Origin of the sequence: Rossellomorea sp. LjRoot5 (assembly GCF_964253455.1) — a bacterium.
In the GTDB taxonomy this organism is placed as follows: domain Bacteria; phylum Bacillota; class Bacilli; order Bacillales; family Bacillaceae_B; genus Rossellomorea.
Genome location: NZ_CAXUQN020000001.1, coordinates 403,701 through 452,500 on the forward strand (window position 1 = coordinate 403,701; position 48,800 = coordinate 452,500).

35 protein-coding genes and 14 tRNA genes (1 of these 49 only partly in view) are annotated in these 48,800 nt (G+C 45.1%); 43 read left to right on the forward strand and 6 right to left on the reverse strand.

Translation table 11 applies throughout. From position 1 onward, the window contains the following. A protein-coding gene (locus tag ACSQ2E_RS02005; protein WP_435989129.1) for an FIMAH domain-containing protein crosses the window boundary here: on the reverse strand, nt 1-1,886 show its 5' portion. It extends 340 nt beyond the left edge of the window; only the first 1,886 of its 2,226 coding nucleotides appear in the window; it begins with the start codon at nt 1,884-1,886; its stop codon lies beyond the left edge, outside the window. Nucleotides 1,887-2,137: 251 nt separating this feature from the next. Continuing rightward, nucleotides 2,138-2,803 (reverse strand): YesL family protein, encoded by a 666-nt coding sequence (locus tag ACSQ2E_RS02010; RefSeq protein ID WP_435989130.1) that lies wholly within the window; start codon nt 2,801-2,803, stop codon nt 2,138-2,140. Between the two features lie 279 nt (nt 2,804-3,082). Between ACSQ2E_RS02010 and ACSQ2E_RS02015 the strand changes: the two genes are divergently transcribed. From ACSQ2E_RS02015 to ACSQ2E_RS02030, 4 genes are all read left to right on the forward strand, one after another. Then, nucleotides 3,083-4,339, forward strand: coding sequence for a sugar ABC transporter substrate-binding protein (locus tag ACSQ2E_RS02015; protein WP_435989131.1), 1,257 nt, complete (start codon nt 3,083-3,085; stop codon nt 4,337-4,339). 132 nt (nt 4,340-4,471) lie between these two features. Next, a complete protein-coding gene (locus tag ACSQ2E_RS02020; protein ID WP_435994364.1) occupies nt 4,472-5,368 on the forward strand; it encodes a carbohydrate ABC transporter permease in 897 nt (298 codons plus the stop codon). Nucleotides 5,369-5,393: 25 nt separating this feature from the next. After that, nucleotides 5,394-6,197, forward strand: a complete 804-nt coding sequence (locus ACSQ2E_RS02025; RefSeq protein WP_435989132.1) for a carbohydrate ABC transporter permease — start codon at nt 5,394-5,396, stop codon at nt 6,195-6,197. 16 nt (nt 6,198-6,213) lie between these two features. Further along, nucleotides 6,214-7,125, forward strand: a complete 912-nt coding sequence (locus ACSQ2E_RS02030; protein WP_435989133.1) for a Gfo/Idh/MocA family protein — start codon at nt 6,214-6,216, stop codon at nt 7,123-7,125. Between the two features lie 25 nt (nt 7,126-7,150). On the opposite strand, the gene ACSQ2E_RS02035 is transcribed toward ACSQ2E_RS02030, so the two are convergent. Further along, nucleotides 7,151-8,509, reverse strand: a complete 1,359-nt coding sequence (locus ACSQ2E_RS02035; protein WP_435989134.1) for a hypothetical protein — start codon at nt 8,507-8,509, stop codon at nt 7,151-7,153. Between the two features lie 215 nt (nt 8,510-8,724). On the opposite strand from ACSQ2E_RS02035, the gene ACSQ2E_RS02040 reads away from it, so the two are divergent. The 22 genes from ACSQ2E_RS02040 (at nt 8,725) to ACSQ2E_RS02145 (ending at nt 33,880) form a co-directional block, all read left to right on the forward strand. After that, on the forward strand, nt 8,725-9,741 hold the full coding sequence (locus tag ACSQ2E_RS02040; RefSeq protein WP_435989135.1) for an NAD-dependent epimerase/dehydratase family protein: 1,017 nt from the start codon (nt 8,725-8,727) through the stop codon (nt 9,739-9,741). Further along, entirely contained in the window at nt 9,742-10,797 is a 1,056-nt protein-coding gene (locus ACSQ2E_RS02045) for a dihydrodipicolinate synthase family protein (protein WP_435989136.1), read from the forward strand. Between the two features lie 29 nt (nt 10,798-10,826). Then, nucleotides 10,827-11,831 carry a zinc-dependent alcohol dehydrogenase gene (locus ACSQ2E_RS02050; RefSeq protein WP_435989137.1) on the forward strand — a complete coding sequence of 335 codons (1,005 nt, stop codon included), beginning with the start codon at nt 10,827-10,829 and terminating at the stop codon, nt 11,829-11,831. A gap of 12 nt (nt 11,832-11,843) precedes the next feature. Then, on the forward strand, nt 11,844-12,902 hold the full coding sequence (locus ACSQ2E_RS02055) for a Gfo/Idh/MocA family protein (RefSeq protein WP_435989138.1): 1,059 nt from the start codon (nt 11,844-11,846) through the stop codon (nt 12,900-12,902). Nucleotides 12,903-12,924: 22 nt separating this feature from the next. Then, nucleotides 12,925-13,977: a Gfo/Idh/MocA family protein gene (locus ACSQ2E_RS02060; protein WP_435989139.1), complete on the forward strand. Its 1,053-nt coding sequence runs from the start codon at nt 12,925-12,927 to the stop codon at nt 13,975-13,977. Next, nucleotides 13,978-15,516 carry an FAD-dependent oxidoreductase gene (locus ACSQ2E_RS02065; protein ID WP_435989140.1) on the forward strand — a complete coding sequence of 513 codons (1,539 nt, stop codon included), beginning with the start codon at nt 13,978-13,980 and terminating at the stop codon, nt 15,514-15,516. It abuts the gene before it with no gap. A gap of 16 nt (nt 15,517-15,532) precedes the next feature. After that, nucleotides 15,533-16,519 (forward strand): acetylxylan esterase, encoded by a 987-nt coding sequence (locus tag ACSQ2E_RS02070; protein ID WP_435989141.1) that lies wholly within the window; start codon nt 15,533-15,535, stop codon nt 16,517-16,519. After that, nucleotides 16,519-17,361 (forward strand): sugar phosphate isomerase/epimerase family protein, encoded by an 843-nt coding sequence (locus tag ACSQ2E_RS02075; protein ID WP_435989142.1) that lies wholly within the window; start codon nt 16,519-16,521, stop codon nt 17,359-17,361. The genes ACSQ2E_RS02070 and ACSQ2E_RS02075 overlap by 1 nt, the downstream gene beginning before the upstream one ends. 9 nt (nt 17,362-17,370) lie before the next feature. Beyond that, entirely contained in the window at nt 17,371-18,081 is a 711-nt protein-coding gene (locus ACSQ2E_RS02080) for a hypothetical protein (RefSeq protein WP_435989143.1), read from the forward strand. After that, nucleotides 18,078-19,052 (forward strand): Gfo/Idh/MocA family protein, encoded by a 975-nt coding sequence (locus ACSQ2E_RS02085; RefSeq protein ID WP_435989144.1) that lies wholly within the window; start codon nt 18,078-18,080, stop codon nt 19,050-19,052. Before ACSQ2E_RS02080 ends, ACSQ2E_RS02085 begins: the two co-directional genes overlap by 4 nt. 58 nt (nt 19,053-19,110) lie before the next feature. Beyond that, nucleotides 19,111-20,253, forward strand: coding sequence for an N-acetylglucosamine-6-phosphate deacetylase (nagA, locus tag ACSQ2E_RS02090; RefSeq protein WP_435989145.1), 1,143 nt, complete (start codon nt 19,111-19,113; stop codon nt 20,251-20,253). Between the two features lie 186 nt (nt 20,254-20,439). Continuing rightward, nucleotides 20,440-23,496, forward strand: coding sequence for an FIMAH domain-containing protein (locus ACSQ2E_RS02095; RefSeq protein ID WP_435989146.1), 3,057 nt, complete (start codon nt 20,440-20,442; stop codon nt 23,494-23,496). 267 nt (nt 23,497-23,763) lie between these two features. Continuing rightward, entirely contained in the window at nt 23,764-24,471 is a 708-nt protein-coding gene (locus ACSQ2E_RS02100) for a hypothetical protein (protein ID WP_435989147.1), read from the forward strand. Nucleotides 24,472-24,538: 67 nt separating this feature from the next. After that, a complete protein-coding gene (locus tag ACSQ2E_RS02105; RefSeq protein WP_435989148.1) occupies nt 24,539-24,943 on the forward strand; it encodes an SGNH hydrolase domain-containing protein in 405 nt (134 codons plus the stop codon). Between the two features lie 405 nt (nt 24,944-25,348). Continuing rightward, a complete protein-coding gene (locus ACSQ2E_RS02110) occupies nt 25,349-25,954 on the forward strand; it encodes a DUF1672 family protein (RefSeq protein WP_435989149.1) in 606 nt (201 codons plus the stop codon). Beyond that, a complete protein-coding gene (locus ACSQ2E_RS02115; RefSeq protein WP_435989150.1) occupies nt 25,933-26,199 on the forward strand; it encodes a hypothetical protein in 267 nt (88 codons plus the stop codon). The genes ACSQ2E_RS02110 and ACSQ2E_RS02115 overlap by 22 nt, the downstream gene beginning before the upstream one ends. Before the next feature lie 26 nt (nt 26,200-26,225). Continuing rightward, the gene (locus tag ACSQ2E_RS02120; RefSeq protein WP_435989151.1) at nt 26,226-26,831 is read left to right on the forward strand and encodes a DUF1672 family protein; all 606 of its coding nucleotides are present in this window, start codon (nt 26,226-26,228) and stop codon (nt 26,829-26,831) included. A gap of 59 nt (nt 26,832-26,890) precedes the next feature. Further along, entirely contained in the window at nt 26,891-27,793 is a 903-nt protein-coding gene (locus ACSQ2E_RS02125) for a DUF1672 family protein (protein WP_435989152.1), read from the forward strand. Nucleotides 27,794-27,883: 90 nt separating this feature from the next. Next, complete coding sequence (locus tag ACSQ2E_RS02130; protein WP_435989153.1) at nt 27,884-28,714, forward strand: DUF1672 family protein; 831 nt, start codon at nt 27,884-27,886, stop codon at nt 28,712-28,714. A gap of 287 nt (nt 28,715-29,001) precedes the next feature. Continuing rightward, the gene (locus ACSQ2E_RS02135; protein ID WP_435989154.1) at nt 29,002-29,940 is read left to right on the forward strand and encodes a DUF1672 family protein; all 939 of its coding nucleotides are present in this window, start codon (nt 29,002-29,004) and stop codon (nt 29,938-29,940) included. Between the two features lie 13 nt (nt 29,941-29,953). Next, nucleotides 29,954-32,065 carry an SA1320 family protein gene (locus tag ACSQ2E_RS02140; protein ID WP_435989155.1) on the forward strand — a complete coding sequence of 704 codons (2,112 nt, stop codon included), beginning with the start codon at nt 29,954-29,956 and terminating at the stop codon, nt 32,063-32,065. Nucleotides 32,066-32,356: 291 nt separating this feature from the next. After that, nucleotides 32,357-33,880: a YifB family Mg chelatase-like AAA ATPase gene (locus ACSQ2E_RS02145; protein WP_435989156.1), complete on the forward strand. Its 1,524-nt coding sequence runs from the start codon at nt 32,357-32,359 to the stop codon at nt 33,878-33,880. Nucleotides 33,881-34,003: 123 nt separating this feature from the next. Here the strand turns inward: ACSQ2E_RS02145 and ACSQ2E_RS02150 are convergent, their stop codons facing one another. After that, nucleotides 34,004-36,124 carry a GDYXXLXY domain-containing protein gene (locus ACSQ2E_RS02150; protein ID WP_435989157.1) on the reverse strand — a complete coding sequence of 707 codons (2,121 nt, stop codon included), beginning with the start codon at nt 36,122-36,124 and terminating at the stop codon, nt 34,004-34,006. 298 nt (nt 36,125-36,422) lie between these two features. On the opposite strand from ACSQ2E_RS02150, the gene ACSQ2E_RS02155 reads away from it, so the two are divergent. Both ACSQ2E_RS02155 and ACSQ2E_RS02160 read left to right on the forward strand, forming a co-directional pair. Then, nucleotides 36,423-41,996 carry a pullulanase gene (locus tag ACSQ2E_RS02155; RefSeq protein WP_435989158.1) on the forward strand — a complete coding sequence of 1,858 codons (5,574 nt, stop codon included), beginning with the start codon at nt 36,423-36,425 and terminating at the stop codon, nt 41,994-41,996. 223 nt (nt 41,997-42,219) lie between these two features. Then, entirely contained in the window at nt 42,220-42,534 is a 315-nt protein-coding gene (locus ACSQ2E_RS02160; protein ID WP_435989159.1) for a DUF5658 family protein, read from the forward strand. A gap of 43 nt (nt 42,535-42,577) precedes the next feature. On the opposite strand, the gene ACSQ2E_RS02165 is transcribed toward ACSQ2E_RS02160, so the two are convergent. Then, the gene (locus ACSQ2E_RS02165) at nt 42,578-42,940 is read right to left on the reverse strand and encodes a DUF948 domain-containing protein (protein WP_435989160.1); all 363 of its coding nucleotides are present in this window, start codon (nt 42,938-42,940) and stop codon (nt 42,578-42,580) included. 109 nt (nt 42,941-43,049) lie between these two features. Between ACSQ2E_RS02165 and ACSQ2E_RS02170 the strand changes: the two genes are divergently transcribed. Next, nucleotides 43,050-45,119 carry a class I SAM-dependent methyltransferase gene (locus tag ACSQ2E_RS02170; RefSeq protein ID WP_435989161.1) on the forward strand — a complete coding sequence of 690 codons (2,070 nt, stop codon included), beginning with the start codon at nt 43,050-43,052 and terminating at the stop codon, nt 45,117-45,119. A 264-nt stretch (nt 45,120-45,383) separates the two neighbouring features. On the opposite strand, the gene ACSQ2E_RS02175 is transcribed toward ACSQ2E_RS02170, so the two are convergent. Beyond that, a complete protein-coding gene (locus tag ACSQ2E_RS02175) occupies nt 45,384-46,202 on the reverse strand; it encodes a hypothetical protein (protein ID WP_435989162.1) in 819 nt (272 codons plus the stop codon). Between the two features lie 987 nt (nt 46,203-47,189). Between ACSQ2E_RS02175 and ACSQ2E_RS02180 the strand changes: the two genes are divergently transcribed. The 14 genes from ACSQ2E_RS02180 (at nt 47,190) to ACSQ2E_RS02245 (ending at nt 48,735) form a co-directional block, all read left to right on the forward strand. Next, nucleotides 47,190-47,264: transfer RNA gene (locus tag ACSQ2E_RS02180), tRNA-Glu, on the forward strand. Between the two features lie 34 nt (nt 47,265-47,298). Then, nucleotides 47,299-47,374 (forward strand) — tRNA-Val (locus ACSQ2E_RS02185). A gap of 87 nt (nt 47,375-47,461) precedes the next feature. Then, a tRNA-Thr gene (locus ACSQ2E_RS02190) sits at nt 47,462-47,537 on the forward strand. A gap of 22 nt (nt 47,538-47,559) precedes the next feature. Then, nucleotides 47,560-47,635 (forward strand) — tRNA-Lys (locus tag ACSQ2E_RS02195). A 54-nt stretch (nt 47,636-47,689) separates the two neighbouring features. Further along, nucleotides 47,690-47,774, forward strand: a tRNA-Leu gene (locus ACSQ2E_RS02200). Between the two features lie 8 nt (nt 47,775-47,782). Continuing rightward, a tRNA-Gly gene (locus tag ACSQ2E_RS02205) sits at nt 47,783-47,857 on the forward strand. A 5-nt stretch (nt 47,858-47,862) separates the two neighbouring features. Next, nucleotides 47,863-47,951, forward strand: a tRNA-Leu gene (locus tag ACSQ2E_RS02210). 93 nt (nt 47,952-48,044) lie between these two features. Next, a tRNA-Arg gene (locus ACSQ2E_RS02215) sits at nt 48,045-48,121 on the forward strand. A 5-nt stretch (nt 48,122-48,126) separates the two neighbouring features. Continuing rightward, nucleotides 48,127-48,203 (forward strand) — tRNA-Pro (locus ACSQ2E_RS02220). Nucleotides 48,204-48,211: 8 nt separating this feature from the next. Next, nucleotides 48,212-48,287: transfer RNA gene (locus ACSQ2E_RS02225), tRNA-Ala, on the forward strand. Nucleotides 48,288-48,354: 67 nt separating this feature from the next. Further along, a tRNA-Met gene (locus ACSQ2E_RS02230) sits at nt 48,355-48,428 on the forward strand. A gap of 29 nt (nt 48,429-48,457) precedes the next feature. Continuing rightward, nucleotides 48,458-48,531, forward strand: a tRNA-Ile gene (locus ACSQ2E_RS02235). Nucleotides 48,532-48,537: 6 nt separating this feature from the next. Then, a tRNA-Ser gene (locus ACSQ2E_RS02240) sits at nt 48,538-48,630 on the forward strand. Between the two features lie 31 nt (nt 48,631-48,661). Beyond that, nucleotides 48,662-48,735: transfer RNA gene (locus tag ACSQ2E_RS02245), tRNA-Met, on the forward strand. Nucleotides 48,736-48,800 lie beyond the last annotated feature (65 nt).

Sequence of the window (48,800 nt, forward strand, 5' to 3'; positions counted from 1 at the left end):
TAATCGAAGGACGCTGGATCGATCGCTGTCAGCTTACCTGCTAACGTGGTATACATCACCCCGTTTTCATCCCAGCGGATATGGATCGGACGCCATCTTCCGTAGTCTTTTACCCCTTCATAAATGGTTTTGCTCTTCACGATTTCAAGAGATTCAGGGTCCATGGCAAAAATCGTTCCGTCTGCTGCAGACCATAATAAGCCATCCGGTCCGACACTCATCCCGCTGATCATGTTCGGGTGGTAATCAAGTCCTGGGATATCCGGAACAAATTCCGTTATCTTCTCATTCTTTTCTAAATCCCAGACGAATAGTTTGGCTGCTTCTTCTGTCGGATCGATGCCGAGACCCCCGGCAACCGTAGTGGATCCGTATAGTTTTCCATTTTGCTCCGCAAGTCCGACAATCGACTGATTATGAATGACGTTTTCAAACACTTTCGTGTCTTCAATATCGGCAGGATCCAGGATGGTGAGAGATCCGCCTAATTTTCCGTAGTCAGGTATCGTGCCGATGTAGAGTTTATCATTCACTGCTTCCATCTTGAACGGTCTGTCCTGATGGGGGATATCATAGATTTGTTTCGGTGCGACTGTGTCCTTGGTTGTATCCAGGTCAAATATAGTTGCACCGGTGTAGACACCGAAATACATATGATCTCCCATGGCGACCATGCCTTCAGCCTGTCCGAGCGTGAACATTTCAGATGATTCTTCCGTCGTGTTGTATACGGCTCCTTTTCCACCTGGATATCCACTCATATACATATTGCCGTCCGGTCCTTTTTCAAGGGTTTGGATCGGAATGGGATTACCCGCCACGGGGTACTGGATCGTTTTCACTTTTTTTGTTTCCAGGTTCATGAATGTGACTTGTCCGGCGAATTGGACGGTCACCAATGAATAGCCGGGGAAATCAGGGTCCCCTTCAAGCTCAACCCATGAGGTATTCCGGATGAAGGTTCCGAACCGGACACCGGTATCCGTTGCCTGAAGTGTTTCGTAATCAATCTCCATGATCCGGCCGCCTTGTTGGAAGTAGGCTTTGTTACTGCCCGGGAGACCTTGGATGAGGCGCAGACCTTTATTATTTTCGTAGTAGGTGTCTTCCCATGAGTTTGTCGTCGTGTCATAGAATAACAGGGAGTTATCTCCGCCACCTACCCCGGCTACAATATAGTCACCGAACGCGTCCAGCTGCCAGACGCTTGTCCCTTCTATGACGTGATCCGGAAGGGAAATCTTCTCATACTCCCCTGTTTCCACATTCAATTTGACGAGATAGTTATCAACGCCGACACCGAGATACAGATACCCGTCGTGATAGGCCGTCGACCGGGTGTAACTTTCATTCGGAGCCACGTTCCCGAAATCCGTCATTTCACCAGTGGCAGGATCATACATGCCTGCTTTCGCGTTCGGATAAGATCCGAAATAGACGCGTCCTTCTTCATCATACGATAATCCGTACACGACACTTTCTCCTATGCCACCAAGATTCTTCACTTCTTGTGTTTCGGGGGAGTACTCATATAAATACCCGTTCCCACCAATGTAGACATTTCCATTCGGTACCGTGATATGAGTCCAAACGGCCCCCGTGCCTTCAAGAGAATACGTCCTCAGCACTTCCTCGGTTTCCAGATCCACTACCTGGAAAATGGCAGGATGCCCGGAAGCCGTCGTATACATGACATCATGACCATCTTCCTTCCCATAGGCAGAGTCATATACAGCAACGCTTTGAATGGGATCCCCGAGATTTACCGGCTCCCCAAACGAAGGAGTGGTATCGGCTGTTGCCGCTCCTGCCGGCGTAAACATCGCTCCCATCATCATGACAAAAATCAATGAAACAAAACCTGACACTTTCATGTTCTTTTTCATTCACCCATCTCCTCTGTTGATTCAATTCATACCCGTGACGATTCCCCGCCTCCTTCATTCATTACTTCATAGTACATATAAGTAAGCGCTTTCTATTTTTGCCACTAAGAAAGCTTCGACTGTTGTTATTCCTATTTTTATCGATTTAGAACCATGGAAACAAGTCTTTAAATCGTCGTAATGTTAGATGGGGCAGAAGACCTACAGGTTCATTCTTCAAAAAAAAACCGCCATATAGGCGGAAGTCGTCGTCATAATGATTCTCGATGCTGTTCAAACACGTTTTTTTTCTTTTTCTCGATTTTTTCAAATGCCTTTAAACTGATCCACATCACCATCATGGAAAGCACGCTCCCGGTAAAGAAAGGAGTAATGCCGGGCAGAAGATTTACAGCCCCATATAACAGACCGGAGGCAAGAAGGATCTGAACAGTTTCTAAAGGAGAAGTTAAGGCAATCAGTAAGGTTTGCTTGAAGGTCCTGAGGAACGACAAATCAAAATGCACATAAACCGGGAAGAAAAACAGCAGGGTGATGACATAAGCGATCAGGATCAGCACGAGTACCGGCACGAGGAAGGTAAGCTTCCCGCTATTCAGTCCGATAAAGGTGAAATCATAATACAACACATATCCGATCACGATAAAAATAAGGCCAAATCCATTACTCTTTAAAAATTCCTTCTTATATGTATGCCAAAATGTATGGAAAATGGGAAGTGGCTCCTCGTGCTTCAACCATTTCCGTCCAATGGTGAACATAGAGACCGTTGCAGGAAAGAAACCAAACACGACAAGCCCCAAAAAAGTGAAAAAAATCCAAAGAATATTCATATAAGCAAGCTTCAACATCACAAACACAATCGAATTAAATCTTTCCCAGCCGCCCATCATTCTCACCCCTTTCAAAGATTTCATCCGTCATATAAACCAAACGATACTATTTTCCCCATTTCCTATTAAAGACAATTAAGAGACTTGTCTCTTAATCAAAAACGTTTTAGACTTGTGTAAAGGTTATGAATATTTTAACAATTATTCAGCAGTAATCAAATGATTTTTTATTCTGCAGCAAGCAATAGAGAATTTGAAAGCGCTTTACAAAGTGGTGATGCAGAATCTCAAGGAGGTGGGAAACGGATCGCGTTTGGGGTTGAGCAATTTATAAAAATAATAAAAATGAAGAGGGGATCATTCATGAAGAAGAAATTATCGTTTCTCTTAATACTGGTCATGGGGCTCATCTTATTAGCCGCTTGTAGTTCGAAAGATGAAAAAGCAGGCGGGAAAGCAGGGGATGGGGAAGTCTCAGGTGAAATCACGGTTTGGGTCCATCCTTTCACAGGGGATGCGGATAAAGAGAAAAAGATGTGGGATGAGATCGTTGCCTCCTACGAAGATAAGTTTGATGTAAAAGTGAAAATTGAAACCATCCCTTGGGCAAACCGAGATCAAAAAGTGTTGACGGCATTAGCCGCCAATAACGGTCCGGATGTCTTCTACGCGATCCCGGACCAAATGCCTCAATATGCAAACGAAGGAATGCTACTCGAGCTTGATCCATATTTAAAGGATAACGATATGAATGATTTCGTTGACACGGCACTTCTTTCGACAAAATGGAAGGACAAAACATACGGCCTTCCGATCCTTCAGGAAGCTTACACTCTTTTCTACAATAAAGAAGTCATCAAAGCAATCGGTGGAGATCCCGAAAAGCTGCCAGCGACATGGGATGAGTTCTCTGACTGGGCTAAAAAGGCCAAGGATAAAGGCTTTTACGCACTGAGCTATCAGGGTGGAGGTTCCATGAACGGGACTCTCTATCCATTCCTATGGCAGGCAGGCGGAGAGGTCATCACTCAGGATGATGAAGTGAAAATTAATAATGAAGCCGGTGTCGAGGCATTCACTTTCATCAATGATATGTACAAAAAAGGTTGGATTCCGGAAGATTCCGTGACGGCCATGGAACATGATGCCCTCTGGAACGGTGGAAAGATGTTAGCCGTTCAGGGATCGGGAATCTCTTTAACCAATCTTCAAAAGAGCGGCATGGATTTCGTCATTGCCCCGCCTCTTAAGAATAAAGAACAGGCAACTTACGGTACGACGGGAATGTTCGTGGTTCCGTCTAACAGTGACAATCCGGATGCTGCGGCAGAATTCATCAAAGTTGTGACCAATGCAGAAAACCAACGTAAGTTCAACACCGTGACACAGTATATCCCGACACGTGAATCGGCAAAGGATATCTTTGATGATCAGAAATATTTAAGTCAGCTTGCTGAGTACACACAATATGCTCAACCAGGGGTCATCCATCCGATCGGACGTGCGATCATGCCGGGAATTCAGGCTGAAGTGCAAACGATGATGGCGGGGGAGAAATCGCCGAAAGAAGCAGCCGATGCTGCAGCGGAAGCGATCAAAGCGGAACTTGCTAAACAATAGGTGTACGGGACAGGGAGTATTGATCTCTTTAGAGATTGGTGCTCTCTGTTTCCTAACTTACATAAGAAGAAGGTGATGAAGCTGATAAGTACAGAAACGGTTAAACGTGAGCTGAGCGTAAAAAACAAAAAAATGCCTTTGAAGTCACGGATGAAGCGTGAATGGGACCGGAACGCCATCGTCTATATTTTTCTCATACCGACGTTGATTCATTTCTTGATTTTTCAAATATTCCCGTTTGCCTTCAGTTTTGTTCTGACATTTTTGGATTGGAAGATCATCGGGGATCCTGAATTTGTAGGAATGAAGAATTGGATGCGGTTTTTAGAAGATAAACTTGCGTGGAAAGCGATTTGGAATACGGTTCTATTCTCTGTGTACTATATCGTTCCAACGATGGCCCTTGGATTGATTCTTGCCTTGATCATCAATTCGGGTGTATGGATGAAGGGGATTTTTAAAGGGATTTTCTTTTTGCCTGTGGTGACCTCATTTGTCATCATAGCAGGGATTTGGGGATGGCTGTTCAGGGGAACGGAATCAGGGATGGTGAACTATCTCTTGAGCTTTATCGGCATAGATACGCAGTTGTTCTTGTCGGATTCCAGTCAGGCACTGATTGTCCTGGCAGGATTAAGTATCTTCAAAGTGGCCGGGAGTACGATGATTTATTACTTCGCCGGTTTGCAATCGATCGATAAACAGCTGTATGAATCGGCGAAAATCGACGGGGCGACACCGTTCCGGATGTTCTGGTCGGTCACGTTTCCTTTACTTAAGCCGATTCATTTTTACGTCGCCATCATCACGACGATCGGTTCGTTCCAGATCTTTGACTCCACCTTCCTGCTTACAGGCGGCGGTCCGAACTATGCGACCACTACGATTGTATTCTATTTGTATCAGCAAGGTTTCGGAGGGCTGAATTTAAGCTATGCAGCGGTTCTTTCCTACGTATTGTTCTTTATCATCCTTGTCATTTCGCTCATCCAGCGAAAGTATATGGGGCAGGATACGAAGTATTATTGATCGTAGGAGGAAAGGAGTGTGGAAAATGGGAAAACTCATTAAATATATCGCTTTAGCCATCTTGGCTTTCTGTTTCCTTTTGCCGTTTGTCATCATGGCATTAGGTTCTTTCAAAGATATGCAGTATGCCCTGTTGGATCCGTTGTTCTGGATACCCGATGAACCGACTTTGAGTAATTATACGTATTTGATCGGAAACGGGCTTTTCCTAAGGTGGATCTTCAACTCGGTCGTGATTACGATTGTACCGGTGTTCAGCCAAATGTTCTTTTGCGCGATCCTCGGGTACATTTTTGCCAAGAAGAAGTTCCCGGGCCGGGAAATCATCTTCTGGGTGTTCATGGCCGTCATCATGATCCCCCAGCAGTTGCTCATCATTCCGAAATATATCATGTTTGCGGACTTCGGGTGGATCAATACGTATTGGGCCCTGATCGTTCCTGAACTGTGGGGGATCATGGGTGTGTTCCTGGTGAGGCAGTTCCTGCAAAGTATTCCGAATGACCTGGAGGAAGCGGCGCGGATTGACGGGGCCAACGATATTAAAGTGTTCTTCAAAGTGATCCTGCCTTTATCGATTCCGGTTGTAGCGACCGTCGGTACGTTTTCCTTCATCTCTAACTGGAATGACTTGTTTCAGCCATTGATTTATATGACACGGGAAGAAATGTTTCCGGTGACGGTCGGTTTGGCTTCGATCCTTGGGAAGGAAGGGAACTTTGGAATCGAAATGGCCGGTTCGACCCTGTCCTTTATTCCGACATTCCTCATCTTCTTGTTCTTCCAACGTTATTTCACCGAAGGCATTCAGATGTCCGGGATTAAATAGGGATGGAGTGCTGAGAATGGGAGATTTGGGAATTGGAATGGTTGGGCTCGACACGTCTCATGCGGTCGCTTTCACTCGTTTATTAAATGACCCTCTCGATCCCCACCCAGTCCGGGGCGGGAAAGTGGTGAAGGCGTTTCCCGGGGGCTCTCCTCACCTTGAACTTAGTGCTTCAAGGATTGAGAAGTTCACGGAAGCTGTCAGGGGATATGGCGTGGAAATCGTCGATTCATTGGAGAAGGCAGTCGAAGGGACGGATGCCATATTGCTGGAATCCGTTGATGGGGGCATTCATCTTGAGCAATTACGGAAACTGGTCGTGTATCAGAAACCGATTTTCATTGATAAACCATTCAGTTTAAAGACGAATGACGCTGTGGAGATGGTTCGATTAGCGGAGCGTCACCACACACCGATCATGAGCACATCGGCTCTCCGGTTTGCAGAACCTTTAATAAAAGTGGCGGGAAGGAGGGACCTTGGAGAGATCATCGGTGCCGATTGTTTTGGCCCCATGGAGCTTCAAGAATCACAGCCGGGATTTTTCTGGTATGGCATTCACTCCATCGAGATGCTTTTTACCCTGCTCGGAGAAGGATCAGAAAGTGTCGTGGTCTTCTCGAATGATACACATGTCAGCATCAACGCCCGCTGGAAAGACGGAAGGTTTGGGACGGTGAGGGGGAATCGTGCAGGGAATCATCAATTCGGAGCTCTTGTTCATTTTGAAAAGGGGACGGAGTATGTGGGGATACAGGCTGACAGCAAGCCTTATTATGTGAGTTTAATAGAACAGATCATGGATTTCTTTCAAGATGGGGTATCAAGGGTACCCTCAAACGAAACGCTGGAAATCATCCGTTTCATTGAAGCGGCGAATGAAAGCAGGGAGACAGCGAGACCGGTTTCCGTACAGTCTGGTAAATAAAAATAGAATTCAGGAAGCCTGAATTCTATTGTACCTTTTCATCCATCGTAAAGCTCAACCGGTAAATGCGCCGCGGTCGGCCTTTATGCGTCAATTTCTCCTCACCGACGATATCGACGAGCTCGGCATCCATCCATTTCAGAAGGATCCGGTGGGCGCTCCTGACGGTGATGTTCAGGGTGGATGCCAGTTCCTGAGCGGTATAATCCACGATTCCATACCGTTCAACCCGGGCCATCAGCTTGGTCATATAGGAAGCGGACATCCCGGCCTTTTCAGCCCGGTCCAATAAATCGGCATCGGTTATAGCCAGATCGTACCGCTCGTACTGTGTGTTGGTCGTAATATCAACGGGGCCGAGGACGCTCCTGTTTTCTCTCACGATATAACAGACATCTCCACCTGAATCTTTCGCCTGTCTTAATGCGAGCCGTGCGTGGCTGCCTGCTTCGGCAGCCGTCATCCCGAAACCGACCCCGATGCTTAAGGTGATCCCCATTGCGTTATTCGTCTCTTGTAGGAGGGGAATGAACTTATAGCCCCGGGTTTCCCTTTCGAAGATACCGCGGGTGGTGATGAAAGAGTATTCTTCCCCGCCAAGATTGATTAGATGGCCATCCAGTTGTTTTATGTAATCAAGGAGCATTTGTTGGATGTTCAGTTTCAATAATTGGACATCGTGCTCAGAATGATACTTTTCCGTCACTTTTTTGAAATCGTCGACATTGATTAACCCGAATACGATCTGAGATTCCTTGTTCCTTCGGGTTTCCGTTGCAAGAAGGGCACGTTCGAGGGATACGATCATATCCTGCTGGGTTGGTGTGACCCATTCGCACGGGATCTTCATGCTTGTTAGAAGTGTATAGACTTCCTGGATTCCTGTAAGGGCGATGGCGCCTTTCATTTCATGGTTTTCAACATGGAAAGAGACGATGTCACTGATCAAAGGTGTTTTGGAATGATTTCGGAACACCATTAATTCATAATCTTCTTCCACGAGTTCCACCAGGGTCTTTTCCACGTATTTCTTTTCGATCGTATCAATGGAAAGACATTTCAGCCCGTGGTTGTTTTTGATCAGGAACAGGGATCTGTATAAGCCGGTTCCCATAAGAGGTATGGGATGGGCGGGGATGGAAAAGTCCAGAAACTGCTTCGCGAGATTGTATACGTGATATTCCGTAAACATGAGAACATCCACATCATACATTAATTCTTTGACCACTTCGGCAATGACACTCCCGGGTTTGATTATTCCAAAAAACGGCTTGAAGTTCGGAAATGACTTTAAGGTCAATTTGATTTGATCGACAAGGGCTTCAGGGCCAATGATCCCGATGTTGATTTCAGAGTTGTCATGAATCGGTTTCGTACTTCTCAATAAACTCATCCCCTAAAAGATACTTTTAAATAGACATGTCTTTTTATCATTATCATACTGATAATTATCTGAATTGTCAAAATCAATGATGTTCATTGTTTTGAAGCTCAACCTTTAAAGACTCATTAAAGACTTGTCTTTTAATAATGAGATTCATAAGATGTTGATAAGTAATTTTCTGAAAGTTCAATCTAACAATTTAGGAGAGTGGTTTGATGAAAACGATCAACGAATTAGAGGACTTTTTGACAGAACCATCCCAGGCACTGGTGAATGATCTGACAAAAGTCGATGGCGATATCATGATCCTCGGTGTGGGCGGCAAGATGGGACCGACATTGGCGAAGCTTGCGAAACGGGCCATTGATGAGGCAGGTTTGAATAAAAAGGTGTACGGGGTTTCAAGGTTTTCCACTCCCGATTTACGAAATGAACTAAATGCAAGCGGGATTCATACGATCTCTGTTGATTTATTGAAGGATGAAGATTTACAGACGCTTCCGGATGTGAAAAACATCATTTATATGGCAGGGAATAAATTCGGAACTACAGGAAATGAGCATTTCACATGGGCGATGAACGCTTATCTCCCTGGGAGGCTCGCGGAGAAGTTTCCGGATTCGAGGATTGTCGCTTTCTCTACAGGAAATGTCTATCCTTTGACCGAAGTCGTGAGCAGCCATTGTTCTGAAACGAATCCCGTCAATCCGATCGGGGAATATGCTCAGTCGTGTCTTGGAAGGGAGCGTGTCCTGACGTACTTCTCTCATAAGAATCATACGCCTATGCTGATATTCAGATTGAACTATGCCATTGATCTTCGTTATGGTGTCCTCCTGGAAGTGGCGAGGCAGGTATACAATGATCAACCCGTCGATCTCACGATGGGGAATGTGAACGTGATCTGGCAGGGGGATGCCAATGAATATGCGATTCGATCCTTGCTTCTCACCGACTCCCCGCCGAAAATCCTGAATGTGACGGGGCCGGAAACCATTTCCGTCCGCTGGCTCGCGAAAGAATTTGCGAAGCGGTTCAATAAGCCTGTGTCTTTCGTGAATGTGGAGCAATCCACGGCGTTGTTAAATGATGCATCCCAGGCTCATAAACTGTTTGGATATCCGAAGGTCACCATGCAGCAAATGATCGATTGGACGGCTGATTGGGTGGAGCGGGACGGAGTGACCTACAATAAACCGACGCATTTTCAACAGCGTGAAGGAGCGTTTTAAATGTTACCATCACCGGTCAAAAAAGCCTTACATGAAGGGGCATTCATCCCTGCCCATCCACTGGCCTTGTCCAGGGATAAAAAGTTGGATGAAGAGAGTCAGCGTGCGCTCACCAGGTATTATATCGATTCAGGTGTAGGAGGACTTGCAGTCGGCGTACATACGACACAGTTTGAAATCCGGGATCCCCGATTCGGTTTATATGAGAAAGTCCTGAAACTTGCCATGGAAGAGGTCAGGAATGCGGGTGTGCCTGATTCTTTTATCAAAGTGGCGGGGATATGCGGTCCCTTGGAACAAGCGGTTAAAGAAGCGCAGTTCAGTAAGGACGTTGGCTATGATTTAGGTCTCTTGAGCATGGGAGGGCTCGGATCCCTTTCAGAGGAAGAGTTATTGGAGAGAACGAGGAAGGTGGCGGAGATCATTCCCGTGTTCGGGTTCTATCTGCAGCCTGCCGTGGGGGGAAGAGTGCTCTCCTTCGATTTCTGGGGAGCCTTTGCAGAGCTTCCCAATGTGTATGCGGTCAAGCTCGCCCCCTTCGACCGGTACCTGACATCCGAAGTCGTCCGGGCCGTCTGCCATTCAAAGAGAAGGGATGAAATCGCCCTTTATACGGGGAATGACGATAATATCGTCAATGACCTCCTGACGACCTATAAGTTCAAGGTCGGTGATACGGAGAGGCAGAAGAAAATTGTAGGGGGCCTGTTGGGTCACTGGTCTGTCTGGACGAAACGGGCAGTGGAATTATTTAAAGAAATCAAGCAATGGCAGCTTCACGATACCATTCCCCAAAGGATGTTGACTCTGGCTCAGGAGGTCACCGATGCCAATGGTGCCTTCTTTGATGCCAGAAATCAGTTTAGGGGAAGCATCGCAGGCATCAATCAGGTTCTGGCAAGGCAGGGTCTGATGAAAGGCCGCTGGTGCTTACTGGATAAGGAGGAGCTGAGCCCGCATCAAATGGAAGAAATCGACCGGGTGTATGCAGCGTATCCTCATTTGCATGACGATGACTTTGTAAAAGAGAATCTTACCAAATGGCTGGGGCAGTAGATAAATGAGACAGAGGGAGTAGGCATACGATGAGAAAAATTATCGCACATAACAAACGGGTGGAAGTGGTGAAGGACGAAACGCCGGCAGTGAAGCCTCATTTCCTGCTGGTTAAAACGCTGTACTCCACTATTTCACCAGGGACGGAATTAACAATTATTGAAAACAGTACAGACCAACCCATCACATTGGGCTACAGCGCCATGGGAGTGGTGGAGGAAGTGGGAAGCGGCGTCACAGGTGTGCAAATAGGGGACCCGGTTGCGGTTTACGGCGCCCCTTATGTACAGCATGCTGAGTATTTGCTAGTTCCGAAGACATTATTCGCAAAGGTCCCTCAGAACGTGGATGCGAAAGAAGCGGCACTTGCCGGGATTGGCGCGATTGCCATTCATGCCCTTCGGATAGCCGATCTGCAGTTTGGTGAAACGGCTGTGATCGTCGGTCTGGGCCTCCTCGGTCAGATGATTGCCCAGATCGCCAATGCCGCCTCCTATCGTGTCATTGCGTACGATCTCCATGAAGAGCGGTCGACTATGGTGAAGGAACAAGCGAATATACGATCATTTTCTTCTATGGAAGAGATGGAGCAGGCCATCGTGGAAAGTACAAACGGGAATGGAGCGGATGCGGTCCTGTTATGCGCAGGCGGGAAACGATCACCCTTGACCGGACAGAGTCTCAAGTGGATACGAAACAAAGGAAAGGTCGTCATTGTCGGTGATATCGAACCGGACTTTCCACGCAACTTGATGTTCAGTAAAGAGGCGCAATTGTTGATTTCCCGGGCGGGGGGTCCAGGCCGATATGACAAAGTATACGAGGCCGAAGCGGTCGATTATCCTTATGGATTTGTTCGCTGGACGGAAGGCAGGAACATAGAGGAATATATTCGCCTGGTCAGTGAGAAACGGATCGATGTCAGCTCCTTCATTAAAGAAGAAGTGAACTTCAGTGACGTAACAGAAGCTTTTGAAGCCTTGATGAATAAGAAATCCACAACCTTAACAAACGTGATTGATTTCTCAAAGTAAGGGGTTGATCGAATGAAAGATCACATAAAGATCGGCTTGGTAGGACTGGGATCGATTGCTGAATCCACTCACATTGTCCATGTACATGCATCTTTACACGCTGTCTTGGCTGCTGTGGTGGATGTGGACGAGAAACGGGCGAAGACCATTGCAGAAAAATATGGCGTGAAGGACTATTTTCAAACGGTAGAAGAGATGCTTGAAAAGGTTGAACTGGATGCGATCATGATCTGCACGCCGAATCAAACCCATATCCCCATTGCCATGAAGTGTGCAGAAAAAGGGATCCATGTGTTCATCGAGAAGCCGATCGGGACGGACCTGGAAGAAGTGAAGACGTACTTACAGCTTGCCAATGAGCGTCAAGCGATGACGATGGTCGGAATGACCCACCGCTTTCGCCGGGATGTTCAAATTTTGAAAGCCTATGCGGAGAAGGGTGATTTCGGTCATCTTTATTTTGTGAAAGCGAAGCTGTTCAGGCGAAGGGGGACCCCTAAGGGATGGTTCACGGATCAATCCTTATCAGGGGGAGGAGCCATGATGGATATCGGTGTCCATGTCCTGGATCTGGCCTGGTGGCTGATGGGAAGTCCACAGGTGGAGAGCATATCCGGAAAGACCGTCTCTGGTTTAGGGAATTATGATACGAAATATACATCGAGCTGGGAATCGAGCAATAGGCAATTGAATAAGAAAAATGTATTTGATGTGGAGGACTTTGGGTCAGCGTGGATCCGTTTTAAGAACGGTGTCGTCCTGTCACTGGACATTGCCTGGGCGGTGAACGGTGAAGAAGACGACGGGATCAAGATTGAACTGCTTGGGGACAAGGGTGGAGCCACTTTGTCACCATTCACTATTTTTACCGAAATGGATGGATTACTGAGCAAGCAGCACCCGATATACGAAGACCATTCACCCTTCAAGGATGAAATCGACCATTTCATCGAGTGTGTAAGAACGGGTTCGAAGCCGTTGATCGATGGGGAAGACGGCTATGAAGTGTTGAAGCTATTAAAGGGAATCTATGATTCTTCAGAACAGGATCAGGAAATGCATTTCAAATAAGTTTCGAAAGGGAGAGAGTGCGATGCTAAAAGTAGGCGTAGTGGGAACGGGATCGATTTCCCAGTTTCATATCAAGCCATACCTTGCAAATGAAGAGGTGGAGCTTGTGGCGTTATGTGACCTCAATGGGGAACGATTGACCGAAAAAGGCCGTTTATATGGAGTCAGCCAATTGTACACTGACTACCGGGAAATGCTGAAAAACACTGAAATCGATGCAATCAGCATCTGTACATGGAACAATTCCCATGCGGAAATTGCCATCGCGGCGCTGGAAAGCGGCAAGCATGTCCTCGTCGAAAAGCCTTTATGCATGACCGTAGACGAAGCGTTGTCGGTAGAAGCCGCCGCTGGGAAATCAGGAAAGATCCTGCAAGTTGGATTCGTACGGAGGCATGGGAATAATGCAGGCTTACTCAAACGTTTCATTGATGATGGTGACCTTGGTGAGATCTATTATGCGAAAGCGTCCTGCTTACGGAGACTTGGTAATCCCGGGGGATGGTTCAGTGATCAGACCAAATCAGGAGGCGGTCCCCTGATCGACTTAGGTGTTCATATGATCGATATATGCTGGTACTTCATGGGTAAGCCGCGGCCCGTGTCTGTAAGCGGCAACTCTTACTCAAAGCTTGGGAACCGGAGTCATATTCAAAACCTATCATTTTATCAGGCTGCCGATTATGATCCGACCCTCAATGATGTGGAGGACTTGACCAATGCCCTCATCCGTTTCGAAAACGGGGCTTCACTTATGGTTGATGTGAGTTTCACCCTTCAGGCAAAGAAAGATGAGCTGTACGTGAAGCTGTTTGGCGACAAAGGAGGCGCAGAAATTGAACCGGAATTATCCATCGTAGGGGAGAAACATAACACGATCCTTAATATGACGCCCCAGATCGATAGCCTGACATTCGATTTCGAAAAAGCTTTTTATAACGAAATCAATCATTTTGTCTCCTGCTGTATCGAAGGGAAGGAATCCATCGCACCAGTCACAGACGGGGTCCAGGTGATGAAGATGCTTAATGCGGTGTATGAATCGGCCAAAACCGGTAAGGAAGTGGTCTTGTAAATGAAAGCGGACTTGTTGATAGCAGGCGGCGGTCTCGGTGGCTGCGCAGCTGCCATGGCGGCTTGTTCAAAGGGAATCAAGGTCATCCTGACAGAAGAAACGGATTGGATCGGGGGTCAGGTTACGTCTCAAGGAGTCCCGCCGGATGAACATCGTTGGATCGAGGAGTTCGGATGTACGAAGAGGTACCGGGACTACCGTGAGAAAGTGAGAGAAGTCTATCTGAACACGATGCAGGTGAAGAAGTACGGGGAGATGTTGAATCCAGGGAATGGTCTCGTCAGTAACATCTGTCATGATCCCCGTGTCACCCTCCATGTTTTACATGACATGCTTTTACCTTATGTACTGACTGGACAGTTGGTGATCTTGCGCAATACAAGGGTCAATGGTGTTCAAAAAGAAGGCAGTCGTGTGCAGAAGATCACTTTGGTGAATGAAAAGACAGGAGTCCATGAAGAGATTGAAGCCTCGTTTTATATCGATGCGACGGAAGCGGGAGACTTACTGCCTCTTGCGAACGTGGACTATGTGACAGGTGCAGAAGCCCAATCGGAGACGGGTGAACCCCATGCCTTGGAGACAGCGGACCCTTCTGATATCCAGGCTTTCACTTATGTACTCGGGATGGAATACCGGGAAGGGGAAGACCATACGATTCCCGAACCTGATATGTACTCCTTTTGGCGGGACTTTCACCCTGATATCTGGCCGGATAAATTATTGAGCTTCTATGCTCCGCATCCGATCACAAAGGAAAAACGGACGTATACACTTTTCAGGGAAGAGGATGGGTTCCCATTATGGGAGTACCGGAGGATCTTTGATCGGAGTCAATTTGATTCCCGTTACGAGGCAGGCGATGTCACGCTCATGAACTGGCCGCAGAATGATTACTTCTTAGGGAATATCTATGATGTATCTGACGAAGAGAAAGAAAAGAATCTGTATCAGGGAAAGCAGCTCAGCCTTTCTCTCCTCTACTGGCTCCAAAGGGAAGCCCCGCGGCCTGATGGAGGAAGGGGCTATCCGGGATTGATGCTGAGAAAGGACCTTTTCGAGACAGACGATGGACTGGCGAAATCCGCTTATATAAGGGAATCACGACGGATTAAAGCCGAGTATACGATTGTGGAGCAGGATGTATCCCCGGATTTCAATGAAGGGAAAACAGGAAAGCGATATGAGGATAGAGTAGGAGTCGGGTCGTACAGCATCGATCTCCATCCGAGCATGGCAGGGAAGACGTATCTCGATATTAAAGCACTGCCATTTTATATCCCGCTGGGTGCCCTCCTTCCTAAGGATGCAGATAACCTCCTCGCAGGTTGTAAAAATATCGGAACGACTCATATTACGAATGGCTGCTATCGGCTGCACCCCGTCGAATGGAATATCGGTGAGGCGTGTGGAGCGCTTGTTGCTTATTGTATGGAACATCATACTCAGCCAAAAACAGTCCGGGAAGATAAACGATTATTGAAGCACTTCCAGCAGGTCTTAGAGGAGGATGGATTTGAACTGGAGTGGCCATTTTAGCTGGAGGTGATGGGGAATGGGGAGGAAGGTTGGAGATTTTCCACTGGAGGGATTACGTGAATACAAGCCTGAGTTGAAGAGCAGGCCAAAGGATTTTGATGAGTTCTGGTTCCGGCAAAAAGAAAGAATGAACGGTGTAAATCCTATCATCCATTCTTCACCACGGGCCTACCCGGCTCCTTCTGTGGAGGTGGTCGATCTCATCCTTGAAAGCTGGGATGGGACCCCGTTGAATGGCCTATTGGTGAAGCCTGCGGGAGTGGGGGAATGTCCGGTGATCGTCTGCTTTCATGGTTATACCGGTAGCCGCGGCCTGCCTTCTGATTATCTGAAATGGACAGCACTAGGGGTGGCTGTCTATTCCTTTGACGTACGAGGCCAGGGAACTTCTCCTGATTATGCGAAATACGGGAATGGAAGCAGGATTCCAGGATGGATGCTACATGGGATTCTTGATCATGAAACCTATTATTATACGAATGTGTACCGGGACATCCTTGTCCAACTCAAGTGGGTGAAATCTGCTGAAGCCATTATAATCCCGACAACATTGGGTGTGATGGGGTCTTCTCAGGGAGGAGGTCTTGCCCTGGTTGCGGCAGGTCTCGATGGAGATCTGGACTATGTGGTATCAGATTGGCCCTTCCTCACCCATTTTGACCGTGCGTTTGATATTGCCTTACAAGGACCTTATATGGAAATCGTGGATTATTTTAAATGGAATGACCCTCAATACGAATCAGAGGATAAAGTAAAGAACACTCTCGGCATGATCGACAGTCTTCATTTTTGTGAGAGCATCACGTGCCCTGTCCTGATGGGGGTGGGGATGGAAGATGCCGTTACGCCACCCTCCACTGTGTTCGCGGCCTTTAATCATTTGATTTCAATCGAGAAAGAGATAGAAGTATACCCTCAGTTCACCCACGAAATGAACTCATTTCATGATGAAAAAAAACTTGCGTTCATTTCGAAGCAATTATTAAAAGGAGGAGGAAGTTGATGAACATAAGTGTAAGCATGTACAGTCTGGCCTCTACGATTAAAAAGAAAAACTGGTCCATTCTTGATTTTATCGAATACGCGAAACGCATTTCCCTTGATGGAGTCGAGCTTCTCGATTTTTACTGGAGTAGCGGGGAGGATAAACGGGAGGAAATCGATCAGGTCCTTAAAGCCGTTAAGAAGAATGGATTAGTGGTGTCGGCCTATGATGTGACGAATAATTTTGTGAAAGATACAGAAGAAGAGCGGGCTGAGGAAGTGGCTAAGATCCTGGAAGGGATTGAAATGGCAAAAGCACTGGAGACGAAGATTGTGCGTGTATTCTGCGGAGATCTCCACGGCAACCTGACATATGAAGACGGTCAGAAGTGGATTGTGGAAGGGCTGAAGAAATGCGCCAAAAGGGCGGAAGAAGAGAAGGTTTTCCTTGCGATTGAAAACCACGGACTCTTGGCCGGGAAAAGCGAACAGGTAAAGGACATCATTGAAAAAGTGAATAGTCCCTATGTAGGTTCAACCTTCGATACAGGGAATTTCCTGCTCGTTCATGAAGAACCCCAGAAAGCTTTCGACCGGTTGAAGGGGGACATCGTTCACGTTCATTTCAAGGATTTCAGGGAAAAGAATTCCGGTGAAGAGCTGAAGGGGTTCCGCTCTACGAAAGGTGTGGAGCTGATCGGCACTGTACCAGGGGATGGGAAGGTCGATTTATCTTATATCGTACAGGGATTGAAATCAGAAAATTATAGAGGCTGGCTATCGATTGAATATGAGGGCTTCGATGATGCAGAATCAGCGAATGAAGAAGCCGTCAATCGTTTGAAAACGTTACTGAAATAGGAGGTTCTTATGGGGAATGTAGTGATTGGACGACTGGAAAAAATAGATGAATGGACGACAGAGACCTCTTTTACGAAATCATCGGAGATAAGTCCGGATGGAAATGAGACAATGTTCCTCCCAATAAAAGAATTTGATAAGGGCAGAATTGGTGGGAAAAATGTCCGTCTGTTTGTCCCTTCCGAATTGTCGGAGGGTTGTAAAGGCTTGAGCGATGTGTCTGTATATTTCGATCTTGAACTCTATCCTTTTTTTCAAAGAATAAAAGAAGAGATGAAGTCGGATGAAAAACCGCGTGGGGTTCTCCGGATGAGGAGGAAGATACTTGAAGAGGAATGCGATTCGGTCATGATTGGTGACTTATTCGTGCTTTCTGCTCTTGTGGGGGAACCATCCGAGGTCATGGTGAAAAGGTCCAGGGGTGAGGTCCGTCCCTCCCATGTGATCTTGACGGTGGATTTCGGTGGGGGGACGATGGGGCATTTGGAATATACGTTTGCCAGTGAGGGAGAGAGGATCGAGTTTGAGTGGAGCGGGATCAAGCGGATTGTCGAGTTTGATAGCGATGAAATGACTCCCCTTAGACCGGATGGGCTTACGACCCTGCCTCTTTCCTATAGTATGGATGCCATTCTTTCGGGTGCCCATCCTGCTGATGAAGACTTGCTTCAGTCTTTGAATAAGTACCGGAGTCTTCTGAACGGAGGTGGCTTGAGATGAAAATCGGGATGATGAGTTTTGCCCATATGCATGCCTACAGCTATGCGGATAGCGTCATGAAACTGCCTAATGTAGAGCTGTTCGGAATTTATGATGACAACGTGGAACGCGGTAAGAAAGCTGCCGAAATGTATAAGACCGATTATTTCGACAATCAAGATTCATTTTTGGCTGCTGAAATGGACGCGGTCATCATTTGCAGTGAAAACAACCGTCATAAAGAAATGGTCGTGAAGGCGGCCCGGGCTAAGAAGCATATTCTGTGTGAAAAACCGATTGCGACCACTGTCGAGGATGCGGAGGAAATGATATCGGTTTGTGAAGAGGAGGCTGTGTTGTTGCAGACGGCTTTTCCTGTTCGATTCAGCGCGCCGATCCTTCAGCTGAAGAACATGATCGATGATGGGGAGCTGGGGGACATCGTCGCTTTCCGTACCACCAACCGGGGGCAGAATCCCGGGGGCTGGTTTATCGATGAAGATCAATCGGGTGGCGGTGCGGTCCTTGATCATACTGTCCATATGGTGGACATCATGCGCTGGTACCTGGGAGAAGAAGTGAAAGAAGTACATGCGATTGTCGACTCCTATTTTCATTCCATTGATATTGACGACGCCGGGATCCTTACGATGGAGTTTGAGAACGGGGTCATCGCTTCCCATGATGCAAGCTGGTCGAGGTTCTCTGAATACCCGATGTGGGGGGATGTCACCATCGAAGTGATCGGCACCCAAAAGACGGTGAAGGCCGATGCGTTCAAAGAGCATTTCAGGCTGTTTGCAAGCGAACGTCGCTCATTGAGTCACGTCTTTTACGGAAACGATATGGATTATGGACTGATAAAAGACTTTGTCGACTGTGTGGAGAAGAAAAGGGAACCTTCCATCACAGGACGCGACGGTTTAAAAGCGTTGGAAGTGGCGCTGGCGGCCTATGAATCCAGTCGGTTAAAAAAGAGTGTAAACCTGTAGAGGGGTTGCCAGGGGGACGGGTCCCTTGGCAGCCTTTCTTTCATTTGGAGGGGAATATATGAAATATGTAAGAGGGGACATCGTCACAGGTGGAAAGCGGTTTGAGGATAAAGCAATCGGGATATCAAATGGAAAGATTGTGTCAGTCGGCGAAGGGGAGTCAGTTCCTGATGCACCCGTACATCGCGTAAAAGGCCTCATATGTCCAGGGTTTGTGGACATCCACATCCATGGCTTATGCGGATATGACTTTATGGATGGGGCCAGCGCGTTTGATGAAATAGCGGACAGATTGCCACGTTACGGCATCACCTCTTTTCTTGCCACATCCAGGACCTCTGAACCTTCTGAACTGATGGCTTTTCTTCATCATGCCCAAGAATTTAGAAGGAAGACTACAACCGGTGCCGGACTGCTTGGTGTTCATATCGAAGGCCCCTGGATTAGTCCGTTATATCCTGGGGCACAAAACAAATCTCTTATCAGAAAGCTCTCACAAGAAGATATAAGCAACATTATAGGTCCATTTTCAGACTTGATCTCGATTGTCACTTTAGCACCTGAAGAAGTCGGGGATGTCTCTCTATTCAAGGAGTTGGTTGAAAAAGGGATACGAATTTCGGCTGGCCACACACAAGCTTCCATGGAAGAAATCGGTGTCGCGATCAAGCATGGGTTGACTCAGGTCACCCATACCTTCAATGCCATGAGCCCTATTCACCACCGGACACCGGGGACGGCTGCAGCAGCGCTATTCTACGAAGAATTAGCGTGTGAAATCATAACCGATGGACTCCACGTGCATCCGAACATGATCGAGTTGTTATATAAGATAAAAGGCAAGGAGAACATGTTGCTTATATCAGACTGTACAGGCTATAACGATTTGGGTGATGGGGAGTATTCGTTTCGCGGGAAGGAATTGGTGAAAACGGGGGATGAAGTGACCTTGAAAAACGGGGCTTTAGCGGGAAGTGCGATAACGCTCGATAAGGGAATCAAATATGTTGTGGAGAACTGCGGGATACCGTTGGAAGACGCTGTATACATGGCTTCGGAAGGCCCGTTACATGCGATAGGGAAAGATATAAGCAAGGGGAGAATCAAAGTCGGATATGATGCGGATCTGGTTGTTTTAGAGGAGGATTTGTCTGTTGCGGCCACGTATTTAAATGGAGAAGTTGTGTATAAGGAAGAGTAAGCGATCATCCTGCCGCTTGCTCTTTTTTGTGGGCATTATTAACTATTTGCTGTCTTTTAATAGAGTAGAAGTGAAGGGTTACAGGATAACCATGGGGAGGAAGGGAAGTCAGTATGGATGATCATTCCATACGAGGAGGGAGAGAGAGATACGGGGCTTTAATTCAAATATGAAGGGAGAAACGTAATGAGTAAATCATACTTGCGTGTTTTTTCAGTATTGCTTACGTTGATTTTGTTTATTTCTTTATTACCCTCATCTGTTTATCAGAACACTGTATCCGCAGAAGCCGGATGGACAGAGCTTCCGGTTCAAAATGGAGATTTTGAAGCTGTGACGGAAACGGAAACAGGGATACCAGATTGGAGTTATTGGAGCGGCGGTTTGAAATCCGGACTGAAGATCACTGGTGATAAAGCGTATGAAGGTGATCAAAGTCTACGGATCGATAATTCGGGTGTGACAGGACTTTTTAGTCAAGGAGTCGATGTGACAGAAGGCAATCAATATAAACTGACCGCACAATTGTTTGTTGAAGAACTGACGAAAGGAAAGCCGGGGATCTGGCTTCGCTGGTATAATGCGGAAGGAACAAACATCGGGAACAGCCCCAAATACTTTGACGGACTTAAACTGAATGAATGGCAGAAGGTAACGGTTGAAGCAAACGCTCCAGCTGGTGCCGTCAGTGTGAAGGTCTTTCTTTATCAAGCAAGCACTGCCGTAACGAAAGGGTACTACGATGATATAAAAATATATGAAAAGTCCAATGAGCAGTTGGAACTGCCATTCGATTATGGAGAACCCATTAATCTGGGTCCGGCAGCTTTAGCGGCTAAAACGCAAGGTGCAGCCATCGGTGACGGTGAGGTGTACTATGCAACGAACGGATCACCTGCCACCTTCTATGCCAATGATGCCGTCACCGGTGAAAAAATCTTTTCACAATCACTGCCAGGCAGTGATGTCGTATGGGGGATGACAATCGGTTCGGACGGGAATGTGTACTTCGCTGGTACATACAATGGAATATTGTACAGGTACGTAGTGGATGAACAGCGCTTGGAGGAAGTGGGGAAAAGTCCATCTGACAATTGGATCTGGCAGCTTGATGCGACAAGTGACGGGAAGATTTACGGTGCAACCTATCCAAATGCCAAAGTATTTGAATATGATATCGCTTCGGATACATTGACGGACCTTGGAAGGTTCCATGAAGAACAGAATTATGCAAGGGGACTCGGAGTGACCGATGAAAATCTCTATGTTGGAATCGGTACAACGGCCTACTTGATGAAGATGAATCGGGAAACGGGTGAAAGAGAAGAAATACACCTGCCGATCTCCGGCACGAGCACGTCGGTATCGAATGTATGGGAATATGGAGACCGATTATTTGTAGCGTATGGGACGTCCATGCTAGTGCTGGATGTGGAAACGGAAGAAGTCGTCCATGAAATGAACTGGGAAGATGAACACGCATACGACGGCTTAATTTCACCGCCTTCCCCGGATGACCCCAGTTTGATTTATTTCAAGGATAAGAGAACGAACGAGTTATGGACGTATGATATGGATACGGATGAAACGCAGTCTGTAGAGCCTAAAGTTACCTTGCCGGCTTCTCCGGTGAAAGCGTACGAATGGACGACGAATGAAGATGGGGAACAGGTTCTGTCGATTCTGCACCATCAGATCGAATACTCCACCTATAACCCGGAGACGAAGGAAGCAAAGGTTCTGTATCCGGAGGTTGAGAAGCAGGGGCTTTCCATCCAAAGTCTTGAAATCGGACCGGATAAGAACGTGTATATGGGCGGATACCAAGGATCATTCGGAGTGTACGATACGTCGACTGAATCATACCTCTTACGTGAACGGAACCCCCATCAAATTGAAGGGATCGGGTTCATGAACGGAGATGTCTATATGGGCATATACGGAGGTGCCCAAATTTACAAGTATGATCCTGAACTTCCTTTTATCTATAAAGACGGAGGCAACGGAGATAACCCGGAGATGGTCTATGACATCGGGGATGATCAAAGCAGGCCGTTCACCTTTGAATCAGGGGACGACAAGTTATTCACGGGGACGATCTCCGACTACGGGAAGCTCGGCGGTGCCCTGACGATTTTCGATGAAAAAACAGGTGAGTGGAAAACGATTCGAAATATCATCGAAAATCAGAGCATCATTGGGCTCGCCTACAAGGATGGAATCCTATATGGAGGATCTACCACAGCGGGAGGACTCGGCATCGATGCGGTTGAGAAGGAAGCCAGAATGTTTGAGTATGAAGCAAGTACAGGTGATTACGAAGTATTTGATTTGGAATTAGAAGGAATTAAGACACCTGAAATGATCGGCGAACTATCCATCGGACCTGATGGGAATCTATGGGGAGCGGCTTATGGTGTCAACGAAGATGGTGTTGTAAACAGTGTCATCTTTGCCATGGATCCTGTTTCAAAAGAAATAGTGAAGAAGAAGGAGTTCTATACAGGTGTCCTTCGGGGCAGCCAGTGGCGTCCATTCTACTTGAGATGGGATGATCAAGGCATGCTTTATACCACGGTAGCAAGAAAGCTGACTGTCATCGACCCTGAAACGATGATGAGCAAGCAGCTTATCGGAGACACCGTGAATTTAATGGATATTGATAATGAAGGAAATATTTATTATGCAGCAGGTGCGGATTTGATGAAGCTGCCGGTTCCAGTGGAAAAAGCGGAACTATCGGCTGCGAAAAACACTCTTCTTCAAGGAGACACGCTGAATCTGGATTTGGCCGTTACGCTTGCGAATGGGAAGGAAGTTGACTTGGCAGGTGCTGAAGTGAAATGGGAGAATACGGAACCTGACGTATTAGAGGTGAAAAATGGAGAAGTCACGGCCCTTAATGCAGGTACGGCAGAAGTGAGAGCCACAGTCACATACAATGGGGAAACGGCCACATCCAACCCTCTGGAGATAACCGTCGATGTATCAGCCGGGACGCTGATCACACAAATAGAAGAAATGGAAGACAGCGGTGAGCTTGATCATGCCACGGTGAAGCAGCTTGTGAACCGGTTGAAGCAGGCTCAGCATCAGTATGAAAAAGGCCATACAAGACAAGCCCTGAAGCATTTAGATGACTTCTCCAAACATTTGGAGAAGAGTGATGCAGAGGAAGAGATCAAAACTCTCTTGAACCAAAACGTCCAAACCATAAAAGATGCATATTCATCAGTAGAATAAGAGAGAGCATAATAGAATCAAAGGTCCGTCCCTCAGTGCTTTAAAGCGCCGAGGGACGGACCTTTACATCTTGAAATATGATTTTTTCTTACAAAACCATGCAGCATTCCATGGATTTCAACAAAATCTCTCAATGTTTTTTACATGTTTCCCAAAGGTGAATCCAGAATGGTTACAGAAGTAGTAGTGTAACGATTCATAAAGGAAGCCAAGGATAGGGAGGTTGACTTCTTTTAATGAAAATCCATCGATTTGGGTGTTGAATGTATGATGATTAATAAGAAGAAACGGATGTTATATGCAAGCTATTTTTTATTTATTACCGGCTTTGTGGCCATGACCCTGGTAGCCTATTTCTTCATCCAATCTATCAGGGAATCATTCTATCAGAATCGATTTGAAGATCAGTATGAATCTATTTCATTAGAAGAAGACGGTGATGTGTATCCGGTGCAGGTGTTTCATGGAGTAAAGGTGAGTACCTTCCTGGAAGAAGAGGACTCAGGTAAGAAGAGCGGGACCATCCTCTTTGAAGTGAAGGATGAACCGGAAGCAGAGTTGAAAGGGTTTAAGGTCCAATCCGATCCTCAAGGGATGAGTGCATATAAGGAGGCCATCCAATACAAAGTGGTGGAAGAGAAGGAAACAAAAAAGGAGTCATTCATCATTGCCATGCGCCTGACTCCTGAGGCGGGGAATTTAAAAGGAAAGCCTGTCAAATACCGCACGTATCGTGTGAACGAAAATGGAGTGATTAAGAAAAGGACCTTTACGCTTGATACAAAGTCCAAACTGGACACCCAATGGATCAGGAGGCTTTCTGGAGAAAAGCATGGATATTATACGGATCTGCCGTATCAGAAGGGTGGAACACTTTCTTTAATCGCCCTTACTTTAATGGGTTGTCTTTTTATCATTGGTGCTATGTGGCTCCGACGGAGAGTCCTTCCGATTGAAAGGGATCAAGCTGCGTGAACTTGGGGAAAGGGGTCGCGGATGTAATCCCAATCCAAAATAGATGCTGAAGTCCAACCCGCCGGATGTGGTATTTACGACAGCGAATGTGGCGGAGGGGGACACGGTTCCCCAAGGGTATCTTCATCAATGGGAAAAACTCGACGGCATCACCCATATCTTTGCCGTCCGTGACAACCCGGCGATGGAAGGCGATCCGCCTCAATGTGTGGAAGAAAGAGGCATAGAGGATTGTTCGGTTCCGAGGGATCGAGTCTTGTCAGAAGCTGTACCCTGGGATAATACAGACGGAATACCCGGTAATGTCACATTTGCCGATCTGTCGGAGTATTTTTGTCAGGACGGCACCTGCCCGCCTGTCGTGGGGAATGTATTGGTGTATCGTGATTATCATCATATCTCGACACTGTATTCGAGGACGATGGCAGGAGCGGTGGAGAAGGAATTGAGAAGAGCCGGTTTGTTCAAATAGAGTGGTGAATAGTGAGATACGGAAGAAACGCCCTGTGAAACATCTCAGGGCGTTTTATTGTTGTTCTTTTATTGGAAAAGCAGTGTGAAAAGAAATTATAAAAGTTCAATTGTTTCAGCCCTCATAAGTGACATAATGGGTAATGGTGATTCCGGTAGGGGGCGGATAACTAGCTTTATTTGTTCATAGTGCAGTAGTTTGTAAGCAGAAGAACCGTCCCCTTGCTTCTCCCCGATTACAACTGAAATTATTGGGGTAATTATACAATTATGGAATTACATGAAAGGTAGTGGAGGGGCGGCTATGTTCTTTAGCGTCAAGGAAATGAATTTGATAAAGAAATGATAATTAGTGAGAGTGAAAACGATCGTCATGCTAGCTTGTATCCTTCTATTGGGTGGTTGTATGGGAACAAAAGAAAAAGAAATGGATCATAATGAATCAAAAGATCAATTTATAAGTATCCAGGAATATAAAGGTGAAGAATTTGCGTTGAATAATGGAATGGAGACGGATAAAGTCGCCGAGTCCCATCGTGAAGAAGTGGTGAAAGCGGTGGAGACATTTTTTCTGGATGAATATCACACTCCGGTGAAGGTCCATAATCTCGTCGGGAATGAAGACGGGGTAACGATCTATGTCGAGTCAGTGGGAATTCCTTTCATCCATACTTATGCTGTCGTTCCTATTGATGTTGAAAACAATACTGTTCTTGCGGATCAGGTGTTTTCATTGGAAGGCGAAGTAGAGAACGCGATTACTTCAGGTGTTTATGGATGTGTGTTTGAAGATGAATTTGCCCGTTTGAATGATTTATTGAAAGAGATTACAAAAAAACAAGCCTTAAGCGGAAAAACTCCAGAAGCAATAAACAATACTAAATCGTTTGGATATGGGAACGAATATTATTTTGTTTCAGTATTTGATATGGAACTGTCGGACCGCATTGTAGAAATGTACCTGCAGAATACGCAATACAGTAAAGAAGATTGGGTGAGAGCATTCAAATAGAAGAAACAAATCCTGAATCCATCAATATCACGATCCAACTTTACAAAAAAGAGAAAGATACCTTCCCCACTCAAGAAGAGCTTGAATCAGTGGTGAAAATGATTGAGGAAGAGGGTGGCTTACCCTACGGTGCCTACAATATCCTTCTACATGACAATTACGTCGATCGTTATAGAGGAATGAGTAATGAAGAACATTCAGTTGAAAAGGTGGATCCTAATTATATTATTAAAGATACATATTAAAGAAAGTAGATTGAGGATGAGAGAAGTTGATTCGTACAATACAAGGTTTGATATGTAGCGCCGGGCTTTCATTTCTTCTTATCGGGTGCATGGATTCTGATAAAAAGGTAGATTCGGAGAGGGAAGTTCATAATCAATTTGAGAGCGTTCAGGACTACACGGGAGAAGGATATACTTTGAAAAATGGGAAAGAGACAGACAAGATTGCTGAAGAGCATCGGAAAGAAGTAGAGAGTGCGGTGAAGGATTTCTTTCTGAAAGAATATAAGACAGATGTCAAGGTACATAATGCAGTGGGTAATGAGGCAGGAGCTACCGTATTTGTTGAATCAACAGATCCTCTCCACTTTTACACATATGCAGTTGTTAAATTGAGGGATGCTTACAATGAAGAAGCGTTTAATCCATCCGATTTTGAAGTGGTCATTAATCTGTTTATGAGTGATCCAGGTGCAGATCCGGATGAGAAGGTATTCCATAGAGTAGTACACGATATTGAAACGATGGATGATATACCAAAGGGCACATACAGTATTTTCGTCAATGACAATTCCGTCCTCAAACAATCGTTTGAAGGGATAAAAGAGAATTCCCTTGAAAGGACGACTCCGGATGAGATTGTGAAGGAGTAGTTGCAGCAACCGTGAGGGATGGTAGTGGCCCCCTGATATATGGAAGGAATGAAAAACGCATGGAGACTAAATATAAGAAGAATATGTGTGAAATGATCGGATTATCCCTATTGCTGGGAGGTTGTTTACATAAAGAGGGAGAGGTGAATGGTCCGTATAAGGACACTTTTGTAAGAGTGCAAGAGTACGTGGGGGATGGATATGTGCTCAGAGGTGGAGAAGAAGCGGACAAAATAGCTGAAGAAAAAAGCGAAGAAGTAAAAGAAGAAGTGAAGGACTTTTTTATGGAAACCTATAAAGCGGATGTCAAGGTCCATACCATAGTGGGGAATGTGAATGGTGCGACAGTATTTGTAGAATCGACAGGACCCGTCCATTTTTACAGTAGTGCCATTGTGTCGATGGACTTAAGTGAAAAAAGGGTAAGGGATGTTTCATCTCTGGACGGAGAGGTTGAAGGGAACATTCAAGGAGGGCTGTACAGACTATTATTTAAGAAGGAGTTTCAGGAATTGGATCGATATCTGAGTGAAATTGTTTCCGGGAACCCAGTGGTCGGGAAAACGGAAAAGTCCCTTCAAAATGTCGGGGGATCAGGCTATATGACCCCATACTATTATCTATCCGTCCCTCCTGATGATGAAGCGATCCTGCCGGTATATGAAGCATATCTACAAGACCCGGACACACCGGTGAGTGAACTGAAACCGCTATTCTCAAAAGAGGACTTTTTAGCAGAGGATTATATGATTACGATTCAATTATATATGGAAAAGGATCAGGCAAAACCTGATAAAAAATTATTTAATCAAATACAAAAAGACCTAAAGGCCATGGACGCGATACCGAAAGGAAATTATAACCTCTTCATCAATGACAATTTAATCAATGAAAAGGTGGATGATGGGGTGAAAGAGAACTCCCTGGAATTATCGTTTCCGGATTCCATCGTGAAGGAATAGGTGTAATGGATAGGAGGGTGAAACTTCATGGTTCGGCAAAATAAAAGGATTAAGTATCTATTAGGAATTTCCTTGTTACTGGGAGGCTGTATGAATCATAGCAGCACACCAAAAGAAGTGGAAGATCAATACGAACGGGTGCAGGATTATAAAGGGGAAGGGTATCGACTGACAAATGGAGCAGCAAACGATAAAGTTGCAGAAGCAAACCGTGAAGAAGTAGAGAAAGCTGTCAAAGCATTTTTTATGAAGAACTATGAAACTCGGGTGAAGATTCATAATCTCGTAGGAAATAAGGATGGAGTGACGGTGTTTGTTGAATCGACGGGACCTGTCCATTTTTATACCTATGCCATCGTCCCCTTTCATCAGGAATCAGATCGTATTTCCGTTGGGGTAGTGAGGACACAGGAAGGGGAAATGGAAAGGGGCATTCGGGAAGGATTATACAGGTTGATATTCGAGGAAGAATTTAAGAAGCTGGATTCGTATCTTGAGAAAGTGGTTTCGGAGGAAAAGTTTGTCGGCAGAACCGTCGAATCCCTTCAAAATGTGGGAGGATCAGGCTATATGACGCCCTATTATTCTCTGTCATCATTAAACAGCGATGAAGCCATCAAGCCTGTGTATGACTTGTATATGAGGGATCATCAAACGAGTATCGAAACATTGAAGCAAGCGTATGATGGGAACTTATTTGAAGCGGATAACCTTAGGATTAATATCATGCTTTTTATGGAGAAAGAGGACGTCCAGCCGAGTAAAGAGGTTATGGAACGGGTTGCAAGGGATATAAAGGAAAGTAACGATTTCCCTAAAGGGACATACAGGGTAGCGATAAATGACAACGGTGTACATAAAGAATCGTTTGAAGGCTTTAAAGATAATTCAATCGAAAAGGAAGTGATTAGGGGAGAATAGGGATTCTTACCCCGTTCATACCTTACAAAAATTTCTAGAATAACAGGTTATCCTTTGAATAATTGGGGTAATTATACAAATGTATAAGTCTGAAGACTCACGACAATTCCAGCAAAATAAATAGGTTAAAAGAAATGTAGAAGAGAATCGTCACCGCTACTTTTTTCCTGTTTTTCCTGATTGATCTAAGGAATTCCCGATTGAACTGTTAATACTTTACAGACTTTTATACAATATAAAGGTAATTCTTTAAAATGAACCCATCCAATTAGGAGGATCAGACATTCATGAACAGAAAAAATAAGTGGATTATATATGGAATCGGACTTTCATTATTACTTGGAGGATGTATGAATATGGATAATGCGAATGGTAATGGTTTGGATGAGAAGAAGAATACGCAGGATGAAGTGAAGGATCAATATGCAAGGGTACAGGATTATAAAGGTGAAGGCTACACATTAAAAGATGGTAAGGAAAACGACAAAATCGCAGAAGAACATCGAGAAGAGGTTGAGAAGGCAGTAAAAGATTTTTTTCTGAATAAATATAGTACAGATATCGAAGTTCATAATATTGTTGGTAATGTGGATGGGGCTACAGTGTTTGTAGAGTCAACTGGCCCGCTTTCTTTCTATACTTATGCTATTGTCCCGATTAATTCGAGTGATCAGACAATCCAATCTGATGAGGTTTGGTCCCAAGAAGGTCAAGTAGAAAGTGCAATAACAGATGGCTTATATAAACAATTGTACAAAAATGAATTTAGCAAATTAGACAGTTACATTGAGAAGATTGTAACTGAAGGAGAAGTTGTTGGTAGGACAAAAGAATCCCTTGAAAATGTAGCAGGGGATGGTTATATGACTCCTTACTATTTCATTTCAACGTCACCAATTAAAGATGAGGCTATTAAACCTGTATATGAACTATATATAAAAAATCCTGATGCGAGTATTGATGAATTACAGGCAGCGTTTAAAAAAGAAGCATTTGACCCGAAAAATTTAAGAATATCCATAATGCTTTTCATGAAAGAAGAAGGTATGGAACCAAGTGAAAAGGTTTTTAATCAAATCATCAAAGATATAAAGGACTCAAATGATTTTCCAAGGGGGGCATATAGTGTCTTCGTAAATGATAATAGAATACACAAGGATTCATTTGAGGGTGTTAAAGATAATTCCCTTGAACGAGCTTACCCCGATGAAATCATAAAAGAATAAGGTGGTTTAATAAATGACCAGTCAACAAATTACTAGGGATAAAACAAAGTCTATCGTCTATAGTGATGATAAAAACTTAGTACAATTAGCAGGTCAAGAAGCTTACAAAAAACCTAAGAGAGATACTGAATTGTATGTAAATGATGTTGAGTTTATAGTGGTGGATACCCACTATGGTGACCCAACTGGCCTTGATTCCCTAACAGTAGTAAATACAGATACAGATGAAGTATCAATTGTTTACGTAGGCACAGACGCAGCGGCTGAAAATGGAAAACAAGATCTCCTAACCGACGCTCAACTACTAAGTGACCTTACACTTCCCCAATTGGAGGCAGCTCAGGAGTACTATAATAAGATGAACAAAAAATATGAATCTTTGGGAGGTGTGAAATCCGTTACGGGGAATTCATTAGGTGGACCTTTGGCCAATTCAGTGGCCATTGTACATCCTGAAGTAAAATCCGTTACGCTTAACGCTGCACTTCTTCCAAAAGGTATGGCAGATCCAAACAAAAGCTACGACAACATCACCAACTACTTCACCAACTATGATGTCCTGACCGGCACGCTCATTGCCCTGAATCTGGATTCACGCATTCCTGGCAAAAGGTATGATATTTCAACGGGTATACCAGAAATCGGTGAGGGATTTAACATCCTAAAAAATAACCACACTGGATATAATGAAGGAGGAAAGTATGAAATTGGTCAGCCGGATTCACCAGGGCATGGCTATATCTACGACGAAGCCGATGCCCACATCATGACAAGCATCTGGACAGGCGAACCCCTTTATGGCGGACACTCAGATAGAATCGAAATCAATCGTGACAACCTCAATCTGTTGGCTGAAGCCATGGGAGGGGATGTGTTGACAAGGTTAAGACAAGCTCAGGAATACTTAACTCACTCAGAAGAGATAGCCCAGCATGAAGGTGATCGGTATTCAGAGCGATTGAGCCGCCTTCAGATGATCTTTGAAGATTCATTTGAAACCCTGATTGGTAACCCTTTATTCATCGGCATCACGACAACCAGTCACCGGTTGACCTCAGAAATCGATTACCTTATTTCCCTTGTTAATATGGCCGAAAATGCGAGCCGATCACTCAATGGAGTGTTAAATTCCCCGCCTGTCGAATTGGTGGAACACTTATTCAATAGAAGCATCAGTGTAGAAAGCATTTTCGGGCAGGCACGGAGTCAGCTGCTCGAGTTCAAAGGGGAGATTACAAATCTTACCGGTTTCCTTCAGAACATCCTTCATAAAGAAATCCCGGAGCTTTTCAGCGGTGGGAAAGAGACGCTTGAGGATCTTCTTGTAAACGACATGCTCGCACACTATAAAATTATCGACTATAATACTGCGAAGCTTAATAGTAATATTGCAGAGTTTCAAGATCAGGTTGAAAAATTGGGAACGAACTTTGGTGAGCGGGATGCCTCCTTAAGTGTCAGCATATCATCTGGGGCAACCGTTCAACATACTGTTGTGATGCCGAAGAAAAACGAGTATGTACTGGAAGCGTCTGATCATATGCTTATTGGAATGAAGGTGAAAGAAGTCATATTAGAAGGGTCCTTTGAAGGTTTTAAGGGTGTTTCCCATCGATTGCTGCTTCCGCTACTGGGTGGTTTGACCGGACTTGCGTTCGCCATTGAGAATACCCTTGAAGTGATTTCGGCTCAAATCAAAGGCGCCATGAACATCGCGTTAAGCGGCACGGTGCCTGGAAAAATCATCAGTATCTTCTCTGACTTCGATGACAAAATCCGCTCATACGTATCTTCCGCATTGGAGCCAATCGATGAACTGGCTGGAACCATTGAAGGTCTCAGGGATGGATTAACCAGATTGACCATCGGATTCCCTGCTTTACTGGAGAGCTTCAAGCCCTATATCGACGCTGCCATCTTTGACTCAACGGACTACGCCAATATCCACCTTTACAACGTATCGGCCATGGCCATCCATGAAGAGATGGAACTGCTCTTTGACGATATCGTCTACCAGCTTAGCCATCATAAAGGAAAATCCGTTCAAGCTCTGTGCGAAATTTCAAAGAGACTGAAAGACAACATGATCCTACTGCGTGAACAAGTGGATCGTGTCACATTATAGGGACAGGTGCTTACTTGTTCCTATTTTTTTTGAGAAAATAAGGTGAAGAACAATTTTTGAATATATTGACACCATTAAACAATTACAGTAATATAAAAATAGAACACACGTTCCTATATGCGCTTTTTTTTTCCGCTCCTTCGATGAAATCTACTTTATGTATCCTTTTTTAGTCGCGTGATCCATTTATCCGCAACTTTCCACCTTTATAAACAATCCACCCCATTTCTTTTTTCAAAAGCAAATTTCGATCCGTTATCAATCCTATTAAGGGAAATAGGAGGAACATCCATGATCAGTAAAGTAACTAGTATTGGTTTAAAAGGCTTAGAAGGCTATAAGGTGAGTGTAGAAGTAAGGTCCATGCAGGGGACAAAGGCATTTGTTACTGTCGGATTGCCTGATGCTTCACTGAAAGAATCAAAAGAGCGGATTACGGCAGCACTTCACTCCATGGGCTATCCCCTTCTGAATCAGAGAATTATCATTAACTTGTCGCCATCCGAGTTAAAAAAGACAGGTCCTCTTTATGATCTTTCAATGGCTCTTGGGATTCTCATGAGCATGAATGAAATCACCTGTCAATGTCCCGAATCAACTGCTTTCTTGGGTGCATTGTCCTTGGATGGCCACTTACAAACAGTGGAGGGAATGCTTCCAGCTGTGTTGGCAGCCAAGAAGATAGGAATCAGGAAAATCTACATGCCTGTTGATCCTGAACTGCCGCCTCTGAAAATAGAAGACTTAGAAATCGTATACGTGTCCTCTTTGCGGGATGTTATCGGGCATCTCTCGGGCAAAAGCATCCTACCGATTGTTCCAAAGGGATATGAAAAGAAGGAGGATCCTTTCACACCCATCAATTTCAACCAGATTATCGGACACTCTCATGCAAAGCATGCACTGGAAATTGCAGCGGCAGGTGAACATCACCTCTTTATGATAGGTCCACCTGGCTGTGGGAAGAGTATGCTGGCAGAAAGCTTTCCATCCATTCTTCCTAAACTGACCAAAGAAGCTCAATTTGAAGTCATGAGTTTGTACCAGCTTAGCACAAGTATAAATCGTTATTCTTCAAGCCCCCCATACCGTCACCCTCATCATTCAGCTTCCGGAGTATCCATCATTGGAGGTGGCCAACATCCAAAACCCGGCGAGATCTCTTTAGCTCATAGAGGCGTCCTCTTCCTTGATGAAATAGCGGAGTTCTCGAAGAAAACGTTGGAAATGCTAAGACAGCCCCTCGAAAGCGGTAAGGTCACGATCTCCAGAGTGCACTCCACCGTCACCTACCCTGCAGGTTTCATCATGATAGGTGCCATGAATCCTTGCCCCTGCGGTTATATGGGTTCACTGACTCACTACTGTACATGTACTCCAAAACAAATTGTCGCCTATCAGAACAGGCTGTCAGGACCTATTCGAGACAGGTTTGACCTGTTTCTTAACCTGTCTCCAGTGAATCTGCAAGACTATAAACAAAATCATCATGAATCTTCCCACATAGTTCAACAGCGCGTGGATAGTGCACGGGACCGGCAGTATGAAAGATACGAAGAAGAGATATGTAACGGAAGAGTCCATTATCAAAGGTTAATGAAGGGGAGCCCCTCCCTTGAAGAACATCTTTCTTTTTTATACAAACTTTCCTCAAAATACTCCTGGAGCAATCGAACGCAGATAAAGATTATTCGCCTTGCCAGAACCATTGCCGATTTGAATGACTCCCACCATGTCAAAGAACAACATATTTGGGAAGCGGTTAAGCTGCATAGACGACCTAGTGTTCGAAACACACCTCTTCTCGCGCGGTAGTTGAACTTTACCTTTCGGTGGCAAAAGTTTAAAAAAGCTTTATATATTTGAGGTTGGCTGATAGCAGAGATACTTTCTAATAGCCAACCTCTTTCACGCTAATCAGAATAAGGGAACGAACACTCAGTCCCGCAACCGCACCAATATCCCATCCCTCTTATCACTCACCTTCACCACCGCAGTCTTCACCTTCCCCTGAACCTCAAGCCCGGTTCCTTCGGGGATGAAGTAATGTTCGATTCCATACGTGACCTGGGCACTGTTTCCCCACGAGCTTGTCACTTTTCCATTTAAGAGCACGTCCCCGGGCTTCTTTTCATATGGCGCATTCCATTTTCCATTAAACTTATAAACTCCTGTATATTCATGGATGCCCTGTGGGTTTTTACGTAATACAATCGTGACGGGCCCGTTGTCATCGATGGAGGTATCCTCGAGTTGTGAAATACTGTAGTTCAATTCCACATAATCACCCTGAAGGAGGGACCTCGGATCGACTGGTTGAAGTTCCAGGATGACCGTTTCCCCGTTTTGCAATAGCGTTTCGTTGGAATACACCTGATACCCGATCCATCCACCCTGAAGACAAATGATAAAGAGGATACCGGGCGTTTTCCCTGCAAGGATCGAGTGCGATTTCTGTTCAAAGCCAGCTTTCCTATCCAGGTAGCCAGCCACCAGTAAAAAGACGGTGCCCAACACGGCAAAGAGCACGGATTTATGAACGAGCCTCCAGGCTAGATCATAATACAATTGGATGATCAGCATGAACCAGAATACAAGGGATGAAACCCAATAAATCTGAAGACCCTGCTTTTTGAAAACATACACGCATAAGGTTGCCATCAGAAAAAACAGAGTGCAATAACCAATATGAAGACTAAACGATAAATCGATCGTCGTTAACGAGAAAAGGGCTATGAATCCACTGAGAAACGATCCATACTGAAGGACCTGTATATTTTTCAACGCAAGATAAGCGACCACATTTATGAACACCATCACCAGAAGAAGGGCATGAACACCCAGTTCCACCGTTTGCCCTAAGAAGATAGCTGTATTCAATTGAAACAGCAGGTAAAAGATAAATCTTGCAACAGTCCGTTTTTCAAAGTGAAACAGGAAGGCGAAAACAAAGAACATCACAAACGAAAATTCATCAAACATACTTGCTATCATCCCAATGACGATGCCGGTCATCATAAGCGAATACTTTACCGGAGACGGCCAGCCCGTTATCGTACTCGGAATGACGAGGAATACAGTCGCCAAAACAAATAGAGTGATCATGGAGACATCCACCATGAACAATGAAAGCAGACCGAAAACAGACGCTACAATGAAAACAGAAGCGATGGTCGTGACACTCGCCACGAAGATCGTCTTTGTCCAATGACGGGAAGCGGAATGCTTTCGTAAGTAGTTCACAAGGAAAACACTTCCCACTAATAACAAAATGGCGGCCAGTAAGAGACCGACGAAGAACAGACTGGACACGTATCTTGCCATCAACTCGAACATTTTAATGATGATAAAGCCCGTTCCGAACATCGATAGAATGATAAAGATGGATGTTTCCTTATTAAAATACCGGTAAACCCCGACTCCGAGGATGCCAATATAAAACAGGGTAAAGAAAACGGAATACTCGTTATCAAAAGCCGTGACGATAAGGAGAAGATTGGCTGAGACAAGACTCAGGTAAAACAACGTTTTTGAATGGATATATCCCTTTTTGATGATGAAAAATATGATCATATTCGCGATGCTGACTCCGAATGCAATCCACGTATGGGCGAGGGTCCAGTGCCCGAACGGTGTGGATGGGAACAGATAAAAGTAAATCGTCAAATGGATGAGGATGTGGGTTAATGCGTAAAATCCGCCATATCGTGTATACAAGCTGAACAGCAAGGCGGGAATGGACCAGACAAGAAACAATAAATAGCTGTCCGCATGGGAATTGTACAGCTGTCCGAGCAACCCAACGGAAAGGCCAAAGGATATCACCCCGCTGACCAACAGCCAATTGGAAAGGAAATGGGCTCCCTTCAAAACACGGTCCAACAGAAAAGCGGCTCCATAGAACAATACAATCAAAGCCCCCGCTAAAGACACTTTCTCAAGCCTCGAAAACATTTGCCAGTTAGAAGCGAAAAAATAAAGTGCACTGGTTAAAATGAAGACAACTCCGAATAAGTAGGTAAGTGACACCATTTTTTTCATAAAACTCACCTCTTTCATAAGATCCCTCCTTCTATTATATGATAGCGCAAGAGAGTATAGGCTTATATATGGAGGAGCAAGAGGGTTCTACTGAACAAGCACAATAAGTAAAAAATCCCCCAATAGTCATATAGCCACCCACAACCCAACTATTGTAAAATAAAAAAGACAGACAATTGCAAGCGTTTGCATTAGTTCGAAATAACTACCCCGGGAGGCACCTCACATTTTTTTAACCGATTGTGCAAACGTTTCCACAATATCATCACGAGCACTTTTTATTATTCTACTTATCCAATTAAGGGGGAAAACATGAATGAGAAACAAGACTAAGCGTCACGTCTCAATGATTATGACATTGATGATGCTGATCAGTCTGTGGTCACCATTCGCTCCGGCGGCTTCTGCCGTTGCCGCCGGAAATGAGACGGAGACAGCAGCGGATTCCGGTGACCGCACGGTACGCTTCACGTATGAGCGTGAAGATGAAACGTACGACGGCTGGAACATATGGGCATGGAATACAGGGGTGAAGGATGATCAAATCAACTTCGACTCATATGAAAACGGAGTGGCGGTAGCGAACATCGCTGTCGCACCTGAAACGGAGCAGTTCGGATTTATCCTTCGAAGTACCGAGGATTGGGATACTGCGGAGAAGGAATTCGGCGATCGTTCCATCAAGGTGAACAAGAATGACACCCTCACAAAGGCCTACATAACAAGCGGTGTCGAGGAGATCCGCATCGTACCGGACGGTTCCGCACCGGTCATCGATCAAGGGAATGCGACATTCTACTATCGTGACAAGGACCTTTTTAAAAATGATCAAATGGATAAGATTGAGAAAGTCGAATTGAAGTACAACGGGGAAACGAAGGAAATGACGTATGAGCCAAAGAATGAGCGTTTTGTTCTGCCATACGATAACATTCCTAACGGGAAAAATGAGTACAGTTTTTTAGTCACAAAAGATGGTGTGACGACGGAAGTGAGCGATCCTTACAATACGGTGGACGGCAAATCGGTTCTTGATTTCCAGAAGGCCGATCTGATAGTGGCGGGTTCTGTGGCTCCTGCAGCTGTGGACTATAATGAAAACGCCGTCTTGAATGTTGACATCGAAGGATTGACAGATGGTTTAAAAATTCAAAAAATCACAGCTGATGTTTCTTCATTAGGCGGATCGGAGAAACTCGAAATCGATCCGTCACTAAATGAGGTGACGCTTTCTGTAGATGATGACATTACGGCAGGAACGAAGACGATTCCTTTAACAGCAGTGGACTCTTACGGAAACATCTATAAAGGAAGCACTGAAATCGAAGTGAAAGCAAGGCAGTCTGTCGGTGATTCCGACCTTGATTGGGATGAATCGATCATTTATTTCATGCTGACGGACCGATTCTTCAACGGGGATACAGCGAATGATAATCCGTACAATCTGAATTATGATAAAAGTAAGCGTGGAACGTATCAGGGCGGAGACTTTAAAGGGATCACGGAAAAACTCGATTACCTTGATAAGCTCGGCGTGAACACGATCTGGATCAGTCCGGTTGTGGAGAATGTGAAGTATGATGTGCGACAGGGGGAAGAGGGGGAGCCTTATTTCGGCTACCACGGCTACTGGGCGAGCAACTTCGGCGAGCTCAATCCTCACTTCGGAAGCATGGACGACTTCCATAACCTGATCGATGAGGCCCATGACCGCGGGATCAAGATCATGGTGGATGTCGTGTTGAATCACACCGGTTATGGGTTGAAGGAAATCGACGGCGATCTGCCTGAAGATCAGCGTCCTGCCGGGTATCCGACTGACGCCGAACGTGAAAAGTACAGCGATATCCTTCGTCAGGGCAATGTTGGCACAGACGAAGTGGTTGGTGAACTGGCCGGGCTTCCCGACGTGATGACAGAAAATCCTGAAGTGCGCCAGCAGATCATCGACTGGCAGACCGACTGGATCGAGAAAGCGAAAACGGATAAGGGTAATACAATCGACTATTTCCGTGTCGATACCGTAAAGCATGTGGAAGACGCCACATGGATGGCTTTCAAAAACGCCATCACGGAAAAAATGCCGAAGCACAAAATGATCGGTGAAGCCTGGGGCGCAAGTGCTGACAATGACTATGGCTACCTTGATACGGGGATGATGGATTCCCTCCTCGACTTCGGATTCAAGGATATCGCCCGTGAGTTTGTGGACGGCAATCTGAAAGCGGCCAATGATAAGCTGACGGCCCGAAACGGGAAGATCGATAACACGGCCACGCTGGGACAATTCCTGGGAAGCCATGATGAAGACGGATTCCTGTATTCACTCGGTGGGGACAAAGGCAAGCTGAAGCTTGCTGCATCCCTGCAGGCGACGTCGAAAGGGCAGCCGGTCATTTATTATGGTGAGGAGCTGGGACAGAGCGGAGCGAATAACTATCCTCAGTATGATAACCGCTATGACCTGGACTGGGATGATGTAGAGAATAATGATGTGCTGGACCACTATACAAAGATCCTGAACTTCAGGGGGGCCCATTCGGATGTATTCGCGAAGGGTGAAAGACATACAGTCGGCGGTTCGAACAACGACCAGTTCCTACTCTTCTCCCGTGACTATGAAGACGACTCCGTATACGTCGGGTTAAACGTGGCGGACGAAGCGAAAGAGATCACGTTGACGGTTGATTCTCCTGATGCGGACGTGACAAATGCTTATTCTGGAGAAACCTATATTACAACTGAATCGGGTAAAGTAACACTGACCCTTCCTTCTAAAGCAGACGGAGGTACGGCACTGCTGACCGTTGAAGGAGGAAACATCACAGGTGCTGCAGCAGGAGGAGGAGAAGATCCAGAAGCGGAACCTGTTCCTGAAAACAACATCCGCATCCATTATAACCGTACGGATGGCAACTACGAAAACTTCGGTGCATGGCTGTGGAATGATGTCGCATCCCCATCGGCTAACTGGCCGACAGGAGCGACGATGTTTGAGAAAACGGACAGTTACGGGGCATACATTGATGTGCCGCTTGCTGAAGGGGCAAAAAACATCGGATTCCTCGTCATGGATATAACGAAAGGCGATGCGGGTAAAGACAGCGGAGACAAGACCTTCTCCATCACAAATCCTGACGTGAATGAAATCTGGATCGAACAGGGATCGGATAAGGTGTATACGTACGAGCCGGTTGATCTGCCGGAAAACACGGTGCGCATCCGCTATGACCGTGAAGACGGGAATTATGAAAACTTCGGTCTATGGACGTGGGGAGATGTGAAATCTCCTACAGCAGACTGGCCGACAGGCGCTCTGGATTTTTCAAAAAAGGATCGATATGGCGCGTATGTAGACGTTGAATTGAATGAAGATGCCAAGCAGATCGGCTTCCTTGTATTGAATGAGGCAACCGGTGAGAAGGACGGAGGAGATAAAACCTTCAACCTGCTTGATAAGTATGATCAACTTTGGGTTAAGCAGGGCGAAGATACCGTCTACATTTCCCCACATGGAGATGTGGCGACGGGACTCGTTTCATCTGAAGTCATTTCGGATGACACGATCCGCCTGAACTTTACGATGACGGATGGATTGACGGAAGACGCATTGCTTTTAGGCTTAGCCATCAAAGATAGCGATGGCTCCGATGTGAAAGTAAACAGCGCCAAGGTCACGGGAGACAAAACAGTGGAAGTGAAAGCTGACTTCGGGTTGGATAAACTGCCACTCTCCATCACCTACTCGGGGAGGACCGTTTCTGCAGAAGCCGGATGGCGACTGCTTGATAACAAGTATGCTTACGATGGGGATGACCTTGGTGCCACATACAAAAAAGGAAATGCCACGTTAAAACTGTGGGCACCGAAAGCAAGTAAAGTGGTGGCGAATTTCTATGATAAAAAAGATGCTGCAACGAAGATCGGCAGCGTGGAATTAACTCTTGGTGAACAAGGCGTCTGGTTGGCAGACGTAAAAGCGAAAGAGTTAAAAGTGAAGGATTTGAAAGGGTTCTACTATCAATACGAAGTCACTAATGACGGTGTAACGAAAAAAGTACTCGATCCGTACGCCAAATCCATGGCAGCCTTCACCGTCAACACAGAGGGTGAAGCAGGCCCTGACGGCGATAACGTCGGAAAAGCGGCGATCGTCGACTTGAAGGGGACGGACCCTAAGAACTTCACTCATGCCTCCATCGATGGTTATGAAAAACGGGAGGATGCGGTCATCTATGAGATCCATGTCCGTGACTTCACGTCCGACCCGTCCATCGAGAAGGATTTGAAAAAGGAAAGATGGGGCACGTATGACGCCTTCATCAAAAAGCTTGATTACATCAAATCAATGGGTGTGACCCACGTCCAGCTGCTTCCGATCATGGCCTGGTATTACGGTGATGAAACGAAGATGGGTGAACGGGAGCTTGAGTATTCTGCGGGAGGCAACGAGTACAACTGGGGCTATGATCCTCACAGCTACTTCTCCCCGGACGGTGCGTATTCGGAGGATCCCACCGATCCACAGCTGCGCATCGAAGAAACGAAGCGATTGATTGATGCGATTCATGATAAAGGCATGGGAGTCGTCCTCGACGTCGTCTACACCCATATGGCCAAAACGAGCACACTGAACGATATCGTGCCGAACTATTATGCGTTCCAGGATGAGCAGGGGAACTTCCTCGGAGGCTTCGGGAATAACCTCGCCACCAACCATGTGATGGCTGAGAAGCTGATGGTGGATTCCGTGAAATACTGGTTCGACGAATACAAAATCGACGGCATGCGCTTCGATATGATGGGGGACGCAAGCTATCCTGCGATCCAGAAAGCATATGACGCAGCAGCTGAAATCAACCCGGACGCCCTGTTCATAGGGGAAGGCTGGAGAACATTCGCCGGTCAACTTTCGGATCCTTCATTAAAAGGAATGGGAGCCGACCAGGACTGGATGGATAAAACCGACGACGTGGGCGTGTTCTCGGACGAAATCCGTAATGAGTTAAAATCGGGATTCGGTTCAGAAGGTGAGCCGCGCTTCTTAACTGGCGGCGCACGTGATATCAATACCATTTTCAACAACATCAAAGGCCAGCCGGGTAACACTGCTGACGATGATCCTGGCGATATGGTCCAATACATCGCAGCCCATGATAATCTGCCGCTGTACGATGTGATTGCCCAATCGATCAAGAAAGATCCGGCCATACCGGAGAACAACCTGGAAATCCATAAACGGATCAGACTCGGCAACTCCATGATCCTGACATCCCAGGGAACGGCTTTCCTTCACGCCGGCCAGGAATACGGGCGGACCAAGCAGTGGATGGGCGAAGGCGTACCGGAACAGAAATATCATGAATTAGAGGACGAAAATGGAGACCCATTCGGTTACTTCATCCACGACTCATACGATTCATCCGACGCCATCAACATGTTTGACTGGGAAAAAGCAACGAACAAGAAGAAATACAAAATCAACACAACCACAAGGGAATACACAGAAGGATTGATCAAGCTGAGAAGATCCACCAATGCGTTCCGACTCGGCGACAAAGAACTGGTCGATCAAAATGTTTCCCTGATGGATATCCCTGAAATCGCTGATACGGACCTACTGCTTGCGTATAAAAACGTATCGACGGATGATACGGGTGACTATTATGTATTTGTAAATGCGGATGACGAAGCAAGGACGCTGTCTATCGGAGACTATGACTTCTCGAAAGGAAAAGTGGTCGTGGATAACGATGAAGCGGGGACACATCCTGTTTCAAAGAAATCAGGCTTCAGCATGAGCGACGACACATTGACCCTGGATCCTTTGACTACTGTTGTGATCAAAGTGGATGAGAAAGGGAAAGGGAAAAAGAAAAAGAAACATTGATAGAATCATGGAATCCCAACCTTATTCGTAGGGTTGGGATTTTTTTTGCGGAAATTTAAACAAACGTTTGAATAGCTTGTCTTTTCGCATGAATACTAGCTTAATAATAATTAAACAAACGTTTGTTTAATTTCTTTATTGAGAACAAATAAAAATCGTTATAGAGAATATTGTGGTATGATAGGATATAGCCATCATAAATAACGAATAGGAGAATCGATTGATGAGGTACCTGCTGCTTTATATCTTACTCCTCAACCTCGTAGACGCATTCGTCACGATGTATGGTTTGCACTTTCATTATATATCAGAATCCAATCCCCTCATGCATACCCTTTATCTCACGGCCCCTTGGTTGTTTCTACTGTTGAAGGTCGGTCTCTCGTTCGTTTTGCTGTTCCTTCTTTTTCATCTTAAAACGGATAAACGGTCGTCAAGAGTGTTGCTTCTCGTGTCAGTCTTTGCGGCAGTGTCCTACAGCTGTGTTTTTCTCATGCATGGGTACTGGCTGTTGGAGGTAGCAGGTGGACTTGCTTGAGAATGGACAAAAATAAAAGAGGCCGTTTCAGCCCCTTTTCCAATTACTTCAATTTAATCTGCACCGGTTTGCTTTCCTGAGTGTGGATGGTCTTCGGAGTGTGGTTTTGCGATGCTGCTCTTTTCACGGAGCTTGTCACACTCTGGATCATGTCCCCGACATCATGTGCACTTTCCACCAACGGATCAACGGCTTTCATCTTTCCTTTTACATCAACAGAAATCTGGTTGGCGGTATGAATCAGTTCTTCTGCTTCCTCAGTAATGCCGTTTACGGCGTTCCTCGTGTCAGACAGCGTCTTTTTCGTTTCGTCCAGCGTGTTCATGACTCGTCTTAATGTCAAAATCAAATAAGCAACGAGAATCGTAAATGCAACGGCTGCGATAGCCGCGCTCCACTCAAGCATTGAGACCAGCTCCCTTCCTTTACATTAAGTCTATGAAAAAGGAAATTCAGACATTCCCTCCCAGAGTGAGGTATGATGAATAAATAACTAGAAAGAGGGAGCGAAAAAGATGCTTTCATCCTTGCGTGCAATCGCCGAGCTTAAATCAGGAAATACACTCATACTGCGGGAACATACGTGGCTCAAATACCTTTCTCTTACGAAAGAGAAGAATGTGAACCTTGAGCAAGTCGAATCGCTTGAACAGATGGCACAAAATCCGGTCCTGGAATACGTAGAAAGAACACTCCAAGTACTGGACGGGTTAGGTCTGCCCCAAGAAGAGAAAGGGTTAGTGGAAGAAGTCCTCATGTGGAGCGAAACGGCTAAGTGCGGCCTTCCCCATCAACGGAGAGAGTGGCTTGATCGTGGCTTTCACCTCGCCATTCATAATATTGGGTCGGCCCAAATTTATGCCTCGGAAATGGAAAAACTACCTGAATCAAAACGTAATCGTGAGCGGGAGGAGCTGCTATACGTGCTGATCCTGACACACGGTCTCGCCGGTCAATACATACGGGGTGAAGTCAGGTACTCATCCATGAAGCCTCTGATAAAAGTGGCCACACCAGAAATGTTTCACCTTCTGTATACACTGAATCAATGTATTGTAGCGGGAGTACCCCCTGAGATTTGGAGTTCGGTTCAAAAGGAAATGGAAGAAGTGAACCGCTGGATTTGTGACGGGGAAATGTCCAAAGAGCAAACGTTTCAAGAAAGACTTCGAAGGCTGCGGAATCTTGCTTCATTGCGTGGGGAAAACTTGGACGCTGTATACGATGAATGGCTGAGTTCCAATCCCTGTGCAGAAAAGCTTCTGGTACGTTTTTTTAAGAAAACGGATATGTGGTATGTAGAAGCGTCCCTTACGGATTTTACATTTGAAGAATTTATCAAGATCTTTCTGCTCATTGAAAGACAGGTACGGGAGGGTGCCTTGGAACAGCTTTCCTTTGAGCCCATGATGAAGGAACTGTATTACGACTATAAAGGCCGAAAGACCGTCAATGTCTATAAAAAAAGAATCATAGAATCATATCTTGACGAGTGCACAATTGAAGAAATCGTCCATGGGAAACATCCAGCAAATGAGCATGTGCAGTTGAGGGCAGTGCCCTTTCATGAACAGGAAGAAATGGCGAGTGTCGGGTTTTCTTTTTCACGGGCAGGGGAGAAGCTGATTGAATTCTGCCAGGAAGCTGAAAAATCACCTCTTTATGATCGGGCCATCGTCCTGTTATATGACCTGTTCAACTTCAGGAAGGATGCTTACGACAGGCTGAACAATGAACAAACCTACCTAAGTGATATGAACAGCTCGCAGGACTTCAAGAAAAAGATTTCAGATTACGCTGTAGGAAAGACAATGGTTGATATCGGTCCGGGGGGTGGGGTCATGCTGGACCTGTTGACCCGTCACCACCCCGGGGCCACCGTCATCGGAATTGACATTGCCGTCAATGTGGTGGAGGAACTGAAACGGAAGAAGCAAAGGGAAAGTGCCCCTTGGGAAGTCATGCAGGGGGATGCCCTAAAGCTTGAAAACTACATCGGGGAGGCAGGGGCCGACACGATCGTATTCTCGTCGATCCTCCATGAGATGTTCTCCTACATCCCGTACGAAGGTGAAAAGTTCAATCATGGGGTCATTGCCCAAACCTTAAAGAGTTCCCTTAAAGCTCTCAGGCCAAAAGGAAGGATCATCATCCGGGACGGCATCATGACAGAGCCAGTGGAAGAGAAACGGATCATTCGCTTTAAAGACGCACACGGCCTTTCCTTCTTCAAGAGGTACGTCGGGGACTTCAAGGGGAGGTCGATCACTTATCGTTCAGCGGGAGACGATGCCGTCCTTCTCAAAGTAAACGATGCGATGGAATTTCTCTATACGTATACGTGGGGAGAAGAAGCTTACCCCCATGAAGTACAGGAACAATTCGGATATTTCACCCCATCTGCCTTTCGGGAATTTATCCAGGCGACGCTCGGGGACCAGGCGGAAATCCTGAAATTTGAACATTATCTGCAAGAAGGATATGAAGAACATTTAGAACAGAAAATCGAGCTTACCGATGAAACCGGAAAACCCGTTCGTCTTCCGGATAGTACGTGTTTTATTGTGATTGGAAAAATAATCTAACTCGGGACATGCGCCGGGTAGTATTTCATGTTGGGGTGATGTAACGATTTTCTAATTTTTAAGAGGTTACATCTAAATATTTCTAATTAAATGTATAACGTAATTACGTTTTTGATTTATCGATGGATTCTAGGGATAAGAGAGTTAATGATCACATATATTATTCTTAAATAGTCCATATGTAAAACAGCATAGCAAGAACATGAATAGAACATTAGAAGGCTTACTGGATTTTTACAGTAAGCCTTCTAAAAACAATTGTATTCAATTAGAACGATTGTTTTCATCTTGATTTAAAAATAAATTCACCATAAATACAAATGTAGGAAAAACAAAAGAAAATAAGGGTACATTTGACTCTGCCAATTGGAAAGTAATCGTCAAAAACAGTAAACCATCACTCACAGAGAAGCTATTCGAATTTTTCTTAATACCAAAAAGGATGAAGTTGATATAGAGAATAACTGCAATTATTCCATTCAGGTGTAATAGGCTTATAAATGTATTATGTGCTTTAAATCCTTCAAATCTAGGAATACCAATAGTATCTGGCCCCCAACTGCCCACCCCACAAATAAAAGTGAAAATATCCTTCGATGCGCTTTTCATATAAGCGGACCACAATACGTCGCGGTATGATAATATCGATGTAAAAACGGTTGAATGTATATAAGTCGGAATTGACACCAATATCAATCCAAAGATGATTAATGAAAAAAACATTAATCTAGGTTTTTTCACTTTGATCTGCATAAACATGAACAAAGGCAGTAACACGAAAGCAATCAAGGTTGTCTTTGCATCAGAGATAAATAATAATACTGAACCAATAGTGAAAGTCATAATCCTAATGCGCCATTGCTTATAAGTAATAAAAAAATTAATTAGGAAAGGAGCAAGTAAGAAACCAATTGTATTTTCATTTAGTATCTCATTGGGGCGAATTATTCCAAATAGGGTTAGCCCTAAAAAAAGTATTCCAACAGCGAATGCTACCAGGTAAAAACGAAATAAAACCGATAAAATAATAGCACGATTTATATTAATTATAATTAGTAGAGTACTAAAAAAGATGACCAACATATCTAAACTATTTGAAAGCTTCCCTATATTATGCTTTTCTGGGAAAAACAAAACTAGACAGAAGTTGAAGATAGTAACTAGTAAAATAAATAAACTATACCAGTAAGTTCGGATCACAATATGTTTTTTTTGAAAGGAAAAGATGTAAAAAAGAATGAAGAAAACTAAAAATAATACCGATTGAATTGTTGGTATCAAGTCGGAAATAGTGGGTGAGTATCTACTCGAATACTGTAAAAAAACAATAAGTGAGAGTATAAGGGCCAATAACCATTTTTTAGTGTTGTTACTAGTAATTATATTCATGTGAAATAAATACCTCGCAATAGAATGTCTTTTTCCATAGTATACAAGTGAGTTCTATTAAGCAATATGAATGACTGAAATATGATTTGAAAATAGATTCCTATTCTACTTAGGTTAATAACAGTCTGTCCATCTCACGCATACCCGGAACAAATGTTTACAATCCTTAACATGGTTTTAAAGTTATGTTTACACTATTTTGCTATTCTAAGCATGCGGAAGTAAAAATTGATAATGTGGAGGGATTTCTATGTTACGCAATTTTAAAAGAGAATGGCATAAGTTTTGGTTCTTCAGTTTTAACTATAAACTTGAGTCGACTAGTGATATGAGCCAATTCAACAAAATTCGTGAAAAATCCAAATATCATGGGGACAAACTTATGCAGCTCTTGTAGCTGTTTTTTTATTGAACGAGTATATATTAGGTCCCGTATAGCCGAAATTGCTTACCTAACGGATAGAGAAGTTATCGATTAGTAGAGTCAATCTATTTTTATTTGAAGGTTGTGCTTTTTTCTATTGATTAGTCGTTTGAAGATGTGGTATATTCTTCTTCGGCTTACTAAAATGTTTTGACGAGCATTTGAAAGAATATTCTTTTTTCGTGAATCAGAAGTTGACTTCTGCGAAATCGGATGATATAGTAATACATGTCCTTTAGAGGACTTACAAATTATACGGCCCATTGGTCAAGCGGTTAAGACACCGCCCTTTCACGGCGGTAACACGGGTTCGAATCCCGTATGGGTCACCAATTTTTTAATAAACAAATAATATCTCATTAATATGGAGGATTAGCTCAGCTGGGAGAGCATCTGCCTTACAAGCAGAGGGTCGGCGGTTCGATCCCGTCATCCTCCACCAAAGATTTTTGCGCCAGCAAAATATCTTTCCTTGAACTGCTTCGATGAATTACTTTCGTTTAGCGGTAATTAATAGAAGATTATACACGCCGGTGTAGCTCAACTGGTAGAGCAACTGACTTGTAATCAGTAGGTTGGGGGTTCAAGTCCTCTTGCCGGCACCATTTGGTTTTCTCATTATATGATGAGCCATTAGCTCAGTTGGTAGAGCATCTGACTTTTAATCAGAGGGTCGAAGGTTCGAATCCTTCATGGCTCACCAAAGATTTTTGCGATAGCAAAATATCTCACCATATGAGTGATAACTCATATTCATGCGGGTGTGGCGGAATTGGCAGACGCACCAGACTTAGGATCTGGCGCCGCAAGGCGTGGGGGTTCAAGTCCCTTCACCCGCACCAATACTAGCGCGGAAGTAGTTCAGTGGTAGAACACCACCTTGCCAAGGTGGGGGTCGCGGGTTCGAATCCCGTCTTCCGCTCCAAACAAGCCGGGGTGGCGGAACTGGCAGACGCACAGGACTTAAAATCCTGCGGTAGGTGACTACCGTACCGGTTCGATTCCGGTCCTCGGCACCAAAGTTTTTTGCGAAAGCAAAATAACTATCATTAATTTGCGCTAGCAAAATATCTATCCTTACGTTACTTATTGAAAAAACTAGAATTCATTTTGCGCCCGTAGCTCAATTGGATAGAGTGTTTGACTACGGATCAAAAGGTTAGGGGTTCGACTCCTCTCGGGCGCGCCATATATCGGGAAGTAGCTCAGCTTGGTAGAGCACTTGGTTTGGGACCAAGGGGTCGCAGGTTCGAATCCTGTCTTCCCGACCACTTCTTTTGGGGCCTTAGCTCAGCTGGGAGAGCGCCTGCTTTGCACGCAGGAGGTCAGCGGTTCGATCCCGCTAGGCTCCACCAAGTTTTTTTACGGGAGTAAAATAAACTTCATTGGTTTCACGGAAAACCAAGAGCATATTAGATTCGTGGCGGTGTAGCTCAGCTGGCTAGAGCGTACGGTTCATACCCGTGAGGTCGGGGGTTCGATCCCCTCCGCCGCTATTACTTAATACATAACGTACGATTTATAAGGACCCTTAGCTCAGTTGGTTAGAGCAGACGGCTCATAACCGTCCGGTCGTAGGTTCGAGTCCTACAGGGTCCATTATACGGAGGAATACCCAAGTCCGGCTGAAGGGATCGGTCTTGAAAACCGACAGGGGTGTAACAGCCCGCGGGGGTTCGAATCCCCCTTCCTCCTCCATAATCTCTTTAGAATAAAACATTGTTATCGTCGCGGGGTGGAGCAGTTCGGTAGCTCGTCGGGCTCATAACCCGAAGGTCGCAGGTTCAAATCCTGTCCCCGCAATACCATTTTTGACTTGTTTTATAAAAGGTTATCGTTAATCTTTCATGAGTCACGTATGGATAGTC

Bases quoted from the DNA above. Each gene is read 5' to 3' on its own strand.
- ACSQ2E_RS02145 (WP_435989156.1), top strand. From the start codon at position 32,357: ATGATCAGTAAAGTAACTAGTATTGGTTTAAAAGGCTTAGAAGGCTAT.
- ACSQ2E_RS02170 (WP_435989161.1), top strand. From the start codon at position 43,050: ATGCTTTCATCCTTGCGTGCAATCGCCGAGCTTAAATCAGGAAATACA.
- ACSQ2E_RS02100 (WP_435989147.1), top strand. From the start codon at position 23,764: ATGATGATTAATAAGAAGAAACGGATGTTATATGCAAGCTATTTTTTA.
- ACSQ2E_RS02070 (WP_435989141.1), top strand. From the start codon at position 15,533: ATGGGGAGGAAGGTTGGAGATTTTCCACTGGAGGGATTACGTGAATAC.
- ACSQ2E_RS02045 (WP_435989136.1), top strand. From the start codon at position 9,742: ATGTTACCATCACCGGTCAAAAAAGCCTTACATGAAGGGGCATTCATC.
- ACSQ2E_RS02175 (WP_435989162.1), bottom strand. From the start codon at position 46,202: ATGTTGGTCATCTTTTTTAGTACTCTACTAATTATAATTAATATAAAT.
- ACSQ2E_RS02055 (WP_435989138.1), top strand. From the start codon at position 11,844: ATGAAAGATCACATAAAGATCGGCTTGGTAGGACTGGGATCGATTGCT.
- ACSQ2E_RS02030 (WP_435989133.1), top strand. From the start codon at position 6,214: ATGGGAGATTTGGGAATTGGAATGGTTGGGCTCGACACGTCTCATGCG.
- ACSQ2E_RS02020 (WP_435994364.1), top strand. From the start codon at position 4,472: ATGCCTTTGAAGTCACGGATGAAGCGTGAATGGGACCGGAACGCCATC.
- ACSQ2E_RS02140 (WP_435989155.1), top strand. From the start codon at position 29,954: ATGACCAGTCAACAAATTACTAGGGATAAAACAAAGTCTATCGTCTAT.
- ACSQ2E_RS02025 (WP_435989132.1), top strand. From the start codon at position 5,394: ATGGGAAAACTCATTAAATATATCGCTTTAGCCATCTTGGCTTTCTGT.
- ACSQ2E_RS02130 (WP_435989153.1), top strand. From the start codon at position 27,884: ATGAATCATAGCAGCACACCAAAAGAAGTGGAAGATCAATACGAACGG.
- ACSQ2E_RS02065 (WP_435989140.1), top strand. From the start codon at position 13,978: ATGAAAGCGGACTTGTTGATAGCAGGCGGCGGTCTCGGTGGCTGCGCA.
- ACSQ2E_RS02010 (WP_435989130.1), bottom strand. From the start codon at position 2,803: ATGAAATCTTTGAAAGGGGTGAGAATGATGGGCGGCTGGGAAAGATTT.
- ACSQ2E_RS02015 (WP_435989131.1), top strand. From the start codon at position 3,083: ATGAAGAAGAAATTATCGTTTCTCTTAATACTGGTCATGGGGCTCATC.
- ACSQ2E_RS02080 (WP_435989143.1), top strand. From the start codon at position 17,371: ATGGGGAATGTAGTGATTGGACGACTGGAAAAAATAGATGAATGGACG.
- ACSQ2E_RS02160 (WP_435989159.1), top strand. From the start codon at position 42,220: ATGAGGTACCTGCTGCTTTATATCTTACTCCTCAACCTCGTAGACGCA.
- ACSQ2E_RS02075 (WP_435989142.1), top strand. From the start codon at position 16,519: ATGAACATAAGTGTAAGCATGTACAGTCTGGCCTCTACGATTAAAAAG.
- ACSQ2E_RS02150 (WP_435989157.1), bottom strand. From the start codon at position 36,124: ATGAAAGAGGTGAGTTTTATGAAAAAAATGGTGTCACTTACCTACTTA.
- ACSQ2E_RS02040 (WP_435989135.1), top strand. From the start codon at position 8,725: ATGAAAACGATCAACGAATTAGAGGACTTTTTGACAGAACCATCCCAG.
- ACSQ2E_RS02110 (WP_435989149.1), top strand. From the start codon at position 25,349: ATGGGAACAAAAGAAAAAGAAATGGATCATAATGAATCAAAAGATCAA.
- ACSQ2E_RS02050 (WP_435989137.1), top strand. From the start codon at position 10,827: ATGAGAAAAATTATCGCACATAACAAACGGGTGGAAGTGGTGAAGGAC.
- ACSQ2E_RS02085 (WP_435989144.1), top strand. From the start codon at position 18,078: ATGAAAATCGGGATGATGAGTTTTGCCCATATGCATGCCTACAGCTAT.
- nagA (WP_435989145.1), top strand. From the start codon at position 19,111: ATGAAATATGTAAGAGGGGACATCGTCACAGGTGGAAAGCGGTTTGAG.
- ACSQ2E_RS02135 (WP_435989154.1), top strand. From the start codon at position 29,002: ATGAACAGAAAAAATAAGTGGATTATATATGGAATCGGACTTTCATTA.
- ACSQ2E_RS02125 (WP_435989152.1), top strand. From the start codon at position 26,891: ATGGAGACTAAATATAAGAAGAATATGTGTGAAATGATCGGATTATCC.
- ACSQ2E_RS02060 (WP_435989139.1), top strand. From the start codon at position 12,925: ATGCTAAAAGTAGGCGTAGTGGGAACGGGATCGATTTCCCAGTTTCAT.
- ACSQ2E_RS02095 (WP_435989146.1), top strand. From the start codon at position 20,440: ATGAGTAAATCATACTTGCGTGTTTTTTCAGTATTGCTTACGTTGATT.
- ACSQ2E_RS02155 (WP_435989158.1), top strand. From the start codon at position 36,423: ATGAGAAACAAGACTAAGCGTCACGTCTCAATGATTATGACATTGATG.
- ACSQ2E_RS02165 (WP_435989160.1), bottom strand. From the start codon at position 42,940: ATGCTTGAGTGGAGCGCGGCTATCGCAGCCGTTGCATTTACGATTCTC.